This window comes from Actinoplanes sp. NPDC051537 (assembly GCF_055586105.1).
The window spans coordinates 1-55,784 of the sequence record NZ_JBVJIU010000023.1 but is presented as its reverse complement, the minus strand read 5'-3'; the positions used below and the strand labels follow the sequence as shown (position 1 = coordinate 55,784).

Here is a 55,784-nt window from a genome sequence, read left to right as displayed (position 1 = left end):
GTCCGTACGCCTCCATCGCCGCCTCCTCGTACAGGCCCATCAGACACACCGCCCGGCCGGGTTCGAGCTCGTCGTGCAGGAATGCCGACCCGAGCCCGTCCGGCCCGCGCCGGACCGCGATCTCCAGGAAGGCGGTCCGCAGCCGCCGCGGTGTCGCCGGCAGCCCGTAGAAGGACCCTCGGACGCTCTGCTGACAGGTCTCGAACGACAGCGGCGTCGCGAGCTCCGCGGGATGGCCGAAGGCGCTCGACCGCGGCGGCGTGCCGTAGAGGCCCCACCGGGCGGACCCGGGGAAATGCAGCACGTCGTACGCCCCGACTTGATGACTACTGAGCGAGCTCGTCCACATTCCGTTCAGTGCGCCCTGATCGCACCTGTTCGGCGTGGAACTGCATGCGCGGCGCGGCGTAGAACTCCTGGGCCTGCACCAACTGAAGCTCGCGTTGGCCGGAGCGGTAGGTCGTCTCGATCAGATCAAAGACGCTGGACGCCGTACGCTCGAGAGCCACCGCCGCATCCTTGGTGGCGACGTAATGCGCGGTGAACAGGGCGGCCGTGACGTCTCCGGACCCGTTGGCCTTGAACGGCAGATGCGGGGTGCTCACGAGCCAGGCGCCGGTCCCGTCCACGGCCAGCATCTCGATCGTGCCGTCCGCCCGGTCGGGCCGCTCCACGCTCGTGACCAGCACGGTCGAAGGACCCACGGCCCGGGCGAGGTCGGCCGAGGCGAGCGTCGACTCGATGCTCGCCGGCTCGGTTCCGGTCAGGTAGCCCAGCTCGAACTGGTTGGGCGTGATGATGTCGGCCACCGGCACCACCCGGTCCCGCAGCATGTCCGGGATCTCGGGCGCGACGAAGCATCCCGACTTCGCGTTGCCCATCACCGGGTCGCACGCGTAAACGGCCGACGGATTCGCTGCCTTCACCCGGCGCACGGCGTCGACGATGACATCGCCGATGCCCACCCCACCCTGGTACCCCGACAGCACGGCGTCGATCTGCGGGAAGACGCCCCGTTCCTCGACACCGAGCAGGATCTCGGCGACGTCGGCCGGTGGCAGGAGCGGCCCCCGCCAGGCGCCGTAGCCGGTGTGGTTGGAGAAGTTCACCGTGGGAACGGGCACGACCTCGACGCCGATGCGCTGCAGCGGAAACACGGCCGCCGAGTTCCCCACATGCCCGTGAGCGACGGCCGACTGGATGGACAGAATCCTCATCTCCCCAGCCTAGAGAGGCTCGGCGCCGGGGTATGGGTAGTGTCGGGCAATGCCCGAGCTGAAGCCGTTGCGCGCCGATCATGCCCCGGCGGTCCTGACCTTCGAGCTGACGAACCGCGCCTACTTCGCCGCCTCGATCTCCGACCGCGGCGACGACTTCTTCACCCAGTTCGCCGATCGGTACGACGCCGCGCTGGCCGACCAGGAGTCGGGCACGTGCGCCTTCTATGTGCTCGTCGACGAGGACGGCTCGATCCTGGGCCGATTCAACCTCTACAACATCGAGGACGGCGGTGCGGAGCTCGGCTACCGCGTCGCGCAGCACGCTGCCGGCCGCGGCGTGGCGACCGCCGCCGTCCGGGAGCTGTGCCGCCTGGCCGCCGCCGAGCACGGACTGCGCGGTCTGCGGGCGGGCACGGCCGGTGAGAACGCCGCGTCCCAGCGGGTCCTGACCAAGGCCGGGTTCGTCCCGGCCGGCCCGGCCGACCCGGCCCACCTCGGCGGCAAACCGGGCATCTGGTTCCACCGCGACCTGGCGTCATAGCCCGCGTCCGAAGGGGACGGCCGGGATCGGATCCCGGCTGTACGATCCGCGCATGTCCGCGACGCCGGTCTATGGAGCACCGTTCGGCCCGCCACCGAGGCGCACCCGCTGGGGCCTGATCATCGGGCTGGCCGCGGGCGGCCTGGTGTTCCTGTGCTGCGCCGGGGGCGCGCTGTTCTTCGGGCTGATCGCGAGCCAGACCAAGCCGGCCAACGCGGCCGCCGAGTCCTACGTCAACGCGGTGATCGCCGGCAACGACGTCCAGGCGCTGAAATACGTGTGCTCCGCCTCCGGCTCGAAGGCCAACCACGACGATTTCACCAACTACGTCCGCGGCAAGAACGTCAGCGACAGCAGCGTGGTGAACACCAAGGTCACGCTGTGGAACCTGTCGTGGAAGGCCACCGTCGACATGGAGCTGACCGTCGGCACGGGCGCCAAGGAGCCCTTGGAGCTGCCGCTGGCGAAGGAGGACGGCAAGTGGAAGGTGTGCGTCACCTGAGTCCGGCCGCCGGTGGCGTCACCGGCCGCGGGCGACGGCGAGGAACTCCTGGCGGGAGCGGGGGTCGCTGCGCAGCCGGCCGAGCATCGTCGAGGTGACCGTGGTGGAGCCGATGGCCTGGACGCCGCGCAGGGTCATGCAGGTGTGCTCGGCCTCGATGACCACGCCCACGCCCTTGGGCGAGAGCCGGGTGTTCAGCCAGTCGGCGATCTGTTTGGTGAGGCGTTCCTGGACCTGGGGGCGCAGCGCGAACTTCTCGACGACGCGGGCGAGCTTCGACAGGCCGAGGATGCGTCCCTCGGGGAGATAGCCGACCATGGCCCGGCCGTGGAACGGGAGCAGGTGGTGCTCGCAGACCGAGCGGAACGGGATGTCGCGGGCCACCACCAGTTCGTCGTAGCCGTCGTCGTTGGGGAACGTGGTCAGGTCGAACGGGCGTGGGGTGAAGAACTCCGCGTACGCCTTGGCCATGCGCCGCGGGGTGTCGATCATCGTCTCGTCGTCGGTCGGGACGTCGAGCGCGGTCAGGAAGTCGCGGGCGGCCTTTTCGGCGGCGACCAGGTCGATGGTCATGCCGGGTAAGTTAACAGGTGACTGAAAACTTTGAAACGGCCGGAAACACAATAAGGTTGCTGCAAACGGCCGAGGGAACGGAGACCGACGATGGCGCAGGCGGCCGAACCGGGCTGGCAGGACGGGTTGCCCTACGTGCTCTACCGCGCGCAGCAGGCCGTGCACCGGCAGGCGCAGGATGCCCTCGAGGGCCTGGGCGTGACGGTGACCCAGCTCGGGCTGTGCGTGCACCTCGACGAGCTCGGCCTGATGTCGGCGTCCGACCTCGCCCGCCGCTTCCATCTGACGCCGCAGAGCGTGACCACCGCCCTCGCGCAGCTCGAGAAGGCGGGCTGGGTGCGCCGGCTCCCGCATCCGGTGCACCGCCGCGTCGTGCTGCACGAGCTGACCGAGAGCGGGCTGGCCGGAGTGACGGACGGGCGCGCCCGGATGGCGGCGGTCGACCGCCTGCTCGACGACGCGCTGCCCGGCGGCGCCCACGACGAGATGATCGCCCGGCTGCGCGAGCTGACCGTCGCGCTCGAGGGTGAGGATCCGGAATACCGCGGCGCCTGGCCGGTGGCTCGGCCTTCCGGGGTTTGAGGCCCTTTAAAAGTTTTCATATGACTGATAACTTCGGCGCATGGTCAGCCTCGAAGAAGAAATCACCAACGCGGGCGGGGCTCTTCCGCTGCTCCGCCAGGGCCGCTCCGGCGCCTACCCGTTCCCGATCCGGTCCGAGTTCACCAACTGGCGCGACGAGCAGGAGGCGTGGCGACAGTCGGCCGCGCTGATGGACCTCTCGCACCACATGACCGACCTGATCGTGCGCGGCCCGGACACGTACAAGCTGCTGGAACGCCTCGGCGCGAACAGTTTCACCGGTTTCGGCACCGACAGCGCCAAGCAACTGATCACGGTACGGCCGGACGGCTACATGATCGGCGACTGCATCCTGTTCGGGATGGCCGACCACCACGTCCGCATCGTGGGCCGGCCGCCGGCGCTTAACTGGGTCGAGTTCAACGCCGTCACCGGCGGCTGGGACGTCGAGGTCGGCAAGGACCTGCGCACCGTGCAGAACCCGAAGGGCCGGGAGCTGTTCCGCCTGCAACTGCAGGGCCCGCACGCGGCGGCGATCTTCGAGAAGGTCAACGGCGGCCCGATGCCCGACATCCCGTTCTTCCACATGGGACATTTCAAGGTCGGCACGCACGAGGTCCGGGCCCTGAACCACCGCATGTCCGGCTTCCCCGGGTACGAGTTCACCGGCCCCTTCGCCGAGTTCGAGTCCGTGCGGGACACGATCGTCGAGGCCGGCGCCGAGTACGGGCTGCGCCAGATCGGCTCCCGCGCGTACGCCTCGGTCGCCACCGAGTCCGGATGGATCGCCAACACCCTGCCCGCGACGTACACCGGCGACGACATGAAGGCGTTCCGCGAGTGGATGCCGGCCCGCTCGTTCGAGGGCACGCTCGCGCTGGGCGGCAGCCTGGTCGCCGACGACATCGAGGACTACTACCTCACCCCGTGGGACCTCGGCTACGGCCACGTCATCAAGTACGACCACGACTACATCGGCCGGGAGGGGCTCGAGGCCCGCAAGGACGAGCCGCACAAGCGCAAGGCCTGGGTGCTCTGGGACCGCGACGACGTCGCGAAGGTCGTCGCCAGCTACTACGAGCCCGGCGACCGGCGCTTCAAGTACCTGGAGACGCCGGCCGCGTTCTACACCGCCTGCCAGTTCGACCGGGTCGAGAAGAACGGCGAGCTCGTCGGCGCCGCGATGCTCACCATCTACTCCTCGAACGTACGCGGCTGGATCTCCCTCGGCCCGATCGACCCGTCCGCCGCCGTCGGCGACCAGGTCGAGATCGTCTGGGGTGAGCCGAACGGCGGCTCCCCGAACCCCGCCGTCGAGCGCCACACCCAGACCCGCATCAAGGGCACCGTGATGGACCGGCCCTTCCCCCAGGGGCATTGACACCCGGGCGCATCGCACACGGAACGGCCGCCGACATCGAGGTCATCGGCCGGCGGCGGCCGCCCCGAGGATGTCGACGTAGTCGAGGTCGACGACGCCGGGGCGGTCGGCCTTGGTGAAGGTGAGCACGGAAGCGCCCGCCGGGAGGTCGACGGTGACGGTGGTCTGCCGGATCATCTCGCGGAACTGGGTCGGGTCGTACGAGATCGGTTGCCATGGTCCGTTGTTCACCCGCAGCAGTTGGCCGGCCTTCGTCTGCGCTCGCCGTTCCTGCTCGGTGCCGGCCGTCGAGTATCCGATCTTCAGGCGGTAGCGGCCGGCGGCGGGGACGGTGACGGGCAGCCGCAGCTCGCTGGCCGGCTGGGCGAAGTCGGCGACGTAGGCGTTGCCGGACACGTACGGCGCGAAGAAGTTGCTGGTGTCCATGTTGATCCGGACCAGGTCGGCGTCCGTCCACGCGCCGCTCTCGGCCTGGACGCGGGTGCGGAAGGGCGTCACGTTCAGGTAGTCGAGCCCGAGCGTACGACCGCTTAGCTTGATCTTGATCTGGTTGGCTCCACGGTGGAGCGTGGTCGTGGTCCGGGCCGTGGCGAAGCCGTTCGTGGCCGGGAACGTCACGGTCCGGCCGGCCACGATGCCGTCGCCGCCGCCGGTGTAGCGGATGCCGAGGTCGTACGGGCCGGCGGCCGGCGCGGTGACGGTGAAGCTGAACTCGTGGCCGGTCGCGTACCGGTTCTCGGAGGCCAGCGGGCTGGTCAGCGATCGCCCGCCGGTTGCCTCGTAGCGCTGATATCCCGGCACCGGGCCGGCGGCCGGGCGGATCACGGCGAGGTACGCGGTGGTGTCGTCCATGCCGGACACCGGCACCGAGATCGCCCCGTCACGCACCGGGTAGGCACCGCCGAAGACCGGGACGGGCCCGGCGGAGACGCCGTCCGTGCCGGTCCATTCGGTGGCGTAGACCCGGACGTCCGCGCGACCGCCGAAGCTGAGGCCACGGACCTTCAACTGCAGGTCTCCGGTGCCGCCGCCGAAAACGACGCGGGCCGTTCGGGTGCCCCGGTCCACGCTCGCGAACCCGTCGGGAGCCGGCAGGTGCTCGACGCCCTCGATCCCGGTGGTGACGGTTCCGTCGCGCCCGTTGCCCGACGCATCGGGCACGGCCGTCCCGGCGGCCTCGTCGAAGTGGTAGGACAGCACGTTCCCGGCCCCGGGCGCGGTCATCAGCGCCTGCAGGTCGGCGGCGGACAATGCCCGGTCGTAGATGTTGAAGTCGTCGACGGTGGCGTCCAGCAGCGGATCGGGATACTGCGAGCGGCCGATCCAGTTGTGGGGCGTGTCGCCGCCGGCCAGGTCGGACGGACCGAGGGTGAGGGCGGGGTTGGTGCCCACCGCTTCCCCGTTGACCCAGAGCGTGCCGGTGGTGCCGGATTTGGTGACGGCGACGTGGGTCCAGCCGGTCGGCAGCGGTGTGGAGCTGTTGATCTGCTGCTCGGCGCCCGGACCGGTGGTGATCGAGAAGCGGAGGCCGGCGCCGGCCGCCCGCGGTGTCAGGAACATGTTCACCGCGGTGCCGGTGCCGAAGTCGAAGATCCGGGCCCAGTCGGCGGTGGAGCGGAGATCGACCCAGGCCGAGATGGTGAAGTCGCCGACGCCGTGCAGCACGTTGGCCGGCATGGACACATACTGGTTGGGGTCGTCGCCGTTGAGCGGGATGGCGGTGCCGTCCCGGCCGGGCGCCCGGGTGGACGCCGCGGGAACCGGTGTGCCGACATCGATGGACCGTGCCGTCGGCGCGGGCGGGGTGACGGTCACCATCTTGCCGGTCATGTCGCCGTACCACTTGTAGAGCCAGTAGTTGCCGGTCGGCTCGGCGTCGTTGGCCGGGCCGGAGCCGCCGCCCTTGGGTACGAGCAGGTCGGCGAGCCGGCCGGGCTTGTGCCAGAAGGCCAGGTCGGCCGTGTCGACCCGGGCCCGCTCGAGCTTCGCCACGAACCGGGTGAGCCAACCGGGCACGCCGGCGTCACGAGGCGAGCCGTACTCGTTGATGCTGATCGGCCTCGGCGCGAGTCCGAGCTCCTTCTCCAGCGCGCGGTACTGCTGGACGTGCGTCTCGACCTGCATGCCGGTGTCCGGGCCGAGCTCGTGCCAGGAAACGATGTCCGGCACGGTCCCGGACGCGACGGCGGCGGTCAGGAACGGGCGCAGGCCCACCTCGTAGTCGCGGTCGTAGCTCGGCCCGATGATCGGGGTGGCCGGATCGATCGAGCGGATGAGCCGATAGGTTCGCGCCCACATGGTGTCGAAGTCACCCCAGGCGGGGTTCCAGGTCCACTGCGGCTCGTTCCAGATCTCGTACCCGTAGATGTTGTCCGCACCGGAGGCGAGCCGGGCCCTCACCATCCGCTCGACCTGGCCGTACCAGTAGTCGTCGCCCTGCCACACGTACGGGAAGCTCGGAAAGATGTCGGGGAGCCGGATCGTGACGGTGGCGCCGTTCCGCTTCGCGACCGGCCACACCTTCAGCGTGTCTCCGACCGGCGCCGGCTCGCCGTTGGGTTGGTGGGTCGCGCCGGGCGGCGGCTGGGTGAACATCTTGGGATTGATCCCGGCGATCCAGCGATCGTCGGGCCAGCCCTCGTCCGCGATCCCGTACAGCGAACCGGAAGCGGCCTGGTCGACCGGCTTGATCGGCTTTGACAGGTCGACCGCGAGCACCATCGGGGCCCGCTCGTCAGGTGCGGCGGCCCGGCTTACGCCAGGCTCGGTCATCGCCGCACCGGCCACCAGAACCAGCACTGCCGCCGAGCCGGCGCCCACCCGCGTTCGCTGCCGCATCGCGCACTCCGCCCATTAGGAAAACGTTTGCCCTCGGACGTTAACGTTCACATTTAAGGCTGTCAATGCTGGTCAGCGGTGTCCGCGCGGCGGCCCTTCAGGACGAGCCAGGTGACCCAGCCGGCGCCGATGACGAAGCCGAAGCTGATGATGCGGTAGAGGACGACGGCGGCAATCACGGTGGACGTGCCGACGCCGCCGGTCACCAGGCCGAGGATCAGCGCGCTGTCGATGATGCCGAGCCCGCCGGGGATGATGGTCACGGTTCCGGCGGCCATGCCGGCGCAGAACGCAGGCAGCACCTCGGTGCCGTTGATCGGGCCGTCGCTGATCGCCCGCAGACACATCCACAGGCAGACCGCGTCCAGGCCCCAGTTGAGCACCGCGAAGATCGCGGCCGCGGCTCCTCGCCCGGGCGTGAGCCGGGCCGAGCCCAGTTGCCCGATGAAGGCGCGGACCCGGTCCAGACCCCGCTCGGCCGGGCGGCGCCGGAGCCGGTTGACCCGGGCCAGCACCACCCGGACCGGCGGCTCGACCAGATCCGGCCGGCGGGTCACCCGCCGGACACCGACCATGATCAGCACGATCACCGCGACCGGGCCGGCGAGGCTGTACCACTGAGGCGTGCCGTGCGGGGCCAGTGCCCCGGCCACGGTGACCACGGCCAGCGCGGCGGTGGACAGGATGTTGCGCCTCGTCGTACCCAGCTCCCGTTTGACTGATTTCCGCGCCAACTCGGCCCGCCCGGCGCATGGCTAGACAAGTGCCGATTGCGGCCGGCCCGGACTCGTTCCGGAGACCGAAGGGGTGACGCGGCGGGAGCGATGATGGCCGATCAGGCTCAGCACGGCGCCCAGCGCCAGCCAGGCGAGCAGGACGATCACCGAGTCGCCGATGCCGTCGCCGCCGAAGTATGCGGTGGACCGGAGGAGATGCATTCCGGCGCCGGGCGGCAGGAGCTGACCGACGGCTCCGGACCATCCGGGCAGCATCTCCGGAGCGCTCGAGGCGCCGGACAACGGATTGCCGACGAGCAGCATCGTGACGCCGCCGATGCTGAACCCGACGTAGCCGAACAGGGACTCCAGCCCGAGGATGGTCAACGAGGTGGCCGCGACGGTCAGCGCGATGGCGCCCGCGTTGGCGAGGTAGTCGCCGTCGAGCGAGCCGAGCCAGAACTGCAGGATCGCGGCCATGGCCAGGCCGCCGGTGACGGCGTAGGCGAAGGCGCTGACGGTACGGCGGACCCGGCCCCGCACCAACCGGGTGAGCAGCACCGCGGCGAGCATGCCGCCGAGCACGATGGGCAAGGAACCGGCGGCGACGCCGGCGCCGCGCGGGTCGTTCGACGGAAGGGCGGCCACGTCGTGGACCGGGATCGCCGAGCCGCCGCTCTGGTGCTCGCCGAACGCGGCGGCGACGCTCTGCAGAGTCTGCGCCACCGAGGGGCTGTCGCCGGAGGCGATCAGGATCTGGACGCCACCCGGGCCGACGTCGATCGCGCCGTACACCTTGCGGTCGCGGATCAGCCGTTCGGCGTCGGCGACGCCGGAGACCCTGGTGGTCGTGAAGCCGCCCGGCAGGCGCTGATCGAGAGCGGCGGTGACCTGGTCGACCGCGGCGGCCGGACCGTCCACCGCGACCGGGATGCCGTGGACCGACGACCGCGCCGCGGGCCAGGCAAAGGCGGTGAGCAGCACGCTGATGATCACCGTGAGGAGGCCCACGGCCTTGGACACCGTGAGTCACATGCGAGTGACCGCGCAGTACCGGGAGGCCCGCCGCACCGAGATCATGGCCACGGCGGCTCGGGTGTTCGCCGCCAACGGCTTCCACTCCACCTCGATGGCCGACATCATCGGCGAGTCCGGCATGTCGGCGGGCGCCGTGTATCGGTACTTCCCCAGCAAGGAAGAGCTGATCGCGTCGGTGGCGGAGACGGCCCTGTCATCCGCCGACGAGGCGTTCGAGGCGTTGCTGGCCGACGGAGCGGCGCCGTCGCCGAAAACGGCGGTCATCCGAGCGATCACCAGCCGCGTCGCGCACGACCCGGTGCTCGGCACCGACGTGACCAAGATCAGCGTGCAGGTGTGGGCGGAGGCCCAGCGCAGCCCGCACCTCGCCGCGCGCGCCAACGACGTGTACCGCCGGCTGCGAGGCCACTTCGCCGAGGTGGCCCGCCGCCGGCTGGCCGCCGGTCACATGCCCGCCGAGGCCGACCCGGAGCAGGTCGGCGCGGCGATGCTCGCTCTGGTGCAGGGCTTCGTCCTGCAACGGCTTCTGGTGAACGACACCGACGCCGAAAGCTACCTGGCCGGCGTGACGACGTTGCTGTCCGCCGAGGACGGCTGAGAAATCGATGCGGCCCGTCAGTCTTCGGTGAAGATTTCGCCGGCTCGGTCGTCGGCGTCGTTCGCGTGCAAGATTGCCGCGGCCGCGTACGCCGCCGCCGAGGCAACCCGATGCACGGGCCACTCCGGCGGCAGTTCCCCGCGCGCGTCGAGCAGCGTCTGCGCGTCGGCGGCCGGTCCGGTGACGCTGTCGAGGACGCCCACCGGGCTGCCGTTTTCCTGGGCGAGTTGCATGGCCTTCTGAACCCAGTGGGCCGCCCGGGCGCGTGCGGCCGGTTCCAGGCGAGGGTCCTCTCCCGCCAGCCCGGGAAACTCGGCGATCAGGTCGGCCGCCGCGACGGGCGACACCTGCGCGGCCAACCGGAGCATGGTGGCGCGGATCGCGGCATCGTCGTCGTCGCGGTGCAGGACCACTGCCGAATGCATGGCCGGGTTCACCAGCAGGTGCGAGGTGATGGTGTGCGGTGTCTCGGTCAGCCGCACGGCCGTCTCGGTGACGACGAGCAGCAACCGGATGCGTTTGGCCAGGCCGGGTCCGGCGGCGAGGACCTCCTCGAGCGCGATGTGCATCTCGTCGTACGCGTCCGCGCTTTCGTCGGGGTCATCTCGTTGGGTGTCCGCCAGAGCCGCGGCGAAGGTGTCGATGTGCTGACGGATCCGGGCGGGGACTCGTTGCTGCGCCAGCGCTGCCGTCAGTGGCTCGGGGCCGGCCATCACCACGGTCGCGTAGAAGACCTGGTGGAAGGCGGAGACATCGCCGGCGACGTCCGCTCTCAGCGTCGCGGCGGCTCCGGTCTCGAGCAGGTCGGGATGGCGAATCGCCAGCCAGACAAGAAGATGCGACGCACCGGCGAGATGCACCTCGGCGGCGTCGTCTTCCGCGGCCGTCTCGTTGTCCTCCTCCTCCTGCTCGGCGTAGCGGGAGACGATTCCGTCGTCGCCGAGCCGATCCAGGACCTGCCATGGTCCACTGAGGTTGGCGAGCGGCGCGCACAAGGTGGCCGTGGCCCGGAGTCCGGCCCACAGCAGGGCCTTCAGTTGGCGGTTGCTGGGTTCGTCGGGTAACCGGTTCCACTGGAGGTCGTGCGCCTCCGCGAAGTCCTCGACGAGAACGTGCCCGCGCATCGCGTCGTCGGCGAAGTCTTCGTTGCTCGTTTCCCGGGCTCGCCGGAGAAGGTCATCGGCCAGGGCGAGGTCGCCCGAACCATGGACGACGAGTTTGGCCCGGGATCCCTGCCCGCTCTCGAACCGGGCGGCGCGGATGAGCAGAGTGCCGAGCGACCGGGACAGCAGAACCCCCCAGGGCGGCTCGACCGATCCGGCCACGATGTCGTCGGCGAGGTCACCGTACGCGTGCTCGGTGGGGTTCCAGATGGCTCGGAGGGCGAGGGCCAGCAGATACTGCCCAGCCGGCTCCTTCAGGTTCTCGTCAAGCAGGTCCGGCAGGGGCCGGCGTGACTGCGGTCCGGGCTCTTCGGCGGTGATCGGGGGCAGCCAGTTGTCCTCGTCGTAGGGCTTGTCGAGTGGGGAGATCTCGAGCCCGCTCGGAGCGTATTCGAGGAGCGCCGGGCTCCAGGTGGTGAGGTGCTGCGCCAGCGCGGCCACGACGATCGATGCCTGCATGAAGTCGTCGCAGTCCAGGACCACCAGGACGATCACGCCTCCCGGATAGCCCAGGATCCGGTGGTCGAGGATGTATCCCCCGGACGACCCGTCATCGTCGGACTCTTCGTCCTGGACGTAGACCCGCGGTGCTTCCCACCCGTTCTTGACAGCATCGGCAACGGCGTCGATCAGCGTGGTGACGCCGGCGTCGTCGGCTTCGGGGCCGGAAATGCTGACTCGGCACAGGTACGGCAAGACCACGCTCCCAGCTAGCGACAGCGATGCCGGACACACAGGCAGGCCGACGTCAATCCCGACGCTACCCGGTACGGCGGCCCGGCGGCTCCCCGCACCGGCGTCGTCGACCATCCCGTCCGGCGCCCCGCTTGCAACATCTTCAGAAAATGCGTCAACCGAGCCTCGTAACCTCTATGCAACATCTTGGCGAGATGTAACACTGGCCGCGCTGGGCCGGCCGCAAAGGGACGGACTCCGTCGGCCCGGACCGAAGAAAAGGTGGCGGCATTGGACACGTCAGCGGAACCGCGGCAAGCAAATTCCGGCCGGTGGGCGACCATCAACAATCGTCAGCTGACGAGCTACCCCGCGACCGGTCCACGGGTCGTCCAGCTCGTCCTCGTCGTGGTCATCACGGTCGCCCTGTATTACCAGCTCTATGTCGGCGGCGCGGTATCCACCCTCCTGCTGACCCACCTGGGAATGAGCTTCTCCTCTTACGTGTACATCCTGGCCTTCGGCAATCTCTTCGGCGCGTTCGCCTCGCTCGGCGCCGGCCTGGCCGACCGGATCGGCCGTACCCAGCTGGTGGTCGGTGGTCTGCTGCTGACCAGCGTGCTGACCGCGTTCGTGCTGCCGGAGATGACCTCGAAGTGGCCCTTCGCCATCGTCTCCTGGCTGGTGGCCGTCGTCGAAGGAATCGTGCTGGTGGCCACGCCCGCCCTGGTCCGGGACTTCTCTCCGCAGGTCGGAAGGGCCACGGCGATGGGATTCTGGACGATGGGGCCGGTGCTCGGCAGCCTGGTGGTCTCGCTGGTCGGGACGCTGACCATCGATCCCGGCACGGCGTGGCAGACCGAGTTCCGCATCTGCGGCTACATCGGACTGGCGGTGTTCGTCCTGGCGTTCCTGTTCCTGCGTGAGCTCGCGCCGAGCCTGCGCGATCAGCTCATGGTCACCGAACGGGACCGGACCCTGGTCGAGGCCCGGGCCCGGGGCCTCGACGTCGAGCGCATGATCAAGAAGCCGTTTCGCCAGCTGCTGAAGCCCGACATCGTGGTGTCCGCGCTCGCGGTGTCCATTCTCCTGCTGGTGTATTACACGGCCGTCGGCTTCGGCACCATTCTTTACACGACCATTTTCGGGTTCGGCCTGAAGGACGCGAACGGATTGGCCAATTGGAACTGGATCGCCGACGCCCTCGCTCTGGCGGCGGTCGGTTTTCTCTCCGACCGGCTCCGGGTCCGCAAGCCGTTCATGGTCGTCGGCGGCGCCGGCACCGCGATCATGCTGGTCATCTTCCTACGGCAGCTGGGCCACCACCCCGGCTACCACACGCTGGCCGGCATCATCTCGGTGCTCACCATCTTCCTGGCCATCGCGTACTGCCCGTGGATGGCGAGCTTCACCGAGACGGTCGAAGCCCGCAACCCGGCGCTGACCGCCACCGGCCTCGCCATCTGGGCCTGGATCCAGCGGCTGGTCGTGTTCGGCTCGTTCCTGGTGCTGCCGGTGGTCGTCAGCAGCATGACGCCATTGGTCACCCACGGCGCGCAGGTCTCCGCCCTCGCCGCGCAGTATCAGCACGAACTGGCCACCGCCGCCGCCATTCAGCCGGACACGCTCGCGGCCTTGTCCACCAACCCCGGTGACCCGGCCGCCCAGGCCGCGGCCGTGGGCCAGATCGCCGCCACCGAACACGTCTCCGCCGACGAGGCGATCGCGAAGCTCACCGCCCTGGGCAAGGTGCCGCCCGCCACGCTGGCCTATCTCGACGAGCACGGTCCGGCGGTGCGACAGGCCGCCGCGGACTCGCCCGGCCAGTGGCGCAACTGGTACTGGATCTGCTTCGCCGGCGCCCTCTTCTTCCTGGCCTGCATCCCGTTGCTCAACGGACGGTGGAGCCCGAAGGCCGCCCGGCGCGACGCCGAGGCGCACGAACGCGAGGTGCAGGCGGCGCTCAGCACACTTCAGCTCTCGCGATGATCCGGCGGCTTCAGGCCCTCGACCAGGGCCTGTTGCAGCCGGTTGGCGGTCTCCACATCGGGTTGCCGGTTGGCCAGCACATCGGCGTAGAGAAACGATTCGCCCAGGCGAACCAGGGCGTAGGCGAGGGCGTTCGGGTCGATGGTGGGCGCGAAGCCGAACTCGGCCATGTCGCGGCGCAGGAGGCCCTCGACGAAGGCCACCACGCCGGTCTGGATCCGCCCCCGTGGATCCGTCATGACGCGCAGCGTGACCGCCGGCTCCTCGTCGAAGAGCCGGCGCAGGCCGCGCGACTGCGCGACGATCGCGTTGAGATGCCGGCCGGTGCCGGGGGCGTGCCACGCTCCCGCCGGCCGTTCGGCCTCCCAGCGGCGCGCGGCGATCGCCAGCGTGCGCTCGACGTTGATCCACAGCGCCTGGCTGAGCAGCTCCTCGCGGCCACCGACGCGCCTGAACAAGGTCGCCCGTGAGATGCCCAGCTCGTCGGCGAGGCCCTGCATGTCGAGGCGCCGCCCCTCGTGCAGCCAGCGGGCCGCCGCACGGACGAACTGGTCGGCTCGGCCTGCGCCGGCAGGGGCCGGCGCGTCGACGGTCGGCATCGGACCTCACGGGGAACTGGGCGGCCTCAGGACGCTGTTCACGATAGCCTGCGCGGTCGGCCCGTACGGCGGAAGGAAGGCATCCGCGAGATCGCCGGTGCCCCGCACGACGACGCCGCGCGGATTGGAGAACTCCCGGAACCCGTCGATGCCGTGATGCCGCCCGTAGCCGCTGAGTCCCACGCCGCCGAAGCCCAGCGCCGGAAGAGTGCCTTGCAGCGCGCACGCGTTGACACAGGCGCCGCCGGAGATGGTGCGGCTCAGGACCTCGTCGGCGATCCGCGGATCCTTGCTGAACACGTAGAGACCCAGCGGCCGGTCCCCCGCGTTCAGCCGGGTCACGACGTCGGCCAGGTCGTCGTACGCGATCACCGGCAGCACCGGCCCGAAGATCTCCTCGCGCATCAGCCGCAGGCCGGGCGGCGGATCGACGGCCAGGGTCAGCGGCATCCGGCGGGTCTCCTCGTCGCCCGGTCCGCCGAGCGTGACCAGTCGCACGCCGGCCGCCTCGGCCTCGGCGAGCATCGCGGTGATCCGCTCTCGCTGGCGTGCGGTGATGATGCCGGTGCAGTCGTCCGAGGAGGCGTAGCCGGGCAACTCGCTTTCGAAGTACCGCGCGGCGTGCTCGACGAAGTCGCCGAGCCGGGCGCGCGGGACCAGGACGTGGTCGACCGAGATGCACATCTGGCCGTTCTTGACCAGCTTCGTGCCGACCACGCCGCGGACGCTGTCGTAGTCGACGCTGTCGTCCGCGAGGATCGCCGGGCATTTGCCGCCCAGTTCGAGCGTGACGGGCACCAGGTTCTCGGCGGCGGCACGGGCGACCTCCCGGCCGACGGCGGGGCTGCCGGTGTAGAGCAGGTGGTCCCAGCGCAGCGTCGGGAAGGCTCGCGCCAGCTCGAGGCCTCCGACCGAAACCGCGACGACGTCCTCGCGGAACGTTGCGGCGACCATCCGGTGCAGCAGGCCGGCACAGGCCGGTGTGTGGTCGGACGGCTTGATGATCACGCGGTTACCCGCGGCGAGCGCCTCGACCAGCGGACCGAGGGACAGATCGAAGGGAAAGTTCCAGGGCACGATGATGCCGAGGACGCCCTTGGGCTGGTAGCGCACGCTCGTCCGGGCGGTGCCGAACAAGGACGGGTCGGCGTGCCGCGGCTCGTCGGCCGTCCATTCGTCGAGCTGCTCGGCGGCGTACCCGGCCCGGCCGGCCACGCCGAGGACCTCCACCAGGTCGGTGAACAGGTCCGGGTGGGCGCCGAAGTCCGCCGTCATCGCCGCGCGGATCTCGTCGCGGTGGGCGAGAACCATGCCGGCCAATGCGACGAGCCGCTCCCGGCGTTCGGCGACGCCGGGGAACGGCTCGCTCCGGAACGCGGTTTGCTGCGCGGCGAACAGCCGGTGCAGTTCCGCTATCGCCGCCTTGTCATCCAGGTCGCCGTCCAACGGATCGCGGACAGTAACAGAGCTGGTCATGGAACCTCCCGGGATCACGGAGACCAGATGAAACATCTTGTCGAAGTGTTGCACAGGCCCGCTGCGGGTGCCATCCTTCTGCCGTACGCCATCTTCCCGCTCTTCGCAAAGGAGGCCCCGTGCCCGAGGTGGATGTCCTCATCGTCGGGGCGGGTCTGTCCGGCATCGGAGCCGCCTGCCGCCTCTCCGCCGAGAACCCGCAGCTGACCTTCGAGGTCCTGGAAGGTCGCGGCGCCAGCGGCGGCACCTGGGACCTCTTCCGCTATCCCGGCGTGCGATCCGACACCGACATGTACACGCTGGGCTACCCCTTCCGCCCCTGGACCGGCGAGAACGCGATCGCCGGCGGGGAGGCCGTCCTCGAGTACCTCCGCGACACCGCGCGGGCGTTCGGCGTCGACGAGCGCATCACCTACCACGCCCACGTGATCGGCGCCGCCTGGTCCACCGCGGACGCGCGCTGGACGGTGACGATCGAGGACCCGCGCACCGGCGAGCGCACCACCCGTACCTGCGGCTTCCTCTACCTCTGCTGCGGCTACTACCGATACGACGAGGGCTATACGCCGTCGTGGCCGGGGGTCGGCGACTACACCGGCCGGGTGGTCCATCCGCAGGACTGGCCCGAGGACCTCGACGTCGACGGCAAGCGGGTCGTCGTCATCGGCAGCGGCGCCACCGCCGTCACGCTGGTGCCCGCCCTGGCCCGCACCGCCGGGCACGTCACCATGCTGCAACGCTCACCGTCGTACGTCCTGTCGCTGCCCGCCCGCGACCGGATCGCCCACCTCCTGCGCCGACTGCTCCCCCGGTCCACCGCGCACAAGGCGATCCGGTGGAAGAACATCACGATCGCGACGTGGCTCTATCAGTTCAGCCGCAAACGTCCCGCCCGGATGCGAGCCATGCTGCGGAAGGGCGTGGTCCGGCAACTACCCGCCGGGTACGCCGTCGACACCCATTTCAAGCCCGCGTACGAGCCGTGGGACCAGCGCTTGTGCCTCGTTCCCGACGGTGACTTCTTCGCCGCCATCAGCTCCGGCGCCGCCGAGGTGGTGACCGACCACATCCAGACCTTCACGCCGGCCGGCCTGCGGCTGGCGTCGGGCGCGGAGCTCGACGCCGACGTCATCGTCACCGCCACCGGTCTGAACCTGCTGACCTTCGGCGGCATCGCGCTGAGGGTCGACGGCGAACCGGTGGACACGGCACGACGCGTCGTCTACAAGGGCATGATGCTCGACGGCGTGCCCAACCTGGTCTTCACGATCGGTTACACCAACGCCGCCTGGACCCTGAAGGCCGACCTCGTCGCCTCGTACGTCAGCCGGCTGTTGAAGCTGATGCGCCGCGACCGCTCGCCGATCGTCACGCCCCGCCTGCCCGACGAGCCGCTACCCACCTCGCCGCTGATCGACATGAGCTCCGGCTACTTCGATCGGGCCCGCGCCACGCTTCCCCGCCAGGCCGACCGCGCCCCGTGGCGGCTGCAGCAGCACTATCGCCGCGACGCACCGTTGTTCCGCGGACCGATCAAGGACGACGCCCTGCAGTTCGGCTCCGGTGATCGGCAGGACTCGACCTAGCCGGCCGCTCCGCGACGGCAACTCCCGGTCCGCGGCCCGGGTCGGCGACGAGGGCGACCGTGCCGATCTCGTATTCGAGCACGCGTACCGCCTCCGCCGGCAGCCCGTCGTCCGAAATGATCAGGTCGGCCCGCGAGAGCTTGCCGAATGTCGCGAGGCCGGGAGCGTTCCAGCGGGCGTGGTCGGCCAGCACGATCTTCGTGCCGGCCATGCTCAGCAGCACGGCGTTGACCGCGGCCTCGTCGAGGCTCGCGGCGGTCAGGCCGCGCCGCTGGTCCAGCCCGCACGGGCCGACGAACGCCTGGCTGACGGCCTGGGACCGGGCGCCCGCCTCGGCGAGCGGTCCGGCCAGGGCGCCCGAGCCTCCCCGCTCGCCGCCGGTCAGCACGACCGTCTGGTCCGGCCGGCCGTGCCGGGCGAGGATCGCCGACACCGGGATCGAGTTGGTGACGACGGTCAGGCCCGGCACGTCGCAGAGCCGGCGGGCGAGCGGGAGCGCGATCACGTCCGCCGCGATGGCGATGACGCTGCCGGGGCGCACGAGGCCGGCGGCGTACACCGCAATGATGTTGTGCTCTGCCGAGGTATGGATGCCGGCGACTCCGCTATCCCTTGGTCGAGCCCAGGGCCAGGCCGGCGATGAACTGCCGCTGCAACAGCAGGTAGACGATCAGCGTGGGAATCGCGGCGATCAGCGCCGCCGCGGCGATCATGTTCTGGTTGCTCACGAACTGACCCTGCATGTTGGCCAGTGCCGAGGTGACCGGACGCTTGTCGCCGGTGGAGATCAGCGTGATCGCCCAGAAGAAGTCGTTGTAGATCCACGTCGTCAGCAGCGTCGCCAGCGCCGCGACCGCCGGGCGGCACAGCGGCAGCGTGAGCCGCCAGAACCGGGTCCAGACGGAGGCTCCGTCGACGACCGCGGCCTCGTCGAGCTCCTTCGGCAGCGTCTTCATGTAGTTGCTGAGCACGAAGACGCAGAACCCGAGCTGAAACGCGACGTTGATGGCGATCAGCCCGATGTAGCTGTTGTAGAGCTGGCCACTCCCGCTGGCCCACGACGGCAGCGGGACGGCCAGGTAAAGCCGGAACAGCGGAGTGATGAGAACCTGCTGGGGCAGCAGATTGCCGGCCGTGAACACGATCAGCAGCGCGATGTTGAACCGGAATCTCAGTCGCGACAGCACGTAGGCACAGGACGCCGCCAGCAGCAGCGTGATCAGCACCGACGGGATCGTCACGTACGCTGAATTAAGGAAAAAGTGCCACATGTCTGACTGGTTCCACGCGTTGCTGAAGTTGTCCAGCGTCAGGTGGCGCGGCAGTGACACGTACCCGTGGGCGTTCGTCTCCGAGATCGGGCGCAACGCCACGTACAGCGAGAACAGCACCGGAGTGATCCAGAGGACGAGCATGACGGTCATGAAGATCTGAGCCCGGGCGCCGGCCCCCTTCGGTCGGGCCGGCGCCGCCGGAGGCGACGCCCGCACCGGTCTGATCCGCGTCGTGGTGGTCATGTTTCGGCCTCCTCGCGCCGGAAAGCCTGCTGGAGAAAGAGGATGATCGGGACGAGCGAGATGACCAGCAGGATCACGCCGAGCGTCGACCCGAAGCCGATCCGCTGGGTCTCCCCCACGATGTTCTGGGTCACCGCGACGGACAGCAGCTCGAGGCCGCGCAGCGGATTGCCGCCCGAGGTGATGTAGACCAGGTCGAACGCGCGCAGTGACTCGATGACCGTGACCACCGCGACGACGATGTTGATCGGCCGCATCGCCGGGAAGATGACCCGCCAGAACGTCTGCCGGCTGGTCGCCCCGTCGATCAGGGCGGCCTCGCGCAGGCCCGGGTCGACGGCCTTGAGCCCGGCCAGGTAGAGCACCATCACGTAGCCGACCTGGCGCCAGCTCGCCTCGACCAGCAGCGCCCAGAGGTTGAGCTTCGGGTCGCCGAGCCAGTCGATGAGGTCGTTGTTGCCGGTACGGCCGATGAGGGAGTTGATCAGGCCGTAGTTCGGTGAGTAGATCAGCTCCCAGACGATGCCGATCAGCGCGAGCGAGAGCATCACCGGCAGGAAGAAGATGCTCTGGTAGAGCCGCGAGCCGCGGATGCCCCGGTCGATGACGACGGCGAACAGCATCCCCAGTGGCGTCGCGACGCCGACGAACACGGCGAGCCAGATGATGTTGTGCAGGACCGCCGGCCAGAAGTCGGGATAGCCGGTGAAGGCCTGGGTGTAGTTGCGCGTGCCGTTGAGGCATCCCGGCTGCGGGATCCCCGGCGCCGACGGCAACGAGCCGCAGGGCTTCAGCTCGACGCCGCCGACCCCGGTCCATTTCGTGAACGACAACCCGACCGAGGCCACCGTCGGCAGCCAGATGAACGCCGCGTCGATGAGCAGCGGCACGCCGAGCATCGCGCCGACGACCAGGAGGTCCCGCCGGGTGAGTACGCGCAACCTCCGTCGCATCACTTGGTGAAAATCGTCTTGGCCTGGTCCTCGGCGCTCTTCTGGATCGAGGCGACCGACGCGGCGCTCGGGTCGTCGACGAACTGCTGGACCAGCTTGATCATCGCGGTGGCCATGTCGGGCACCGTGTCGCGGTCCATGAACTGCGAGACGTTCTTGCACTTGGCGATCTCGGCGACCGACTTCTTCTGGATGTCGTTGTAGCTCGACGCGATCAGCCCGTTCGCGACGCCGACGTCCCAGTGGTCGGTCTGCAGGAACGAGGCCTCGGCGTCCTTGCCGCCGACGTACTGCAGCACCGCCTTGGCCGCGGCCGGGTTCTTGCCCTTCTTGGGCAGGATGAAGCCGTCGGTCGGCGCGTCCATGTAGTCCTGCCCGTACGTCGGGTTGATCACCGGGTACGGGAAGAAGTCGAGATCGGGCAGGTTCTTCGGGTCGTAGTTGGCGGCGACCTGGTTGGACCCCTGGAACATCATCCCGGCCTGCTTGTTCTCCAGCGCCTTCGCCGCGTCCTGCCAGGGCCGGCCGTTCGCGCCGTTCTGCATGTACGGCATGACCTCGCGCCACTTGTCGAAGACCGCGGTGACGCCCGGATCGGTCCACGGCACCTCGTGCTTCATCAGCTTCATGTGGTAGTCGTAGCCGTTGACCCGCAGGTTGATGATGTCGAACGTGCCCAGGCCGGGCCAGCCGTCCTTCTCGGCGAACGCGATCGGGGTCAGCCCGTCGGCCTTCATCTTCTTGGCCAGCGCGAGGTAGGCGTCCCAGGTGGTCGGCACCTGGTAACCCTTCGAGGCGAAGACGCTCTTGTTGTAGAAGACGACCCAGGGATAGTTGTAGAGCGGCACGAAGTAGTAGTGCCCGTCGATGCCCTTGGACAGGTTCTTGGTGGCGTCGTTGAACCCGCTGCCGATCTTCTCCCAGACGTCGTCCACCGGGGTGAGCAGACCCTGCGCGGCGAAGAACTGCATCCGGTACCCGGCGAACCAGGTGGCGAGCGAGTCCGGGGTGCCCTGCAGGTAGGTGCTGATGTTGGTCTGGAACGCGTCGTGGCTGGTCGTGTTGACCGTGATCGGGACCTTCGTCGCGGCGGTCGCGGCGGTGGTCAGCGCGGCGAACGCGGCCTTGGTCGAGTCGTCCGAGTAGTTGGAGCCGAAGGTGATCGGCGCGGTGGCCGAGCCGGCATCCGTCCCGGTCTTCGCCGAGTCGTCGTCGCTGCCGCAGGCCGTCAGCAGGCTGGGCAGGGCCGCGGCGGCGGTCAGGCCGGCCAAACCCTTTAAAGCAGATCGGCGGGAGAGGTTAATGGCCATGTTTCATCTCCTGGCGGTGATCGTTGACTTCAGTTGCCGAGCGCCCATTTCTGACCGGAGCGGTGGCTGTTCGGTGCTGTTAGAGATTGAGCACTATTGTTCGAACAGCTGTCAACGACTTCGATTTGGACTCTCAACCAAACTCGATCGCCCATTTTTGGAAGCCATACATATCTTTCGATGTCTTAGCTCATCCGGCGGTGCAGCAGCCACCACGCCGTCACGAGGTCCTCGGTACGCCGCAGATCCAGCCCGGTCAGCTCGTGAAAGCGCTGCACCCGGTACCGCACGGTGTTCTGGTGCACCGCGAGCCGCTGCGCCGTCTCGCGCACTTCCTGATTGCAGTCGAGATAGACGCGTGCCGTCTCCTCGATGTCGGAGTTGGCCCGGCCCGGCCCGTCGAGCGCACGCATGTGCCGCGCGCTCAGCGCCGCCGCCACGGCCCCGGCCGGACCGGCGGCGAGAACCAGTGGCCGCGGCCCGAGGTCCGCCAGGCGCACCAGTCCGATCTGCCCGAAGCAGCCGGCGGTGTCGAGCGCCTGCACCGCCTCGGCGAACCCCTCGTGCAGCCGATCCAGCGGGACGGCGGGACCGGCGCCGACCAGGTACCCGGCGACGGTTTCCGGCGCGACCGGCGCGATCACGCCCAGGATCGCGCCGACCTCGGCGTACAGCAGCCGGTCCGCCGGCAGGCGCAGCGCCGCGGCGATCGCCTTGAGGATCGCGTCGGCCTCGCCGGCCGACGACGCCCGGGCGGCCAGGGGCACGGGACGCGCCTGCGGGTCGAGCTCGAACATCCGGGCGTCCCGGTTGATCTGCTCGGCCGGGAACGATCCGGCCAGCAGCGCACCGGCGAACGCGGCGCGCCGCTCGGCGTCGAATCGGGTCCGCTCGAGCGCCAGGTCGCTCTGCGCCCGGTTGAACACATCGGACGCCTCGTTGGAGAACTCCCAGACGCTGTCGTGGATCACCAGTTGCAGGGCCGTCGGCAGGCCGGCCGCATCGCCGGCCTCGTCGAGCAGCGCGAGCATCAGGCGCGACCCGAGCTGGTACGAGGCGGACAGCAGGTCGGCCGGGATACCGCGGGCGGCCCGCTCGGCCGCGAACTTGTGGAGCAGCTCGCGCAGCGCGGGGTCGGGCACCCGCATGGCGAGCAGCTCGGTGATCAGCGTGTCCATGAACGCCTGGGCGGGGACCCGGATCTCGTCGTCGGTGAGGATCCGGTAGCCCGGCAGCTGCTTGCGGACGAGGGCGAGCAGCCGGTCCCCGTAGGTCGCCTGTTCCTGCCGCAGGAACTCGATCGTCTTGATCACCTTGCGGCGGGTCGGCTCGTCGAACGTGGCGAACGCCGGCATCCCGCGACGCGCTTCCCCTACCGGCCGGCCTGCGCTGTTCATCGTCGCAGCCTAGGACGCGGGCCGTTGTTCGCGGCGACAAAATCGCCCGGCCGACCTTGGTGACCGCTCCCTAGCCATGGCGCTCCGGACGAGGCGACACTGTTCGTTAAGTTTCGTTCCAGGTGAAATTTGTTCGGTCGGCAACGCCCCCCCCCCGGCCGGAAAGGCATCCCCCATGCGAACAAGAAAGCGTCTGCTGACGCATGCCGCCGCGGTCCTGCTGCCGGCGGCGCTCCTCTACGGCTTCGGCGCGTCCACCGCGGCCTCGGCCGCTGCCGGCTGGGTCGTCAGCGGGCCGTCCAGCGGTTCCCCGACCGCGGCCCAGGTGACGCTGGACGGCGGCATCCTGACGTTCGGCGCGGCCAGCCACGGCCAGACCGTGCTCTCGCCGTCCACCATCGGCATCCAGACCGGCGCCGCCGACCTGACCAGGAACCTCACGTTCAGCCAGCGCACCGACCGCACGGTCACCGAGGCGTACACGATGACCACCGGCAAGCAGCGCAGCCGGTCGACCACCTACAACGAGTCGACGTTGTCGTTCACGGGCACCGGCGGCGCGCGGCTGGACGTCGTGGTGCGCGCCTCGGACACCGGCGTCGCGTATCGCTACGTCCTGCCGGGTAGCGGCTCGGTCACCGTGCAGCGCGAGGCGTCGTCGTGGAGCGTGCCCACCGGGTCGAACGCCTGGTTGTTGCCCGCCACGCGGGAGGACCAGGGATATCCGGTCCAGACGACGGCCGGCGCGGCGGCCACCGGGACGTTCCGTGTGCCGGCGCTGTTCCAGGCCGGCGGCGCCTACGCGCTGATCGCCGAGACGAACCTCGACGGCCGGTACGCCGGCGGCAGCCTGACCCACACGGCCGGCTCGGGCACGTACGGCATCGTCCTGGACAGCTCGAGCGTGACCGCGAGCCTCCCGCTGTCGACGCCGTGGCGCACCGCCGCCGTCGGCGACCTGGCCACGGTCACCCGATCGACGATCGTCGACGACCTGGCCACACCGTCGAAGATCAGCGACACCTCCTGGATCAAGCCGGACACGGTCACCTGGTCGTGGCTGACCGAGCACGCCAGCCCGGGCGACGAGAACCGGCAGAAGCAGTACATCGACTTCGCGTCCCGCAACGGGTGGGGCTACGTCCTGATCGACGAGGGCTGGCAGTCGAGCTGGATCCCGGACGTCGTCGCGTACGCGAAGGCCCGCAACGTGCAGGTGATCCTGTGGTTCAACTCCAGCACCCTGTGGACCCAGGCGCAGCGCGACCAGTGGCTGCCACAGGTCAGGAGCTGGGGCGTGGCCGGCGTGAAGGTCGACTTCATCTACGAATACACCCAGCCCACGCTGCAGTGGTACGACCAGATTCTGGCCCAGACCGCCAACCTGCAAATCATGATCAATTTCCACGGTACGGCGACACCGCGCGGCCTGCAGCGCACCTGGCCACACGTGATGTCGGCGGAGGCGGTGCACGGCGCCGAACAGTTCCTGCGCGCGTTCAAGAACACGATCCTGCCGTTCACCCGCAACGCGATCTCGAGCATGGACTACACGCCGGTCGTCCTCAGCTCGTACAACCGGGACGACACCCTGGCGCAGGAGCTCGCCACCTCGATCCTGTTCGAGTCGGGCTGGCAGCACCTCGCCGACAACCCCGAGAGCTACACGGCCCACCCCGAGGCGCTGCAGATCCTCAACCAGCTCCCGACCGCCTGGGACGAGACACGACTGCTCGGCGGCACGCCGGGGCAGGAGGCGTACATCGCGCGCCGCAACGGCGCGAAGTGGTACATCGCCGGGGCCACGAACATCGCCGCGAAGACGTACACGACGCCTCTGAGCTTCCTCGGCGGCGGGCAGTACTTGCTGGAAACGGTGCGCGACGGCGCCAACGCGACGATGGTGCGCTCGACCCAGGTCGTCACCAGCGCCGCGACGCTGTCGGTGGCCGAGCTGGAGCGCGGCGGCTTCGCCTCCGTCGCATGCCCCTACACCAGCGGCATGACCACCTGCGGCGACGGCTCGATCGGCGTGCTCCGGGGCCAGGGCTCCGGCCGCTGCGCCGACGTGCCGAACAACACCCAGGTCAACCGCACCCGGATCGCCCTCTGGGACTGCAACGGCGGCGCCAACCAGACCTGGACGGCAACGACGTCGAAGCAATTGACGGTGTACGGCGCGAAGTGTCTCGACGTCGACACCGGCGCCACGACCGACGGCACCCCCGTGACCATCTTCGACTGCACCGGCGGCGCCAACCAGCAGTGGACGGTGAACGCCGACGGCACCGTCGTGAGCGCCGCCTCGGGCAAGTGCCTCGACGCCGCCAAGGCCGGAACCGCCAACGGAACGCTCCTGCAGATCTGGACCTGCAACGGCCAGAGCAACCAGAAGTGGTCCCGCACCTGACCGTCCCGGCCCGGGGAAGTGTCAGAGAGTCAGCACGACCGTGGAGATGCTGCGGGCCGGGACGTTGACGGTGACCTGCCCGCCGTTCACCGCGGTCGGCTGGGCGGCCGCGCTCGCGGTCTGCGAGGTGACGTAGTGCTCGGCCTTGGCGATGGTCTGGGGCGCCTGGAGAACGGCGCCGTTGACCGCGCTCGCCGACCGGTTGAGGATCACCAGGGTGATCTTTCCGCCGCCCTGGTACGCGGTCACCTCGAGCGGCGACGTCTTGGCGTCCTTGGTCAGGCCGACCCGCTGGTAGCCGGGACGGACGTACTTGGCGTACTGGGCGAACGCGTAACCGCGCTTGAGCGGGGCGCCGGTGGCCGTACCGGCGCTGCCGTCGCCGATGAAGGAGTAGAAGCGCTTGCCGTACCACCAGATGTAGGCGCTCCAGTTCGATTCCATCGATTTGCCGACCGTACGCATGACGTCGTCGAGGGTCTCGTCCCACACCGCCCGGTTACCGGCGTCGGCCCATGCGGTGGAGGTGTCGCCGGCCGCCTCGTGGAAGTTCCACTCGGTCATCCACACCGGCTTCTGGTACTGATCGGCCAGGGGGTACGGCTTCAGCCGGCCCGCGTCCTCGGTGCCGTACAGGTGTCCGCCGATGTAGCCGATGTTGCCGCGGGCGCCCGCATCGTTGAGGGCCGGGTCGGTGAGGCCGTAGTTCAGGTTCACCGCCTCGGCGACCATCAGCTTCGTGTTCTGCACCTTGGCGCCCTGGTCGCGCACGAAATCGCGGAGCTGGGCGCCGGTCCAGGTCATCGAGTCGTACGCGGGGGCCCAGTCGGGCTCGTTCTGGACCGACGTGACATCGATCGCCACGCCCTGGCCGCGCATGTACTGGACGTAGCTGTTCAGGTGGTTCGCATAGTCGTCGTAGTAGTCGGTCTTCAGCGAGCCGCCGTTGGTGCGGCTGTTGTTGGTCTTCCACGCCGCCGGCGCGGTCCAGGGCGAGGCGAGGATCTTCACCCCCGACCCGTACGACTTCGCGGTCTTCAAGGCGCTCGCCTGGGTCGCCCACTCCCCGGAGACCGGCGAGATCCCGGTCCGCACGATCGACAGGCCGAGCTGGTTGGCGCCGAGCCCCACCAGGGTCTGCGTCTCGGCCGTCGACCAGGCGCTGCCCCAGATGGACACGGCCGCCCCGAAACCGTCGATCGTCTGGTACTTGGTGGCGGTGTTGACGACGATGTCGGGCGACGTGGCGGGCGGGGCGGAGGTCGGGGCGGAGGTCGGGGCGGAGGTCGGGCCCGTCGTCGGCGACGTGCTTCCCGTGCAGGCCACGCCGTTCAGCGAGAAGCTCGCGGGAGAGGGGTTGCTGCCCGTCCACGAGCCGTTGAAGCCGAACGAGACGGTGCCGTTGGTGGGGACCGCGCCGTTGTAGCCGACGTTCGTGGCGGTGACCGCGCTGCCGCTCTGGGCCAGCGTGGCGTTCCAGGCCTGCGTGACGGTCTGACCGGCGCCGTACGACCAGGTCAGCGTCCAGCCGGTCAGGGAGTCACCGAGGTTGGTGATCGACACATCGGCGCCGAAACCGCCCTGCCACTGCGACGACACCGCGTAGCTCACCGCGCAGCCGGCGGTCGCGGCGCCGGCCGGCAGGGCGACGGCAACCGCCGCCGACGCCACCGCCAGAACACCGGCCGACGCCAGGGCGGCTTTGGTTGCTCTCGATCGAGCCATGGTCCGTTCCTCCACCCGGGAAATAGCGACTGACGCATTCATGTGCGTCATTGCAAGCGGGTCGCGCCAGGAATGCTACGGGAGCGCTCCCACGACCTCAATGAAGGAACGGGACCGACGATCCATAACACTATTTCAGTGCACTGTTCCCGCGCGATGCGCGCCTCGTTTCAGCGCCGCTTCAGCCCGGTGTCAGCACGCCGAGGAAGCTGACGCCAGCGGCACATGATGCCCAAAAAAGGGCAACGGACGCGAAGGAAGGGCACAGATGACCAGACCGGTGCGCGAATCGTCCGGACGAATCCGGGGCCGGTGGCGCGGAAGGCTGTGGGGCGCGGCGGCGGCGGTGGCGGGATTGACGGTCGCCCTGGCCGCGACCCCGGCCCAGGCCGACGAGCCCCCGGATCCGCCTCCGCCGCCCACGTTCGCGGTGGCGTTCCAGGGATCGAACGGCGATCTGTGGACGCTCGACACCGCCGGGACGCCGCACGACCAGGGCCTCGGCATGGCGGCACGCACGAGCCCGTCCGCCGTCATGTTCTGCGGAGGGTGCCGCACCACCATCGCGTTCCAGGCCAACACCGGAATCCTGTGGCTGCTCGACCTCGTGACCGGCGTGCCCACCAACACCGGAATCCGGATGGCGGCGGGGACCAGTCCCAGCGCGTCGTCCACGTTGGCGGGTGCGGTGAAGGTCGCCTACCGCGGGACCAACGGCCACCTCTGGACGTACGTGGTCGGGAGCAGTCCCGTCGACAGCACCCTGCCGATGCGCAACAGCCCCAGCATCAGCCGGCCGCTGAACTTCTCCCGGGAGGCGGTCATCGCGTACCAGACGCCGAGCGGGAACCTGATGTGCCTGCTGACCGGCGACGGACAGAACTCCTGTCCCGGTGTGGCGATGGATCCGGCCACCAGCCCCAGCATCGCCGTCATCGGTTCGACCTCGCTGCTGGACGGTGTCGCGGTCGCCTACCAGTCGGCCGACCATGTGCTCTACACGTACAACTCGGTCAAGCGCACCAACCCCCGCATCGCCCTGAACCTGACGCCCGGAGCCGGGCCCGGTGCGGGCGCCGACGGGCTGATCGGGCCGGACGGGTCGGGCGAGATCCAGGTCTCCTTCCGGGCGGTCACCAGCGCGCTGTGGCGAGTCACCCCGGACATCTCGTTCCAGGAGAGCTGGACGGTCGGCGTGGCGGCCGGCACGACGCCGTCGGTCGCGCCCTGGATCCTCGCCTTCCAGGGCAGTGACGGGCGCCTGTGGACCGAGGCGAGCTTCGGCGCTCCGGTGCAGAGCAGCGCGCTCATGGCGGCCGGCACCAGTCCGGACCTCTACTGAGCGACCGCGCGAAGGATGGTCCGGGCCATCCTTCGCGCGGCCCTCGCTGACGGCGCGGCCCTCGCTGACGGCGCGGCCCTCGTTGACAGCACACATCACCATGATCTGGTGGGACTGCGGCGGGCCGGCTGGACGAAGATCGCGGGGATCGGCGCGGCGCTCGTTGCCGTCACGGCGGGATGCGGCGGTGACCGCACCGACTCGCCCGATCCGAAGCCGAGCGCGCCGGGCCGGCCCGTGACGGTCTTCGCCCAGAGCGCGCGGGGTTCGGCGGTCCGGTTCGCGTTGCCCGCGGGCTGGGCGCCCGGCCCGGTGTCGAGGTCGACGGCCGTCTACCGGTCGGCCGATCAACGGCAATCGGTGACGGTGGTGCTGGCCACGGCGCCGTCGACCCTGGCCGGCTCGGCCGAGGCGGTGCTCGGTGTCGTCGCGGGCGAGGTCGGCAAGACGTACGGGAACGCCTGTGTTGTCGCAGTGGATCGCGCGGCCGGCCGGGTCACCTTCGAGGCGGAGGAGCCGTGCTCCACAACGGGCCGGAAGTCGCTGGTCGACCCGGCCAGGGACGCGCCGGTGACGTCCGCACCGGCCGATGCGCGTCACCGCCTCGAGACCACCTGGATCGCGGCCCCGCCCGGAAACGGGTGGGCGATCGTCTATGACGCACCGGCCACCGCCTTCGATCCGGCCATTCACACCAGGAACGTTCAACTGCAACAGAGCAATGCGATCCCGTCGTACGCCGCCCGCGTGCCCGGCGCGGCGCCGGCGGCCGCCTTCGACTCGTCGTCGCCCTCCCCCGCCGTCCTGGCGAGCGCCCGACCGGCGGCGTCAGCGCCGGGCGTGACCGTGTCCGACGCGTGTCAGCTGGTCGCGCCGGACGACCTGGTGAGCGTGCCCGACGTGCCACCGGCCGTCTCCCGGAACAACCGGACGTCGTCGCTGGGTGCGAAGTCCGTCTGCGAGGTCCATTACGGCGACCGCAGTACCGCGACGCTCGCCGTGTCCCTGTTCGACCGAGCGCTGCCGGCGGTTCTGGACACGGTCGCGAAGAACGACGGCTTGAACCGCCACATCGAGCCGGGCGAGTCCGGCGGCGTCGACGTCATCACCGTTCTCGGGAACAGTCCGGCCGATCCCGATTTCCGGGCGGAGGCTTACCTTTCGATCGGTCCCGCTCGTACCGTCCGGCTGACCTTCGCCGGCCCCGGCGACGAGATGTCGCTGTGGGATCTGCACGTGGCGTCGGCCGAGGCGAGGACGATCGCCGGCCGGTTGTCGTCGGGCACGCTGGCTCCCTCGCCGGCGGTACCCGCCGGGCCCCGTCCCGGCGTACAACTGGACGGCCTGCGATCCGGGCGTTCCCCGGTGACGCAGGCGAATGTCTGCGACCTCCTCGACCCGTCCGCCGCGAAGCTGGTCGACGGAACCCCGCTCACCCTCGGCAAGAACTACCCCCACTCGTGCAAGTCCGAAGGCGCGAAGTACACGTTCGACGTGGCGCTGTGGGACGGTTCCCTGGCCGACGCCGCGACCAGCAACTCCGGCGTGCCCCACGGAAAGGGCGTGTCGACGAGGCTGGTCAACGGCATCACCGCGATCACGGACGACGGCGGCGGCCGAGGCGTGACGGTCTACGTCACCAACGCTGCCGTCGCGGTCAGCACCGGCACCTGGGCCGAGGTGCTGGTCACGTACCCGAAAGGCAAGACATCCGAGGCGCTCCGCATCAGGGATCGACTCATCCAGCAGGTGACGGCACACGCCCGGTGACATCCGGCCGGCCCGCACGCCTCAGTACGGGTACCAGGTCAGGTGCTGGTTGGAGCTGCTGTTCACGCACGACCACAGCTGCGGCTGCTGACCGTCGGCCTGCGAGCTGTGCGGCATGTCGATGCAGTACTGCCCGCTGTAGCCGGTCATGTTGTACCAGTCCGGCGGGCCGCCGTGCATCTTGTAACCCTTCCACACCACGCTCCCGCCACAGCTCCACAGGTAGACGGGCTCGCCGTCGCCGCCGGAGGCGCTGAGGCAGTAATCGGTGTTCCATTTCCGGATCCGCGCGGCGTCGCCGCTGGTCCACTCGAAGACCCACTGCTGGTGGTTGCGGTTCGAGGAGCTCGGCGAGGCACAGGTCCACTGCTGGACCTTGGCGCCGTCGTAGGGCCGGTTCTGGTAGAGATCGAGACACTTGCCGGAGTGCTCGAACTTGATCTGGTACGGGCCCGAGTAGGCCAGGGCGGGCGTGGCCGGCGCCAGCAGAACGCCGAGCACCAGGGTCACCACCGCCGCGAACACGCTGGTCGTCCGAGATCGGGACATAGCCGGTTCCTCCGTTCGTCTAGTTCGGGTAGTCGGTGCCGCAGCTCTTGCTCGTGCGGTTGGCGAGGGGGACGAACGCCATCGCGTCCAAGGCGACGCTGTCCTCACCCGAGTCCTGCACGACCTGGTTGTTGTCGATCTGGACCTGCGCGCCGCGGCCCAGGTTGTACGTGCCGAGATAGACCCACTTGGGCGAACCGAGCTTCAGGGGGATGTCCGACTGGGTCTCGTCGTGGAAGTTGATGGGGCACTCCGGCGGCCTTTCGGTGTTGACGGCGCCCCGGGTGATCACGTAGGACCCGTAGCCGTCGGCGCCGTGGCTGGGCAGGTGCGCCACGATGGCGTAGTTCGCCCGGGTGCCGGGCGCGAGATCCAGGTCCGGTGTCCACGAGCCGACGACCCGGCGGGTCGGCTTGTTGCTCGGATAGAGGTACGTGAACCAGGAGTGCCCCTTGTAGCCCGCGCCGATCTGATGCAGGTCGACCGCCGCGTAGGGCGCCACCGACGGATAGCCGGCCGGGTCGCCGAGCCGCAGGGTGAACTTGCCGTTCTGGGGTTCGACCCCCTCGCAGCCCAGGTTGTGCTGCGCGGTGTTGTTCAGGCTGTAGACGACCGACACCTTCTTGGTGGCGTCGCGTTGCGGATCGGCCCACCCGTTGAAGTCCGAGCAGTCCCGGTCGTAGATGCGTTTGACGCCGGGTTCGGCCGAGCCGAGCGAGAACCCGAGGTGCTCGGTCGAGCATTCCCCGCCCGCACAGTCGGCGAAGGTCACCGGCCCGCGCCACCAGCACGACTCGTCGACCGCCGGGCAGCCGCCGCTCGCCTCGGAACAGTTGTTGACCGTCCCGCAGAAGTCCCACACGCCCGGCAGCGACAGCACGCGCTGCCCGAGATACAACGGGGTGTTGTCGCCGTAGTCGGGCTCGGAATACGCCGGCGTCGAAATCGGGTAGCCCTTGTACTGCGGGGTCTCGACCCAGCCCAGGACCCGCTCCGGATAGGGCCACCGGTTCGGGTGCTCGGCGTCGGCCATGGTGGTCCGCAGGAACGGATTGCGGTCGGCGGCGTAGTTGGCCGGGTTGTTCAGCCAGCCGATCCCGAAGTGTCCCTTCTGCTTCGGGTTGGTGTCCCGCGTCGCGTACGGATAGAAACCGCTGTTGTACGCCCAGAGCGCGGCGAACCAGTTCTCGACGTACCGCGGCTGGTTGTTGTTGATCGTGATCCGGTATTCGGCCGGCTCGGCCTGGATCTGGTTCCACTTGTCGATCAGGATGTTGAGGCTCGCGGCGATGTTGGCGGCGTAGTCGACGGCGATGGCCCGCTTCTGCGTGTGGTCCCAGAGATTGTCGTTCACCCGCATGCCGTCGGTGACCTGCCCGATGCCGTACCCGCAATCGGCCTTGTCGTAGTTGATGACGTCGAGGTTGCCGCCGTTGCCGTAGTAGTTGCCGATCAGGGGATTGCCGGTGTCGCCGGGCACCACGTGCCAGGACGCCTGCGACATGTTGGTCTCCTGGGCGACGACGCCGAGCATCACGTTCGCCGGAACCGTGCCACCACCGGTCAGGCTCCTGAGCGGAAAGAGCTGCTGCGGCTGGTACGGGCCGAGCGCCGCCTTCAAATAGTTGGTCGGCCGGGTGACGGTCAGCCGGCCGTGCACCGCCTGGTCGATGGCCCACTCCACCTGGTCCGCGCTCGGCTGCAACGGCTGGACCGTGGGATCGTTGCGCGGCACGGCGCAGGACGGGTCGAGAACCGGCGACGCCACGGTGGCCCGGGCGCCGAGGTCGACGTCCAGCTTCGGCGCCGCGGTCCGCGCCACCGGGCCGCCGCCGCGCCGCCCGCTCGCGGTCGCCCGGACCTTCACCGTGACGACTCCGGCGTACTCGTCCGAGGCCTGGTCCAGCGGCGCGGTCACCGACCGGGCCGACTGCCCGCTGTAGACCTCCTCGGCGATCAGGCGCCCCTCGGCCGAGACCGCCTCGACGTGCCGGTCGGTGGCCACCACGCGCAGCTCCGGCACGGCGGTGACCCGTTCGACCTGGCCGACCAGCGCGTTCGTGCCTCCCCGCCGGCCGAAGAGCTGCAGCTTGCCGACCGGGCCGGTGGCGGTCCGGACCAGTGTGCCGCCGGCCAGCCGGCTCGCGACCGCCCGGCCCCCGTCGACCGACACGACATCGACGGCCGACCCGGCGGTGGCCCGGACCGCGAACGGCTGTCCCGCGATCGTGGCGACCCGGGTCAGCTCGCCGGCCGCGCCGACCTTCACCAGGTTGCGGCCGGCGATGGCGTAGTCGCCGTCCGGCCCCGGCGCCGGCGTGGTGATCTGCCCGCTGATCCGGCGGGTGCCGGTCACCGTGCCGGCCGCCGCGTCCACGGTCAGCAGCTCGGTGTCGCGGCCGAACTCGTCGCCGGTCCCGCGGGTCAGCAGGACCCGATCGTCCGGACCGCACGCCGGGTTGAAGTAGGACAGCTCCACCCCGCCGGCCACGTATCTCGCGCGGCCGGTGCTCGTGTCGACGACGGCCGCGAGGCCGCCGGCCATCATGAGCTCCGGCCGGTTGCTGGCCTTCTTCGGCGCGAAGACGGCGACCGCGTACCGGCCCGAGCCGGTCACGCAGACCTCGCCCATCCACGGGCCGACGTCCAGGGCGCTGGAGGTCAGGGTGGCCAGCGTCGACCAGGCGAAGCCGTCCTTCTCGCGGGCGACGTAGAGGTGGAAACCCTCGGTGTCGCCCGCCCCGGTCACCAGTACGTCGGTGCCGGATGCGGGCGAGGCCATCGCCTCGCCGGGGAGGGCGGGCACGGTCAGGGACAGGGCGGCGGCGATCGCGATCAGCCGCGATCTCGTCGATGTCGGACGCATTCTTTCCCCCGTGAGTGAGATCATCGCCATGCCGTGCACGTGCTCTCGCCGCCGAAGCAGGCCTGCACCGACTGCTGGAAGTCGACCAGGGTGCTGGTGGCGCCGTGGTTCTTGTAGATGGTCGCGGTGAAGGCGGTCTGGTTGACGCCGCCGTACTCGGGCTGCGTCTGCAGGTATCCCTCGGTGACGAAGCCGCCTTCGTCGGTGATGGTGAAGATGGCCCACATCGCATGGCAGGTCGGGCTGTACCACAGGTCGATACGGCCTACCCCCGTGGAGGCCGTGACGCCGTTGATCGCGTACGCCTGATCGCTGCAGTCGGTGTCGGCGAGGTTCCGGCCGTCGCAGCCGGACCTCTCGCAGTGCACGACGGCGCTTGCCCGGCTCGCCGGCGCCGCCAGCCCGGCGACGAGCAGGAGTCCGGCGACGATCGCCGCTGTTCGACGGTTCCGCATGGTTGTTCCCCCGCGTCCTGGGTGTGTGATCCTCACCGTCCGGCATGGATGTCTCGACGTTCCCCTTGTCGGGTATCGGAGCGAGGACCCCGGACCGGCCGGCCGATACATAGAATTCGATCCATGTCGGGGGACACGGACTTTCTTCTGCTCGGGCCGGTGGAGGTGCTCGCCGATCGAGAGATCGTCCATCTGGGCGGGAGCCGTCAGCGGCACGTCCTGGCCGCGCTGCTGCTGAGCAGCAATCGCATGGTGCCCAGCCACCAGCTCATGTCCGCGGTGTGGGGCGACGCGCCACCGGCCACCGCGCAGCGGCAGGTGCACATGGCCGTCTCGACGCTGCGCCGCGCGCTCGGCCGGATCCCGTCCTGGGGCTCGCTGCGGACCGAGCCCGGCGGTTACCGGCTGTGCGTGCCCGACGAGCGCATCGACGCCTGGCGGTTCCGGGGTGCGGTCGAGGAGGGCCGGCGTCTGGCCGCGGCCGGCAGTCCGGCCGAGGCGGCGCGGGCGTTCCGGGCGGGCCTCGCGCTGTGGCGTGGCCCGGCCCTCGCCGGACTCGAGGGGCCGATGCGGGAGCAGGCCGACTGGTGGGACGAGATGCGGCTGACGACGCTGGAGGAATGCCTGGAGTGCGAGGTCGCGGTCGGGGCGTCCGCGGCCGTCCTGGAGGAGCTGTCCGCCGTGACGGACCGTCATCCGTTGCGCGAGCGCCTGGTCGCGTCGCTGATGCTGGCGCTGAGCCGGCACGGCCGGCAGAGCGACGCGATCGCGATCTATCGCCGGACGGCCGCCCTGCTCGCCGACGAGCTCGGCCTCGATCCCGGGCCGGCCCTGCAGGACCGGTTCCTCGAGATCCTCCGCTCGACGCCGGCGCCGGCTCCGGCCGCCGCTCCGGCGCCGGCCGGCTGGGCCCCGATCGTGCCGCGGCAGCTGCCGGCGCCGGTGCCGGTCGTCGGCCGCGAGCGCGAGACCGGCGCGCTCGACATGCTGCTGTCCGATGACGACGGCCCCCGGATCGCCGTCGTGCAGGGCACCGCCGGGGTGGGCAAGACGACGCTGGCGGTCCACTGGGCCCATCGGGCCGTTGCCCACTTCCCCGACGGGCAGCTCTACTGCGACCTGCGGGGCTTCGACGCCTCGCCGGTTCCCGCCGTGCCCGAGGAGGTGCTCCAGGAGCTCATCGAGGCTCTCGGCGGAGCGCCGGAGCGGATGCCGGGCGGTTTGGACGCGCGTGCCGCCCTGTTCCGCAGCCTGCTGGCCGATCGGCGGGTGCTGCTGGTGCTCGACAATGCCCGCAGCGCCGAACAGGTGCGGCCGCTGCTGCCGGGCGCGCCGGGCTGCCGGACGGTGATCACCAGCCGGCCGGAGATGACCACGCTGGCGGTCACCGACGGCGCCCGGCTGGTGCCGCTCGGCCTGCTCACCGAGGAAGCGGCCATCGCGCTGCTGGTGAGCCGGCTCGGCGCCGACCGCGTGACCCGGGCCGCCGGAGCGGCCCGGGAGATCGTCCGCCGGTGCGCCCGGCTGCCGCTGGCGCTGGCGGTGACCGCGGCCCGCGGCGCGGCGCGGGCCTCGTTCCCGCTCGAGGCGCTGGCGGACGACCTGGCAGCCGCGGAGGCGCCGCTGGACCTGCTGGCCGGCGGGGAACCGGCCGGTGACGCCCGGGCGGTGATCTCGTGGTCCTGCCGTGCGCTCGACGATCGCGCCGCCCGGCTGTTCCGCCTGCTCAGCGTGCACGGCGGGCCCGATCTCGAGGTGTACGCGGCCGCGAGCCTGCTCGGTCGGCCGGTCGCCGACGCGCGGGCGGCCATGACCGAGCTGGCCGGCGCGAACCTGGTGTCCGAGCACGTGCCGGGCCGATTCCACATGCATGACCTGCTGGGGGCCTACGCGCGGGAGCTGGCGGCGGGCCACGCGCCGGACGGCGACGCGGCCCGGCTGCGCCTGATCGATCACTATCTGCAGACCGCGTACGTCGCGGTCCGGCTGCTCGCACCCCGGCTGGCCCGGGTCCGCCTGCCCGGACCGCTGCCGGGAACGGTGGTGGACCGTCCGGCGGACAGCCGGGCGGCGTACCAATGGCTCGAGCGGGAGTACGCGAACCTGTGCGCCGCCCTGGACACCGCCCGGTCGCTCGGTCTGGAACGGCAGCGATGGCAGCTGACCTGCGCGATCGGCACCTTTCTCCATCGCCGGGGCCGGTGGCATGACGGGATCCGGTTGCAGGAGAGAGAGCTGCCACCGGCCCGGGCGGCCGGGGATCGGGAGGCCCAGCGGCATCTGCATCATGCCCTCGGCCTGCTGCTCGAGTGCTTTCATCAGTATCCGGGCGCCGCCCGGCACCTGGACGAGGCGCTGCGGCTGTGCCAGGAGACCGGTGACCAGGACGGCATCGCCGACGTGTCGATCGACATCGCGACCCTGCGGACGAACGGCGGCGAGCCGGGCGGTGACGAAGCGGCGATCGTGCTGGCCACCGAGGCGCTGGCCCACTACCGGCGGAGCAACCAGCCGATCTTCCAGGTCAGCGCGCTGAACAATCTGGGGTGGAGCGCGATCCGGCTCGGCGATCCCGCGCGCGGCCTGGCCCACTGCCAGGAAGCACTGGAGATTTTCGCGACGCTCCCGCCCGGCGGCCCGGTCCAGAACCCGGACGTGGAGGGCGCCACGCTGGACAGCCGGGCCCTGGCCTACCAGCTGCTCGGTGCGCATGCGGAGTCGATCGCCGATCGCCGGGAGGCGATGCGGGTGCTGCGGGCCGGCGCGGGCAAACGGGTGATGCAGGCCGAGGTCCAGTTGTCCCTGGCCGAGGCGTATCTGGCGGCCGGGCTCTTCGCCGAGGCCCGCGGCAACGTCGAGCTCGCCGAGCGCATGTTCCGCGAGATCGACATGGACCAGCTGCCGGAGCTGCGCGAGCGGCTGGCCGCCTTCGACGTGCCCCACCATTGACACGGCCCGAATCATCCGTGCCGGGCGACGCGACACTGCCTCCGAACGGCGAGGCTCGGAGCATGACGAGTGCCAAGGTCAACGTTGACAACTTCGCGCGGGCCGAGACCCACCGCATGTTCGCGGACCTGCAACGCGAGGCCGGCGGCGTGAACCGGCTCTTTCACAACCGGGCCCCGGCGCCGATCGACAAGCAGACAGTGATCCGGATGAACCGCGACACCCTGTACAGCTTCGCGATCGTCGACATCTCGGCCGGCGCCGTCCTGTCCCTCCCGCACCCGGGCCGGCGATACCTGTCCGCGATGATCGTCAACGAGGACCACTACATCAACCGGGTGTTCCACGAGGCCGGCAGGCATGAGCTGACCGTCGCCGAGTTCGGCAGCCAGCACGTGGCCGTCGCCGTGCGCACGCTCGCCGACCCCCGCGACGCCCACGACCTCGCCGTGGTCGCCGAGCTTCAGGACCGGATCATCATCGAGGCCGGCCAGGAGCGGGAGTTCTCGATGCCGGACTACGAACCCGGCAGCTTCGACCGGACCCGGCGCGCCCTGCTCAGCCTGGCATCGGACATGACCTCGTTCGCCGCCGGCTTCGGACACCGCGACGACGTCGACCCCGTACGCCATCTGGTTTGCACGGCGGCCGGGTGGGGCGGGCTGCCCGACACGGAGGCCACGTACGTGGGTGTCGCGCCGCAGCTGCCCGCCGACGGCACCTACGAGCTCACCGTCCCGCCGGACGTGCCCGTCGACGGCTTCTGGTCGATCTCGGTCTACAACGCCGACGGCTACTTCGAGCCCAACCCCGGCGACGCCTACAGCGTCAACGACATCACCGCGGTCCATGATGACGACGGTGGCGTCACCGTACGGTTCGGCGGCACCGGCGACCCCGCGCGCAACTCCCTCCCGATCACCGACGGCTGGAACTACCTCGTACGTCTCTACCGTCCGCGCAAGCAGGTCCTCGACGGAACCTGGACCTTCCCGGCGCTTACCCCCAGGACTTGAAGCGGCGGACCTCCTGGGGCCAGCCGCACGCCTCCGCGATCTTGCCGGCCCACATCGTGGCCGTCTCGTCGTCGGGGACGTTCACGATGGTCAGCCCGCCCAGGAACTCCTTGCTCTCGACGTACGGCCCGTCGGTGACCAACGTCGTGCCGCTCGTGGCGTCGGCGCTGAAGACCGGGCCGTCCTCTTCCTCGAGCCCTCCGGCGAAGACGAAAGCCCCGGCGGCCTTGATCTCGTCGACGACCGCCCGGGCCAGCGGCCCGCGCCCGCGGAACCACTCCTCGGTGTGGTCGCCCACCCATTGCTGGTTGAAGTAGATGAGGTACTCAGGCATGGTCGCTCCCTCTGCTCGGCCGGACCCGGCGTCCGCCCTCGCCTACGCTACGAACGGCATCCGGCCGATCCGACACTCCCCTGCAGAAATCTTTGGGGTTCGTGTCGTTCACCGGTGGCTCTGGTCCTCTCCGTCCCACAACGCGTGATGACGGCGGGCCCAGGATCGGGACACGAAGCCGGTCCGCAGCCCGCGGCGCGCGTCGGGATCCCCGTACGCCATCCAGATGTGACCGAGGACCAGCGCGCCCAGCAGGAGGGCTCCCCAGTCGTGGACGAAGGTCGCCCCGGTGCGCGCGACCAGGGGTGTGAGGTGCGTGAACCACATGATGAGCCCGGTGCCGGTCATCACGAGCGTGCCCGCGGAGGCGAGAGCGGCGTACATCTTCTGGCCCGGGTTGAATTTGCCGGACGGGTGCGGACGGCGGCGCAGCGTCGCCCGCAACCAGCCGCGATCGTGCGGTCCGAAACGGTTCAGCCGGGTCAGATCCGCGCGGAAGGCCCGCGACAGCAGCCCGGCGAGGACCGGGACCAGCGCCGCGATTCCCGACCACTTGTGCACGGTGACCAGCACGTCGCGCCGCCCCACCACCTCACCCAGCAGGGGCAGATACAGAAACGCAGCGGTGATCATGGTCGTGCCCAGCAACGCGGCGGTGCAGCGGTGGATCCAGCGCTCGGCGACGGTGAAGCGCCGCAGCGGCGGCCCGGCGTCAGGAGGTGGGATGGTCATCACGTCCGTTCGACCTGCCGACCCAGCCGTCCACGTCATACCCGCGCTCTTCCCAGTAGCCGGGCGTGACCTCGTCGGTGACCGTGATGCCCGACAGCCACTTCGCCGACTTGTAGAAGTACATCGGCGCGGCATACAGGCGCACCGGGCCGCCATGCGCGGCGGTGACCGGCTCGTCCTGCATCTCGTACGCCACGAGCATGTCCGGGCGCCGGGCCTGCTCCAGCGTGAGGCTCTCGCTGTAGACGTCGTCGAAACAACTGATGCGCAGCGCCTTGGCGCCCGGTTTGACGCCGGCGGCCGCCAGCAGATCGGTCAGCGGCACCCCGGTGAACGCGGTCTGCGGCACCCGCCAGCCGGTGACGCACTGGACGTCGCGGACCAGCCGGGTCCGCGGCATCGCCTTCAACTGCGCGAGCGTGTACGTCGCCGGGTGGTCGACCAGGCCGTCCACGGTGAGCCGGTAATCGGTGGCCGACCGATGCGGGATGCCGGCGGCGACCGAGTAGAAGCGGAAGCCCCCGCCGCCGGGCAGCAGCCCGGTCAACCCGGTCGGATCCTTGCTGCTGACGGCGGCCAGCGCCCCGTCCGTCGCCTTCTGCACCCGAGCGCCGACGGCCACCCCGGCGGCGCCGAGCGCGAGCACGCCCAGGAAGATCCGCCGCCCGACCGGCTTGCCCGCGCGGTCGTCCTCGCTCAACGGGGCGCCCTGGAGCGCAGCTTTCTGATGCCGCCGACGAGCAGCACCAGGCCCACGACGGCGACCACCACGCCGATCACCAGCCATTGGGACTCGCCGTTCATGCCGCCGCTGGCACCCGTCGCGCCGGAACCCTGCAGGATCCAGGTCCCCCCGATCAGGAGCAGCAGCACGCCGCCGATCACGCGTGTCCAGACCCTCATCTCGTCCTCCTGCCCCTCATCTCGTCCTCCTGCCCCGGGGGGCGACGGCACCCTGCCGTCCGGCCCGGCTTGCGGTCGTGCCCGGCCCCGCGATCAGCCAGGGATCTTGGCGAGGCCGGTAGCCATCTCCCGGCTCCGAGCCGATGGCAAAAGTAGCTTCAGGGTGGTGCGGACGAGCGCGACGGCGCGCTGCTCGATGAGTGCGACCTGGGCGGTGCCCAGCACGTCGCCGGCTTCGGGCTCCTCGGCCCAGCGCAGGATCTCGGTGCGGACCGCACTGGAGCAGAGGGCGAGCAGGATGTCGGCCCGGGCCAGGACGTCGAGATCGGAACCGGCCTCGTCCGGCGGTGCGGTCCGGGTCAGGAGCCGGCCGACGTACTCGGTCAGCCGGACCTTGCGGGCGTTGAGCTGGGCGAACTGGCCACCGACTATCTCCGGGTGCCGGCGCATGATCTCGAGGCGGCGGCGGTGCAGCCCCGCGTTCACGCTCTCCGTGAAGCCCATCGTCGCCGTTGCCAGGTGAACGACGGCCGCGACCAGGTCGAGGCCGTCGACGCCGGCGAACTGTTCCGCTAACAGGTCCTCGTCGGCCTGATGCGGTCGCATGCCGAGGACGGCCGCGTCCTTGCTCTCGAAGTAGTTGAAGAACGTGCGGGGCGAGACGTCCGCCCGCTCGCTGATGGCGTCGACCGTGGCCGCCTCCAGCCCGGCGCTGAGCACCAGCTCGACCGCCGCGGCCTCGATCCGAGCCCGCGTCTCGGCCCGCTTGCGGTCCCGCAGCCCCGGTTTCGCGCCCGGCTCCTCCATCCTCGCTACAGTACTGCAATTTTGCAGTCGTGCAATTCTGAGGCGTCGGCGCAGGTCCCGACCTTGCGGGACCTTGGTCCCGACCTCGGCCCAAACGCTCGCCGACGAGCTCGGGTGTCCGTAAGAAGGGTGTCGAAGATCAGGGCCGGCGGCCGCGACCGCCACGGACAACGGAGTGACAGCAATGAAGGGGATTCTCGGGCGCTGCGGTGCCCTCGTGGCCGGTGTGGGCGTAGTGCTCGCGCTGCCGACGCCGGCGTCGGCCCACGAGAAGTGGTTCGTGCCGGACGCCGGCGCCTACCCCACCGACTGGTCGTTCGCCTGGCGTCCGCTCACGCTGACGCTCGTGCTCGCCGTCGTGGCCGTGACGCTTCTCTGGCGGTACGTCGCGGTGCGCTACCTGCCGCTACCCGAGTTGCGGTTCCTGGGCTTCCTGGGACGGCTCGTGCCGTACGTGCCGAGGCTGCTCGCCATCCACCTGGGCGTGTCGCTGCTGGCCGCCGCCGTCTCCGGCCATTTCCTCACCCACGACCTGGACGTCGACGACCTCGCGGGCGGCTCCGCCCTGCTGCTGCTGGAGGGGGCCCTCGGCGTCTGGTTCGTCACCGGCATCCGGCTGCGCCCCGCCGCCGTGCTGCTCGCCCTGGCCGGCCCGCTGGCCCTGCTGGTGTCCGGCCCGGTCGGGCTCCTGTCGGCCATGGATCTGCTGGGAGTCGCGGTCTTCCTGGCGTTCGTGCCGCCCTCGGACGCCGCCTTCGGACGAGTGGAGCTCGACGCCGTGGCGCTACGGCGTGGGCTGCTCGCCCTCCGGCTGGGCGCCGGCGGGGCGCTGATCACCCTGGCGTTCGCCGAGAAGCTAGCCAACCCGGCGCTGGCCCGGGAAACCTTGCGGATGTTCCCCCACCTCGACGTGTTCGCGCTGGTCGGCATCCACCTGCCGGCCGACACCTTCATCACGGTCGCCGGCGCCACCGAGCTGCTGTTCGGCCTCCTGGTCATCTCGGGCGCCCTCCCCCAGGTCGCGGTCCTGGTCGCCGGCATCCCGTTCAACGCCACGTTGCTGCTCTTCGGCGGCACCGAGATGCTGGGCCACCTGCCCGTCTACGGCGTTTTCCTGACCCTGCTGGTGTACGGCTCGGACGCCCGAACGGCCGAGCTGGTGCGCTGGCTGCCGCCCCTTCCCCGGCGCACGGTACGCCGCCCCGCGCTGGCCGCCGAGCCGACGGCCTGACCGCCGGCGCCCGGCTCACCGCGGTGTTGGGTGGCTCAGATCCGGCACGCGCCCGCCGTTCACCGCGGCACGGAGATGCTCGAGAGGGGTCTGCCCAGCTCAAATTCCCGCGCGGCAGTCCCGTGGGGATCGAGGAGCGAACCGGCACGGCTCGGATCGTCGTGAAGCTGCGGAAGTCAACGGCAGTTTCCGGCTGCCATTCCGCACCGCCTTTGACGTCCGCCGACCCAACGGGTGATCGTCTTGGCCACACGCGACGAAAGGATGCGGAGATGACCTTCACGTGGCAGGAGTGGACCGAGCAGCTGTCCGGCGGCACGGACGAAGACCTGGCGCCGGTACTTACCAACGTGCGCCCCGGCCGGCGACCGAAGACCCGCGCCCTCTGGGCGAACTACGCCGAGACGAGGGACCTCTGCAATCTTGGGCTGCACCTGCTTTACACCGAACAGATCGAGGGCAAACGGCGCGGTGACGACGACGGGAAGCTGTTCAGCTCGCTGAGCGGCCAGAGACTCCAGGCGCACGCGTGGGATGTGATCGAAGACCCGGCGCGGGCGGAGCGGCTGAGCGCCGACCGGTTCGGCGCGACCTGGATGAACGCGCACTCGTATACCGAGGACCTGTTGGCCTACTTGTACCGGCCGGCGCCGTACATGCGCAGAATTCTTCAGATGCGCAAGACGATGACGGCGATGACAGCCACGATGCCGCTGGGATCGGTGGTTCGGGCGGCCGCCGCGGCAGAGTTGGAGGACACGACGGATCATCCGATCACTGCGCTGCAAACCTTGGTAGAAACTGCTCTCCCGTCCGACCTTCGCGTCCGCAAGCTCCACAGACAAGAGGAAGAGGACGCCCTGCAACTGTGGGCCGAGCTGTATTCGGAGCTCTTCCCGGCCTACGACCTGCAACCCCGGCCAGATACCACCTGGATGGATGTGGCCCGGCTCTTCTCCACCGTGGTCGAAGGCGCCCTCGTCGGCCGCCGCGTCCGCGGCACACACGCCCGGCTGAGCAACGGCGACGACCTGGTCGCCGGCGCGATCCTGGCGATGATCCCGTCGCTGTTCGCGGTCGAGCCGGGCGGCCTGGAAGATCGCACCGTGCAAGCCCGGTGATCGTGCCAGGTTCCGCAGTACGCGGTTGCACCCTCGGTGGGCATCACGTATCCGTACCGGTTGTGCCGCGGGCAGCGTGAATGGCCCGGGCCAGCTCGGCGAGGTCCACCGCTGGGGTCACCGCGCCCAGCAGCAACACGACCTCGGTGTGCCGGTTGTCCTCGCGCAGCAGCGCCTCGCGGTGCCGGTCGCGCTGCCGTCGATCCTGCAGCGCCTGGCCCAGCACTTCGGTCACCACGTGCCGAAGCGCTGCCGCCATCGGGCCGGCCAGCAGGCCCAAGACGCTCAGGCCGACGACCACCAGGTTGCCGCCGCGCGACGCCAGTGCCGCCGTCAGCGGTGCCGTCGCCGCCACGGGCATGACCCATCGCCGAACGGCGCCGGCGACCACCATCCTGTTCATCGGAACCCCTTCGCCGCCATCTCACCAAATCGATGAAGACAGCGTGGAGCACTACCGGGGGTCGATTCGATGACGACTGGTCAGTGGCAGTCTCTGCGGCAGTGAGAACCCACCCTTGACATCAGTACCCGCCAGCGTCGGGCACACGTTGGTCGGCCCGGTCTCGTCCGTGCTTGAGCAGCCGGCCAGGGCGGAAAGCTGGGCGATCAGCAGGCTCCGGTGGTGTGGTTGCATCCGGCCGCCGAGTCGCTGCACAGACCCGTCCTGTCCCGCCCGCGAATTGGGCAGGACAGGACGACGGGGCATCGTTGACGCGGGTCGACCGGACACGTGCGAGTTCGAGGCTTCGGTGCGGATCCGCCTGGACCTCGGTCAGTCGATGCCTTCGACGATGCGGAAGTCGCGCTCGACGCCGTCGCCGAGGGCGGCCAGCGCCTCCTGGTAGGCCGCACTCTCGTGCGCCGCCACGGCCTGCTCGAAGCTGTCGAACTCGACCAGGACGGTGCGCTCGGCGATGCCGGCGTCATGCGCCACGACCCGACCGCCGCGGACGACGGTCCGGCCGCCCGCGGCCTTGACGGCCGCACCGGCCAGCTTGTTGTACGCAGCCAGCTTCTGCGGGTCGGAGATGGTGCGGTAGGCGCTGACCCAGTAGCCCTTGGGCATGGAACCTCCAGTGATCTGTTTTACGGGTGGGAATCGGGCGAGCGCCGGCGGGCGAGAGCGAGGCTCGTCAGCGCCGTGATCGCCATGGCGCCGATGCCGACCAGCGCCGCGGCGGTGTAGGCGCTGTCGTCGGGGAAGAGGTGGCCGGGGGCGGTGCCCGCGGCGAGGATCAGGCCGCCGATGGCGCTGCCCAGGGAGTACCCGACGCTGCGGACGACGTAGTTGAAGCTCATGGCGCTCGACGTCTCGCTCTTGGGGGTGACGGCCAGGATGACGCCGGGCATCGCGGCCGAGAAGCCGCCGACGCCGAAGCCGAGCACGCCCATCGCCGCGAACAGCTCGGCCAGGTCCGACCGGGCCGCCGCGAACAGGGCGAACCCGCCGCCGACCACGACGGCGCTGCCGGCCAGGAGCAGGGGGCCGGCGATCCGTCTCCGGATCCGCGGCGTGAGCTTGCCGGCGACGAACCCGAGCACCGAGAACGGGATGAGGACCAGCCCGGCGACGAAGGTCGTCAGCCCGAAGCCGTAGCCGGCGCCGTGCGGCGTCTGCGCGTACCGCGTGATGAGCGTGAGCAGAAGGTACATGCCGATCCCGCCGACGAACATGGCAAGGTTCGCCCCGGCGACCGCCGGGTGCCGCACCGCCCGCACATCGACCAGGGGTGTCGTGCTGCGCAGTTCGATGACGGTCCAGACGGAGAGCAGCACCGCCGCGACGACGGCGAGGCCCGCCGCCACGGCGAGGTGCCGGCTCCACAGATTCCGTTCGCCGGCGAGGAGCAGCACCAGGAGCAGCGCGCCGGCCAGGACGACCGCGCCGGCCACGTCCACGTGGGCGGAGCGGCCTTCGGGGGCTTCGGGCATGGAGCGCCACGCGGTCAGGAGGGCGGCGGCGGTGACGACCAGGCCGAGGCCGTACGCCGCCCGCACCCCGCCGAGCTCGGCGAGCAATGCGGCCAGCGGGTAGCCGACGCCGGCCCCGATGATCGAGACCACCGAGATCAGGGCGATCACGGCCGCGCCGCGCTCCTCGGGGAGGTGGTCCCGGGCCACGCCCATCATCAGCGCCGTCAGCCCGAGCCCGACGCCCTGGGCCGCCCGGCCGGCCAGCAGCCACGCGAACGACAGCGGCAGCACGGTGAGCGCGCTGCCGGCCACGACGACCACCAGCGTGGCGAGGATGGTGGCCCGCCGGTACGGGCCGGCGCCGAGCCGGCCCAGGACCGGCGTGGCGACCGCGCCGCTCAGCAGTGCAACGGTCAGCGTCCACTGCGCACTGCTGAGCGAGACGTGGAACGAGGTCGCCACGCTGGTGATGAGCGGCGTCCCGAGGCTGGCGACCGCCGCCACGACCAGAGCGATGAACGTCAGGGCGGGGACCAGTAGCCGCGCCTCGGAACGCCCCACCGGGAACACCTCCGCCGCGACCCCGCCGACCGGCCGCCCGGTCACTGCTTTCGCCCTTCGCGGTCCTGGCTTTCGAGCTCGGCCAGATGCTTCAACGCAGGCAGGGCCGCCACCAGCGCCTCGACCTCGTCGCCGGTCAGCTCGCCGATCAACCGCTCGAACGCGTCGACGCCCGCTTGGCGCCGCGTCCGCACATAGGAGGCGCCGGCCTCGGTCAGGCACACCAGCGTGACCCGCTTGTCGGACGCGTCGCCCCGCCGCTCGACCAGGCCGGACTCCTCCATCACCCGGACCAGGGTGGTCATCGCCGGCTGGGTGACGCCTTCGACCGCGGCCAGATCGGTGATGCGCCGCGGGCCGGTCCGGTCCAGGGTGGCCAGGGTGGCGGCGGACGTCAGGCTCATGTCCCGGGGCAGGCGCCTCGCGGCCCTGGTGGCCAGGCCGTAGAGGGCTGCCCCGATGTCCGGGTGACTCACACTCGAAGCATAGCAACTTTATATTCAAAGTCTATGCAAACAACCAACCGCTCTCCGACGTACGGGTCGGTGATGTCGCGCAGTTCGGTGAGGATCTCGCGGAGCAGGAGGGTCCGGCCCGGACCGAGCGATCGCCGCCGCCCGGGCCGCGACCGATCGGGTCTGGAACATGGGCCGGCCGTTCCGCCGAGACCGCCGAGGACGAATTCAGAGCCGGTCGAACGGTCCGGCGTACCGAAAACGGCCGGCCAGGCCTTCGTACCGGCTGAGGATTCGGACCTGGAAGTTGTCACCCCACGCGGAGTCCGGCGCGGCTATCCCCACCGCCTGCGCCGGAACGAAGCCGAACCGGCGGTAGTAGGCAGGATTGCCGAGCAGCCCGACCAGGGGCTCGCCGAGCGCGTCGGCCGCGCCGAGAACAGCGTGCATCAGGGCGGTACCCACGCCGGCCCGCTGGCGGCGCGGAAGAACACTCAGCGGGCCGAGGCCCAGGGCCGGCCGGGCGTCGACATAAGCCCGCGTCGCGAGAACGTGGCCGACGACCTCGTCATCCTCGATCGCGACCAACGACAGTTCCGGTATCCAACCGGCATCGTCGCGCAGCCACGAAACGAGCGTCGCCTCGCCCGGATCGCCCCCTGGCTCAACTGGCGGTGCGCTGTACGCGACGCCGCGGAACGCGGCCGCCGTAACAGCGTGGATCGCGTCGACATCGTCGGAGTGCTCACGTCGAACTATCACCACCGAACGATCGAGCCTTCTCCCCCCGCCGTCAACGAATTTGGCAGCCGGGGCCGGCGATGATCGCACCGTGTCGACCACCGCCTCAATTGGCCACAGCCCACCGGAACGGCCCGCGGATCACCTCGACTGGTCAGCTCCCATCACGGGTTCGACGCACGACCCTTGCCCGTCTCGCCGCCGCTTACCGGACCCACTCCGGGTCGCCGGTCAGCTCCACATTGAGCCAGAGGTCGTACGGGAGAACCGCGGAAAGCCGATCGAGCAGATCCCGGCGGACACGGTCGGCGTCGGCCACTCGCCAGCGCTCGCCGGCAACGACGAAGTCCACCTCCACGTACAGCTTGGGTCCGACCTTGGTCAGGCGTAGCACCGGCTCGGTAAGCCCGTACGCCTCGCGGACCTCAGCCAGCGCCCGGCGGACCAGGTCGTGGATATCGGCCGCCGGGGAGCCTTCGAGCAGTTCGGTCAGCGTCCGCCGGATCATCCGTATCGGAGCCGGGGCGAGCGCCGCCGACGCGATGAGCACCAGCACGGGGTCAGCAAACCGGCCCCAGTGCGCGTTCCCAGCCCGATTCATCAGCAGTACCAGACCGAACGCGACAATCATGCCGACACTCAGACCCGCGCCGACGAGCCAGGCCTGAGCCTCGGCAGCGAGCAGCTCCGAGCGCTGGCCTCGCGGTCGCAGCCACGCCCATCCGGCAACGGCGGCAAGCAGGGACAGCATCCCGTACCACAGGGCGGACGAGGGGATGACGTCGCTGCCCCCGCCGACGATAGTCAGGGCGGCATCGATGGAACCGTAGCCGCAGGTGGCCAGCATGGCGACGCCCTGCAGGGCGATGACCAGCGGGCTGAGTGCTTCCCGACCGTACGGGTACCGCTCGGTCGGACCCCCGGCGATGAGCCGGGAGGCGTGCAGTGCCAGCCCGGTAAGGCCGATGCCGACCGCCGCATACACGCCGTCGAACAGCACGATCTGGGATCCCGAGACGACGCCCCAGACGACACCGACTCCGGACAGCAGCGTGGTCGCCGCCATCGAGACACGCAACGCGCGCCGCTCCTCGTCCGGTTCGATCGGCGAGCGCGGTCCAACGCCACCTCGCGGGCCTGGAGACCCGGCCGGCACCCCGGTCACCACCGGGCGCGCAGCCCTGGATCCAGGCATCCGGCCGGGCGAACACCGAACAAGGAGCAGAAACCCATCGGCCCTCCATAACCATCCGAGTCCGAAGCTAAGCGCGCCGGCGCGTTGCAACGTCATCCTCCGGGGGTGAGGCCACACGTCCGGACACAGCGGCACGGCCGGAACACACCATGAGCGAAAGCGCCAGCAGAGAGCAGAACAAGGAGGCTAAAGCCGGCAAACGCAAGGACTGACGCACGATACAGATGTGACCGATCTCGGTTGCGACTTATCGGTCGACTCGTAGGCGGACCACCGAGACAGCCATCGACACCGACCGTGATTCGGTAAAAGATGCAACCCCGTTGCCGCGCCCTAGCCTGCAACGACCGCAACGTGCTCTCGGCCACGGGCCAGGAACGACGAACGACATGGGGATCGCCCAGGAGGAGATCTTCGGCCCCGTGCTCACCGTCTCGCCCGTCGATGACGCCGAGACCGCGGTGGCGACGGCCAGTCCGGCATCGGTGTCGACAAGTCGCTGCACGCGATGGACAAGTACACCCGCATCAAGAGCCTGTGGGTCGACCTGACGTCGTAGTCGAACCAGGATTCTCCGCAGCGAGCCGCGCAGCCTGCTGGGTGACAGCGGCCAGGAAGGTCGTCAGCGCCGGAGCCGGCGGCGTCTCGCGAGTCGCTACGACCAGGCGCCGCCGCAGGTCGGTCTCGGCGACGTCGCGGACCGCCAGCGCCGGATCGTGAACGGGCAGGGTCAACGGTGGCATCAGGGCGACCGCTGCCCCCGCCCGGACAAGTTCGAGCTGCACGTCGGAATCGTTGGAGCGGTGGCGCAGATCAGGCTCGTACCCGCCGAGCAACCGGCACACCCCCACCACCATCGCGTGATGGCCGGTGCCCTCGGCCGACGCCGCCCAGATATCCGAGCGCAATCCCGCCACCGCCACTGGACCACCGGTCCGTGCCAGCGGATGGTCAGCGGGAAGGATCAGCCTCATCGGCTCCTCGTAGAGATCAGCGAACCGCAGACCGGCCGGCCGGGGACGGGGGTGACCGTCGTACTCGTCCCCGATCACGAGATCGACCGCACCCAGCCGCAGACCAGGCAGCGCCTGCTCCAGCTCCAGCTCGAAGACCTCCGTGCGCACCTGCGCATGCTCAGCCATGAGACGAGCCACCGCCGGCACCAACAAGCGACGAGCCACCGATTGCAACCCACCCGCCCGGACAGTTCCCCGCACGCCACCCGCCAGCGACGCCAAATCTGCTTCCGCCGCCTCGGCCGCCGACAGCAGAACCCGCGCATGACCGGCCAGCAGACGACCGGCATCAGTGAGCCGCACCCCTCGGCCGGCCTTTTCGAACAGCCGTGTTCCGGCGTCTTTCTCCAGCAGATTGAGCTGCTGCGACACCGTCGACGGGCTGAAGCCCAGCGCCACCGCGACAGCCGCCAGCGTTCCGCGTTCCTCGAACTCCCGCAGGAACCGGAGCCGTCGGAGATCCAGCGTGACCATGCGGAAATCCTAACGAATGAGCTCCACGAATCATCGCTGGACCGAACCAATAGCATGACCCATCCTGAAATCCATGGGTCCCGCACTATGTCTCGCCTCGGCTGCCTTCTTCGGCGCCATGGGCATCTTCGGCAAGCTCGCCTACGAAGCGGGAGTCACGCCGACCGCGCTGCTCCTCATCCGGTTCAGCCTGGCAGCGATCCTGCTCGTGCTCATCCTGGTGGTGCGGCCCAACCTGCGCCGAGGCCGAGCGCTTGTTCCCGCAGGCCGCCGGCTCCGCGTCTACAGCATCGCGTTCGGCCTCGGCGCCATCGGGTACGCGCTTCAGGCCAGCCTGTACTTCGCCGCCCTGGAACAGATGGACGCATCACTGCTGTCCCTGATCCTCTACACCTACCCGGTCCTGGTCACCTTGGCGGCAGTGGCCCTCGGCCGGGACAGATTGACCCCCGCACGTACCGTCGCGCTGCTCGCGGCGTCCTGCGGAACGCTGCTGGTCCTGCTCGGCGCAGGTGCCATGACCTTCCACCCGATCGCCGCAGTGCTCGCCTTCGGCTCAGCCACCACCTACACCATCTACATCCTGGTGTCAGACACGGTCGTCCACCAGCTGCCACCGGTCGTGCTTTCCGCCTTCGTGATGACCGGCGCCGCCATGGCTCTGGGCGTTCGAGTTCTGTTCACCGGCGGTGTCGACCTCGGCTTCGCGCCGGCGGGTTGGTTGTGGCTGGCCTGCATGGCCGTCATCTCCACCGTTATCGCGATGCTGGCCTTCTTCGCCGGATTGCGGCGGACCGGCGCGTCCACAGCTTCGATCCTGTCAACGTTCGAGCCCGTCGCCACCGCCGCCCTGGCCGCGATCGCCCTCGGCGAGATGCTGAGTCCGATGCAGATCGCTGGCGGCGCCCTTGTGCTGTCGTCGGCCGCGGTCCTGCAGATTCGCGTGGTCCGCAGACGACCGGACGACGGCCAGCCCGCCAGTACAGCCGACGAGACCGGAACCGGGCGGACCGGCGTCACCGTCGGCGCCAACTAATCGCAGAGACGTGGACCGAAGCCGAGACAGCATTCCAGCACTTAGATATCTGACGTCGCCAGCAGACGTCTCCGCAGTACGCGCCAGCCTGCCAGCGGGCACCGTCGTCGACGGCGAGCTGGTCGTCTTCGACACCGAGGCGGGCAGTACGGTGTTCCCGGCGCTGCCGGGCCGGATCACCGCCGGGCGTCGCCTGGCCCGCGAGGCCGCAGCCCGGCCGGCGAACCTCGTGTTGTTCGAGGTGCTCGCTGACGGCGGCGACGATCTCACCGGCCTACCGCTGCGCCAGCGGCGCGCCCGACTCGAGCATGTGCCTCGAAGTCACCGCGCTCGGCTGACACGTCAACCAGCCGGTGAGCGGCCCAAGACTCACCAGCATCGGGGTAGGCGCGGAGTGCGTCAATGTCGCCGCGCTCGACCAACAATTTGACCAGCGGTTCGCGAGCCTGCCAATTGCCCGCATCGGCGCAGGCGCGCAGCGCGTCGGTATCGCCGCGCTCAACCAACAGCTTGACTGACAGCTCGTTCAGCCGGAAGGTGGCTGGCGGCTGCACGGCCCCGAAAGTCGCGTTAAAGAAGCTTTAAGGAACGCTTGCTCTGCGTCATGAACTGCTGCCACATCATTGCTCGTATATCTCGGCACAAGCAGTACCGAGACGAAGAGGAGCCGTGCGTGTATCGACGCGGAGTCAACAGCCGGACGCGCAAGCTGGTGATTGGCGGTGCCGCCGCAGCGCTGCTCGGCTCGGCGCTCGCGGTCGGCACGGGGATGAGCCAGGCCGCCGAACAGCGCAACGCCGGCGCCAGCTCCGGTAACATCAACGCTTTGGTGCCGGCGCTGGGTTTCAGCCCGGGCAATCCGAACGCGACGGCCGACCGCGTGGGCCCTACCGGGGTAAAGGTTCCCGGTCGCTGCCCACCCACTCAAGCCCAGGTGAACGCGCAGGTAGCGCTCAAGAATGCGAACTTGCCGAGTGGAACGGACCTTGAAAGCCGCATCCAACGTTTTGAGAAAACCTTGTCGGCGATTCAAGACTTGAAATGCCCCGCATCTTCCACGACGTTGCTGGGCCGCTTGAATTCTTTGACCGCGCTGCGCGGAAACGCGAACCGCGATAACATCGTGCGTGGTTTGGGTTTGAACGAAACGCCGGCGGATAGAGCCGCCGCCACAGGATCCGGTGACGCGGCCGCGAGTGGAGCGACGGGGAACGCCGGCGCCAGCTCCGGTAACATCAACGCTTTGGTGCCGGCGCTGGGTTTCAGCCCGGGCAATCCGAACGCGACGGCCGACCGCGTGGGCCCTACCGGGGTAAAGGTTCCCGGTCGCTGCCCACCCACTCAAGCCCAGGTGAACGCGCAGGTAGCGCTCAAGAATGCGAACTTGCCGAGTGGAACGGACCTTGAAAGCCGCATCCAACGTTTTGAGAAAACCTTGTCGGCGATTCAAGACTTGAAATGCCCCGCATCTTCCACGACGTTGCTGGGCCGCTTGAATTCTTTGACCGCGCTGCGCGGAAACGCGAACCGCGATAACATCCTGCGTGGTTTGGGTTTGAACGAAACGCCAGCCGGATAAAGCCGCGGGGAATGCGGCGCCGCAAAACGCGCCAGCGAAATAAGCGGCTCGCAGAGCGGCGCCGCGGACAACGGCAACCTGATCCTTCGCGAATCCTGATCCACCGCACGGAACCGCCTCGCCGGAGGCCCTCGCACCACGGAGGTCTCCGGCGCGTCCGTGTGCGGGCCATGCGCGCGGTGATCATCATCGAGGGCAACCGCTGAGCAGATGTAGACAGGTAGGGTCATCCGCCACTCGTGGTGATGCGTGCTGTCTGCTCGGCTGCTCACGGATCTGCCGAGAACAGTGCGCGCGATCAAGGCGCGAAGGACCCGCCTGCGTGGACGTGCCGAGGGGCGCTACGACCCGCCGGCCGCACGGTCCAGCGCCGCGCGGATGTCCCTGCGCAGGCCAGAGCGCAGGTACCAGCGCACTGCCACCACGATCACCTCGGCCGGGAAGCGGAACCCGGCGAACGCGGATCGAGGAGGAGACCAGGAACGGGACGGAGCAACGGACTTCACCGGTCAACACTGCCTGACCATCCGATCGGCCGATGCGACAGGGCCGTTCCGCCAAGCCGGCGCTGGGCGCACACGGCCGATGAGCCTGGCCAGGATGGGCTGACTCCGGCTGGCGGCCGGGCCGCGACCATAACCATTACAGTCGCATTCGTGAGCGCAGATCAGGGTCTTGTCCGAGTGTCCGATTCGTTCGGCGTACGCCGTACCCGAGCCGGATCGATCCTCGCGGATGACGGGACAAACTATCAGGTCAAGTGGGATGACACCGATGAGGAAGAGCTTGTTCCACGGGGCGCCGGCGTTCACGTCGCGACGAGGGGTTCGCTGCGTTTCCTGGCTCTGTCCGACTCCCGGCTGTTCCACGCCGTCTTTGCCCAAGAGCCCCTCGCGGTGGTTCTCCACCTGTTGGCCGAGTCGTCGGTCCCGCTGAAGGTGCGAGAGATCCGGGAGCGTCTGGCCGAGCTCGGGCTCCGGAACGAGACCTGGGCCCGGCACGGGCCCCGCGCGCTGGCGGTTCTGCCCAAGTGGCCAAATGTCGTCCGACGGCAGAAGGGCGACACTCTGGCCTACGCCTGGGTGGGAGACGACCTTCCCGAACTCCCGTCAGAGGCCGAGCCTGACCCGGAGCCGGCACCTACGCCCGCGCCTGTGTCGAAGGCCGCTCCTTCTCCCGCCAAGCCGATCGCGGCTGCGACACCGGCCGAACCGGCGGTGCCGTCCGCCGAGCGCCTTCGGCGCCAGATGAGCGCCGCGCGGAGCCTCGGCGAGGTCGCTCGCCTGCTCACGCTCCCGAGAGAGTTCGTGGCTGAGTTGTCACCGGAGGTGGTCGCCTCCGCGCTCCGCCGGGTCGCCGCTGAGGATCGGCTGGTCGCGGGCTGGCTCGACGCCCTGACCGCCTCCGGGCCGATCGGTGCGCTGACCGAGGAACTGGCGACGGCCCGGGCGGCGAACGCCGCACTCCAGAGCCGGGTCGATGAGCTGGAGGAGTGGTGGACGGCCCTTGAGCAGAGCACCGATCCGGGCACCGCAATCCGTCAGCCGGGTAGCTGAGGATCTTCTGGTGCGCCGGCTCGGAAGTGCGCAGGTAGGGCGATCCGCGCCGCCTTCTATCTTCCTTCGCTAGAACACGCCGATTCTGTACCCCGGGTACGAGTAGCGCGTCCTCATTTGCCGCGAATCGGGCGTGGATCTGGGTGGGTCGTTCGCTATGACGTGCCACCGGCTCCGTTTTCGGTTGAGCGCTCGGTCGTGCCGACGTGAGCGAGGTCGGTCGCGCCGTGGCGTTCCGGGTCGGGGCCGGAGGCACGTGCGTCGGTCAGCACCTCGGCGGGCACATGCGTCTCGAGGAACCGTCGCGCCAGCCGGGTCGACGGGTGGATCCCGATGGTGGCCGCCACGACGATGCCGGCGATCACCAGCCAGCCGGCCGCACCCCAGTTCATCGCGAGGAAGGTGTAGACCGCAGGCGCCCACACCTTGCCGAGAGTGCCGCTCAGATTGGCTGTTCCCTGGTAGGCGCCGCGCCGGCGCGGGTCCATCAGTTCGGCCTCGAACGTCCAGTTGGCCGCCGAGAGGTAGAGCTCGGCCCCGGTCACGGTGACGTGTCCCAGCCAGACCAGGGCGATCGTGACCCAGCCGACGGTGTCGTGCGTCGCCAGCGTGATCAGGCAAGAGATCACGAAGAAGGCGGATGACACCCGGATCGCCCTCAGCGCGGTGGATATGCCGTCGACTCCGCGGGCCGCCACCATCGGCAGGAAGATGCACATCACCGTGTTGGTGCCGAACAGGAAGGCCAGCAGCACCCGCGGGGCGTCGGTTTCCTCGACCAGCCACAGCGGGATCACGACATTGAGGAGGACCTGGTTGGTCCAGAACACCCCGACAAAGAAGGTCGTCAGGAGCCAGCCGACGTTGCGCAGCGGTCCCGGGCCGGGGACCTTCGCCTTGCGCTCGGCCGAGGTGAGGTTGTCGTGCGTTGCCCGGGGCAGCCGGCTGATGGAGGCGGCGTTGACCAGGAAGATCACGGCGGTGAACCAGGGCAGCGCCTGGAGGAGGTCGTTGGAGTGGATTGCCAGCGCGACACCCCCGATGAGAGCGCCGAGGGTGAAGCCGAGGTTGAGCGCGGAGTACATGTAGGCCCGCGACCTGACCCGCTCCTCTGGGGGCAGGGCGTCGATCGTGTACGCGCCGTGCGCGGCGCCGCCGAGGGCCGCGACGACCTCCATGCCGACGGCCATGGCGACGAAGCCGTGGAAGCTGGTGATGAAGGGCCACAACGCGAACATCGCCGCCTGCCCGGCCGCGCTGACGGCCCACATCTTCCGCGGCCCGAAGCGGTCGACCAGCTTGCCCATCGGCAACGCCGCCAGGAACTCGGCGATGCCCGCGCAGGTCAGGCCGAGACCGACTTGAGCGGCGGACAGCCCGACGATCTGGGTGAAGAAGACCGCCGAGCCGGTCAGGAAGGCACCCTGACCGAGCGCGAAGAGCAGCGACTGGACCGAGAGCCGCCCGGCCAGACGTGACGGTGGACGCACTTGACGGAGGACGGCGTCGAGAATCACCTGAAAAGTCTCCGGGTTTCAGACGGCAGATGTCGCGCCATTTTCCGGCGCTTCGGAAGTCAAGCCGTCCGCGGCGTGGTAGAGACCTTCCTCCCTCGCATCGATCGTTCTGCAGGTCAAGCGTGACCGCGACCGTTTCCTTGGTCGACGCCCGTCATGCGGCGCTCGGCGAGGCGACTGGTCGTCGGCCGCCTATGCGTTGCCGCGACCCGCGGCGCAAAACGGCCGCGTGTTCGCCGTCGTCGCTGCCACCAATCAATTCGCCATCGGAATGGACACCGCAGCGGCCTCCCCACTGGTCACCCTGCTCGGTGCGCACATCGCCATGGTCACCGCCGGATGCCTCACCATGTTCGCCGCCGTGGGCGGGCTCACGACTGTCGACGGCGGCGCTCGCGCGTGCGAAACGGGTTCCTGGTCGCAGCCGGTTGCGAGCGGACGGTCTTTCAGAGCCGCCGTCGCCGACTCGCAGAACCGGAGCGCCGCACTGGCGCTCGTCGTCAACTTGGCGGTCGTCAAAACCGCTTACATCAGGGGTGCGCCACAGCTCGTCGGCAACCTTGAGGTAGGCGATGGCTGGACCTGCAACGACGGTTCCGGCTGACAGCAGAGCAGCGGGCAGTTCAGCCGATTTGGACTATCTGAGCGCCCTCCGCCGGCAGGGAGTTCTGCGGCCGTCCGCGACGGCAAAAGCGGGGGTTAAGTGGGGGCGCGATCTTGAGAAGCAAAACGGTGACCTGCGTTACCGCAGGTCACCGGCTCGTTTTGGTCGGGCTGACAGTGTGTTGGTTCAGGACATAGGAAACCCATGTCTCAAGACATCGGAAACGGTGTGTCGGGACATCGGAAACTCTGGATGCTGGTGATCGTCGC

General features: G+C 69.8%; 51 protein-coding genes. 20 read left to right on the top strand and 31 right to left on the bottom strand.

Translation table 11 applies throughout. From position 1 onward, the window contains the following. Positions 1 to 326: 326 nt before the first annotated feature. Positions 327 to 1,217, bottom strand: a complete 891-nt coding sequence (gene pdxY, locus ACZ6TB_RS41460) for a pyridoxal kinase PdxY (RefSeq protein WP_465564917.1) — start codon at positions 1,215 to 1,217, stop codon at positions 327 to 329. Positions 1,218 to 1,266: 49 nt separating this feature from the next. Between pdxY and ACZ6TB_RS41455 the strand changes: the two genes are divergently transcribed. Both ACZ6TB_RS41455 and ACZ6TB_RS41450 read left to right on the top strand, forming a co-directional pair. Beyond that, positions 1,267 to 1,761, top strand: a complete 495-nt coding sequence (locus ACZ6TB_RS41455; RefSeq protein WP_465564915.1) for a GNAT family N-acetyltransferase — start codon at positions 1,267 to 1,269, stop codon at positions 1,759 to 1,761. A gap of 52 nt (positions 1,762 to 1,813) precedes the next feature. Then, positions 1,814 to 2,263: an Rv0361 family membrane protein gene (locus ACZ6TB_RS41450; protein WP_465564913.1), complete on the top strand. Its 450-nt coding sequence runs from the start codon at positions 1,814 to 1,816 to the stop codon at positions 2,261 to 2,263. A gap of 18 nt (positions 2,264 to 2,281) precedes the next feature. Here ACZ6TB_RS41450 and folE read toward each other — a convergent pair whose 3' ends face one another. After that, complete coding sequence (gene folE / locus ACZ6TB_RS41445) at positions 2,282 to 2,836, bottom strand: GTP cyclohydrolase I FolE (RefSeq protein ID WP_465564910.1); 555 nt, start codon at positions 2,834 to 2,836, stop codon at positions 2,282 to 2,284. Between the two features lie 90 nt (positions 2,837 to 2,926). Here folE and ACZ6TB_RS41440 point away from each other — a divergent pair, with 90 nt between their 5' ends. Continuing rightward, on the top strand, positions 2,927 to 3,418 hold the full coding sequence (locus ACZ6TB_RS41440; RefSeq protein WP_465564908.1) for a MarR family winged helix-turn-helix transcriptional regulator: 492 nt from the start codon (positions 2,927 to 2,929) through the stop codon (positions 3,416 to 3,418). Between the two features lie 40 nt (positions 3,419 to 3,458). Then, entirely contained in the window at positions 3,459 to 4,799 is a 1,341-nt protein-coding gene (locus ACZ6TB_RS41435; protein ID WP_465564906.1) for an aminomethyl transferase family protein, read from the top strand. 42 nt (positions 4,800 to 4,841) lie between these two features. Here the strand turns inward: ACZ6TB_RS41435 and ACZ6TB_RS41430 are convergent, their stop codons facing one another. The 3 genes from ACZ6TB_RS41430 to ACZ6TB_RS41420 form a co-directional block, all read right to left on the bottom strand. Beyond that, positions 4,842 to 7,637, bottom strand: coding sequence for a LamG-like jellyroll fold domain-containing protein (locus ACZ6TB_RS41430; RefSeq protein ID WP_465564903.1), 2,796 nt, complete (start codon positions 7,635 to 7,637; stop codon positions 4,842 to 4,844). Positions 7,638 to 7,699: 62 nt separating this feature from the next. Continuing rightward, positions 7,700 to 8,371: a lysylphosphatidylglycerol synthase transmembrane domain-containing protein gene (locus ACZ6TB_RS41425; RefSeq protein WP_465564901.1), complete on the bottom strand. Its 672-nt coding sequence runs from the start codon at positions 8,369 to 8,371 to the stop codon at positions 7,700 to 7,702. 21 nt (positions 8,372 to 8,392) lie between these two features. Beyond that, positions 8,393 to 9,376 (bottom strand): ABC transporter permease, encoded by a 984-nt coding sequence (locus ACZ6TB_RS41420; protein WP_465564898.1) that lies wholly within the window; start codon positions 9,374 to 9,376, stop codon positions 8,393 to 8,395. A gap of 10 nt (positions 9,377 to 9,386) precedes the next feature. Between ACZ6TB_RS41420 and ACZ6TB_RS41415 the strand changes: the two genes are divergently transcribed. Next, positions 9,387 to 9,989 carry a TetR/AcrR family transcriptional regulator gene (locus ACZ6TB_RS41415; protein ID WP_465564895.1) on the top strand — a complete coding sequence of 201 codons (603 nt, stop codon included), beginning with the start codon at positions 9,387 to 9,389 and terminating at the stop codon, positions 9,987 to 9,989. Positions 9,990 to 10,006: 17 nt separating this feature from the next. Here ACZ6TB_RS41415 and ACZ6TB_RS41410 read toward each other — a convergent pair whose 3' ends face one another. Next, complete coding sequence (locus ACZ6TB_RS41410) at positions 10,007 to 11,962, bottom strand: hypothetical protein (RefSeq protein ID WP_465564892.1); 1,956 nt, start codon at positions 11,960 to 11,962, stop codon at positions 10,007 to 10,009. Positions 11,963 to 12,118: 156 nt separating this feature from the next. On the opposite strand from ACZ6TB_RS41410, the gene ACZ6TB_RS41405 reads away from it, so the two are divergent. Beyond that, entirely contained in the window at positions 12,119 to 13,816 is a 1,698-nt protein-coding gene (locus ACZ6TB_RS41405; RefSeq protein WP_465564889.1) for an MFS transporter, read from the top strand. On the opposite strand, the gene ACZ6TB_RS41400 is transcribed toward ACZ6TB_RS41405, so the two are convergent. Together ACZ6TB_RS41400 and ACZ6TB_RS41395 are read right to left on the bottom strand one after the other, a co-directional pair. Then, a complete protein-coding gene (locus ACZ6TB_RS41400) occupies positions 13,801 to 14,415 on the bottom strand; it encodes a QsdR family transcriptional regulator (RefSeq protein ID WP_465564886.1) in 615 nt (204 codons plus the stop codon). The two genes, ACZ6TB_RS41405 and ACZ6TB_RS41400, sit on opposite strands and share 16 nt — an antisense overlap. 6 nt (positions 14,416 to 14,421) lie before the next feature. Then, positions 14,422 to 15,891 carry an aldehyde dehydrogenase family protein gene (locus ACZ6TB_RS41395; protein WP_465564883.1) on the bottom strand — a complete coding sequence of 490 codons (1,470 nt, stop codon included), beginning with the start codon at positions 15,889 to 15,891 and terminating at the stop codon, positions 14,422 to 14,424. A 119-nt stretch (positions 15,892 to 16,010) separates the two neighbouring features. Between ACZ6TB_RS41395 and ACZ6TB_RS41390 the strand changes: the two genes are divergently transcribed. After that, a complete protein-coding gene (locus ACZ6TB_RS41390; RefSeq protein WP_465564880.1) occupies positions 16,011 to 17,477 on the top strand; it encodes a flavin-containing monooxygenase in 1,467 nt (488 codons plus the stop codon). Here ACZ6TB_RS41390 and ACZ6TB_RS41385 read toward each other — a convergent pair. The 5 genes from ACZ6TB_RS41385 to ACZ6TB_RS41365 all read right to left on the bottom strand — a co-directional run bounded on the left by ACZ6TB_RS41385 (position 17,425) and on the right by ACZ6TB_RS41365 (position 22,654). Next, complete coding sequence (locus ACZ6TB_RS41385) at positions 17,425 to 18,045, bottom strand: DeoR/GlpR family DNA-binding transcription regulator (RefSeq protein ID WP_465565149.1); 621 nt, start codon at positions 18,043 to 18,045, stop codon at positions 17,425 to 17,427. The two genes, ACZ6TB_RS41390 and ACZ6TB_RS41385, sit on opposite strands and share 53 nt — an antisense overlap. A gap of 37 nt (positions 18,046 to 18,082) precedes the next feature. Beyond that, positions 18,083 to 18,994 (bottom strand): carbohydrate ABC transporter permease, encoded by a 912-nt coding sequence (locus ACZ6TB_RS41380; RefSeq protein ID WP_465564878.1) that lies wholly within the window; start codon positions 18,992 to 18,994, stop codon positions 18,083 to 18,085. After that, positions 18,991 to 19,947 (bottom strand): carbohydrate ABC transporter permease, encoded by a 957-nt coding sequence (locus ACZ6TB_RS41375; RefSeq protein ID WP_465565147.1) that lies wholly within the window; start codon positions 19,945 to 19,947, stop codon positions 18,991 to 18,993. Before ACZ6TB_RS41375 ends, ACZ6TB_RS41380 begins: the two co-directional genes overlap by 4 nt. Further along, positions 19,947 to 21,218, bottom strand: a complete 1,272-nt coding sequence (locus tag ACZ6TB_RS41370; RefSeq protein ID WP_465564875.1) for an ABC transporter substrate-binding protein — start codon at positions 21,216 to 21,218, stop codon at positions 19,947 to 19,949. Before ACZ6TB_RS41370 ends, ACZ6TB_RS41375 begins: the two co-directional genes overlap by 1 nt. A gap of 224 nt (positions 21,219 to 21,442) precedes the next feature. Continuing rightward, the gene (locus ACZ6TB_RS41365; protein ID WP_465564873.1) at positions 21,443 to 22,654 is read right to left on the bottom strand and encodes a PucR family transcriptional regulator; all 1,212 of its coding nucleotides are present in this window, start codon (positions 22,652 to 22,654) and stop codon (positions 21,443 to 21,445) included. A gap of 175 nt (positions 22,655 to 22,829) precedes the next feature. Here ACZ6TB_RS41365 and ACZ6TB_RS41360 point away from each other — a divergent pair, with 175 nt between their 5' ends. After that, complete coding sequence (locus tag ACZ6TB_RS41360; RefSeq protein WP_465564870.1) at positions 22,830 to 25,064, top strand: glycoside hydrolase family 97 N-terminal domain-containing protein; 2,235 nt, start codon at positions 22,830 to 22,832, stop codon at positions 25,062 to 25,064. Positions 25,065 to 25,085: 21 nt separating this feature from the next. Here ACZ6TB_RS41360 and ACZ6TB_RS41355 read toward each other — a convergent pair whose 3' ends face one another. Further along, positions 25,086 to 26,789, bottom strand: coding sequence for a cellulose binding domain-containing protein (locus ACZ6TB_RS41355; RefSeq protein ID WP_465564867.1), 1,704 nt, complete (start codon positions 26,787 to 26,789; stop codon positions 25,086 to 25,088). Positions 26,790 to 27,057: 268 nt separating this feature from the next. Here ACZ6TB_RS41355 and ACZ6TB_RS41350 point away from each other — a divergent pair, with 268 nt between their 5' ends. Both ACZ6TB_RS41350 and ACZ6TB_RS41345 read left to right on the top strand, forming a co-directional pair. Continuing rightward, on the top strand, positions 27,058 to 28,131 hold the full coding sequence (locus ACZ6TB_RS41350; protein ID WP_465564865.1) for a hypothetical protein: 1,074 nt from the start codon (positions 27,058 to 27,060) through the stop codon (positions 28,129 to 28,131). Between the two features lie 108 nt (positions 28,132 to 28,239). Then, a complete protein-coding gene (locus tag ACZ6TB_RS41345) occupies positions 28,240 to 29,901 on the top strand; it encodes a hypothetical protein (protein ID WP_465564862.1) in 1,662 nt (553 codons plus the stop codon). A gap of 21 nt (positions 29,902 to 29,922) precedes the next feature. On the opposite strand, the gene ACZ6TB_RS41340 is transcribed toward ACZ6TB_RS41345, so the two are convergent. From ACZ6TB_RS41340 to ACZ6TB_RS41330, 3 genes are read right to left on the bottom strand one after another with little or no spacing between them, the layout of a single operon-like run. Beyond that, positions 29,923 to 30,450: an RICIN domain-containing protein gene (locus tag ACZ6TB_RS41340; RefSeq protein ID WP_465564860.1), complete on the bottom strand. Its 528-nt coding sequence runs from the start codon at positions 30,448 to 30,450 to the stop codon at positions 29,923 to 29,925. Positions 30,451 to 30,469: 19 nt separating this feature from the next. Beyond that, a complete protein-coding gene (locus ACZ6TB_RS41335) occupies positions 30,470 to 33,316 on the bottom strand; it encodes a hypothetical protein (RefSeq protein ID WP_465564857.1) in 2,847 nt (948 codons plus the stop codon). Between the two features lie 20 nt (positions 33,317 to 33,336). After that, on the bottom strand, positions 33,337 to 33,771 hold the full coding sequence (locus ACZ6TB_RS41330) for a DUF2690 domain-containing protein (protein ID WP_465564855.1): 435 nt from the start codon (positions 33,769 to 33,771) through the stop codon (positions 33,337 to 33,339). A gap of 123 nt (positions 33,772 to 33,894) precedes the next feature. On the opposite strand from ACZ6TB_RS41330, the gene ACZ6TB_RS41325 reads away from it, so the two are divergent. Continuing rightward, positions 33,895 to 36,720, top strand: a complete 2,826-nt coding sequence (locus ACZ6TB_RS41325) for an AfsR/SARP family transcriptional regulator (RefSeq protein WP_465564852.1) — start codon at positions 33,895 to 33,897, stop codon at positions 36,718 to 36,720. Between the two features lie 62 nt (positions 36,721 to 36,782). After that, a complete protein-coding gene (locus tag ACZ6TB_RS41320; RefSeq protein ID WP_465564851.1) occupies positions 36,783 to 37,736 on the top strand; it encodes a DUF1214 domain-containing protein in 954 nt (317 codons plus the stop codon). On the opposite strand, the gene ACZ6TB_RS41315 is transcribed toward ACZ6TB_RS41320, so the two are convergent. From ACZ6TB_RS41315 to ACZ6TB_RS41295, 5 genes are all read right to left on the bottom strand, one after another. Further along, on the bottom strand, positions 37,720 to 38,070 hold the full coding sequence (locus ACZ6TB_RS41315; protein WP_465564848.1) for a YciI family protein: 351 nt from the start codon (positions 38,068 to 38,070) through the stop codon (positions 37,720 to 37,722). The genes ACZ6TB_RS41320 and ACZ6TB_RS41315 overlap by 17 nt on opposite strands. A gap of 108 nt (positions 38,071 to 38,178) precedes the next feature. Beyond that, entirely contained in the window at positions 38,179 to 38,802 is a 624-nt protein-coding gene (locus ACZ6TB_RS41310) for a cytochrome b/b6 domain-containing protein (RefSeq protein ID WP_465564846.1), read from the bottom strand. Then, on the bottom strand, positions 38,783 to 39,502 hold the full coding sequence (locus ACZ6TB_RS41305; protein ID WP_465564844.1) for a molybdopterin-dependent oxidoreductase: 720 nt from the start codon (positions 39,500 to 39,502) through the stop codon (positions 38,783 to 38,785). Before ACZ6TB_RS41305 ends, ACZ6TB_RS41310 begins: the two co-directional genes overlap by 20 nt. Further along, positions 39,499 to 39,705: a hypothetical protein gene (locus ACZ6TB_RS41300; RefSeq protein WP_465564842.1), complete on the bottom strand. Its 207-nt coding sequence runs from the start codon at positions 39,703 to 39,705 to the stop codon at positions 39,499 to 39,501. The genes ACZ6TB_RS41305 and ACZ6TB_RS41300 overlap by 4 nt, the downstream gene beginning before the upstream one ends. A 93-nt stretch (positions 39,706 to 39,798) precedes the next feature. Then, on the bottom strand, positions 39,799 to 40,512 hold the full coding sequence (locus tag ACZ6TB_RS41295) for a TetR/AcrR family transcriptional regulator (protein WP_465564840.1): 714 nt from the start codon (positions 40,510 to 40,512) through the stop codon (positions 39,799 to 39,801). Between the two features lie 184 nt (positions 40,513 to 40,696). On the opposite strand from ACZ6TB_RS41295, the gene ACZ6TB_RS41290 reads away from it, so the two are divergent. Beyond that, positions 40,697 to 41,743, top strand: a complete 1,047-nt coding sequence (locus ACZ6TB_RS41290) for a hypothetical protein (protein WP_465564838.1) — start codon at positions 40,697 to 40,699, stop codon at positions 41,741 to 41,743. Positions 41,744 to 42,015: 272 nt separating this feature from the next. Beyond that, the gene (locus ACZ6TB_RS41285; RefSeq protein ID WP_465564835.1) at positions 42,016 to 42,864 is read left to right on the top strand and encodes a hypothetical protein; all 849 of its coding nucleotides are present in this window, start codon (positions 42,016 to 42,018) and stop codon (positions 42,862 to 42,864) included. A gap of 43 nt (positions 42,865 to 42,907) precedes the next feature. Here the strand turns inward: ACZ6TB_RS41285 and ACZ6TB_RS41280 are convergent, their stop codons facing one another. The 6 genes from ACZ6TB_RS41280 to ACZ6TB_RS41255 all read right to left on the bottom strand — a co-directional run bounded on the left by ACZ6TB_RS41280 (position 42,908) and on the right by ACZ6TB_RS41255 (position 47,604). Continuing rightward, positions 42,908 to 43,267 (bottom strand): hypothetical protein, encoded by a 360-nt coding sequence (locus ACZ6TB_RS41280; protein ID WP_465564832.1) that lies wholly within the window; start codon positions 43,265 to 43,267, stop codon positions 42,908 to 42,910. Between the two features lie 372 nt (positions 43,268 to 43,639). Further along, the gene (locus ACZ6TB_RS41275; protein WP_465564830.1) at positions 43,640 to 43,933 is read right to left on the bottom strand and encodes a DUF1330 domain-containing protein; all 294 of its coding nucleotides are present in this window, start codon (positions 43,931 to 43,933) and stop codon (positions 43,640 to 43,642) included. A gap of 20 nt (positions 43,934 to 43,953) precedes the next feature. Further along, complete coding sequence (locus ACZ6TB_RS41270) at positions 43,954 to 45,342, bottom strand: MFS transporter (protein WP_465564828.1); 1,389 nt, start codon at positions 45,340 to 45,342, stop codon at positions 43,954 to 43,956. Positions 45,343 to 45,383: 41 nt separating this feature from the next. After that, positions 45,384 to 45,818: a MarR family winged helix-turn-helix transcriptional regulator gene (locus ACZ6TB_RS41265; protein ID WP_465564825.1), complete on the bottom strand. Its 435-nt coding sequence runs from the start codon at positions 45,816 to 45,818 to the stop codon at positions 45,384 to 45,386. Positions 45,819 to 46,025: 207 nt separating this feature from the next. Then, the gene (locus ACZ6TB_RS41260; protein WP_465564823.1) at positions 46,026 to 46,640 is read right to left on the bottom strand and encodes a GNAT family N-acetyltransferase; all 615 of its coding nucleotides are present in this window, start codon (positions 46,638 to 46,640) and stop codon (positions 46,026 to 46,028) included. Positions 46,641 to 46,743: 103 nt separating this feature from the next. Beyond that, complete coding sequence (locus tag ACZ6TB_RS41255; protein WP_465564820.1) at positions 46,744 to 47,604, bottom strand: cation efflux transmembrane domain-containing protein; 861 nt, start codon at positions 47,602 to 47,604, stop codon at positions 46,744 to 46,746. A gap of 518 nt (positions 47,605 to 48,122) precedes the next feature. Here ACZ6TB_RS41255 and ACZ6TB_RS41250 point away from each other — a divergent pair. Continuing rightward, complete coding sequence (locus ACZ6TB_RS41250; protein WP_465564818.1) at positions 48,123 to 48,284, top strand: aldehyde dehydrogenase family protein; 162 nt, start codon at positions 48,123 to 48,125, stop codon at positions 48,282 to 48,284. Here the strand turns inward: ACZ6TB_RS41250 and ACZ6TB_RS41245 are convergent. Beyond that, positions 48,261 to 49,223 (bottom strand): LysR family transcriptional regulator, encoded by a 963-nt coding sequence (locus ACZ6TB_RS41245; RefSeq protein ID WP_465564815.1) that lies wholly within the window; start codon positions 49,221 to 49,223, stop codon positions 48,261 to 48,263. The two genes, ACZ6TB_RS41250 and ACZ6TB_RS41245, sit on opposite strands and share 24 nt — an antisense overlap. A 73-nt stretch (positions 49,224 to 49,296) precedes the next feature. Between ACZ6TB_RS41245 and ACZ6TB_RS41240 the strand changes: the two genes are divergently transcribed. The 3 genes from ACZ6TB_RS41240 (at position 49,297) to ACZ6TB_RS41230 (ending at position 51,838) form a co-directional block, all read left to right on the top strand. Beyond that, on the top strand, positions 49,297 to 50,259 hold the full coding sequence (locus ACZ6TB_RS41240) for a DMT family transporter (RefSeq protein WP_465564813.1): 963 nt from the start codon (positions 49,297 to 49,299) through the stop codon (positions 50,257 to 50,259). Between the two features lie 10 nt (positions 50,260 to 50,269). Continuing rightward, the gene (locus ACZ6TB_RS41235) at positions 50,270 to 50,689 is read left to right on the top strand and encodes an ATP-dependent DNA ligase (RefSeq protein WP_465564810.1); all 420 of its coding nucleotides are present in this window, start codon (positions 50,270 to 50,272) and stop codon (positions 50,687 to 50,689) included. 243 nt (positions 50,690 to 50,932) lie between these two features. Further along, complete coding sequence (locus tag ACZ6TB_RS41230) at positions 50,933 to 51,838, top strand: hypothetical protein (protein ID WP_465564807.1); 906 nt, start codon at positions 50,933 to 50,935, stop codon at positions 51,836 to 51,838. Between the two features lie 341 nt (positions 51,839 to 52,179). Here ACZ6TB_RS41230 and ACZ6TB_RS41225 read toward each other — a convergent pair whose 3' ends face one another. Further along, positions 52,180 to 52,344, bottom strand: coding sequence for a hypothetical protein (locus ACZ6TB_RS41225; protein ID WP_465564804.1), 165 nt, complete (start codon positions 52,342 to 52,344; stop codon positions 52,180 to 52,182). A 150-nt stretch (positions 52,345 to 52,494) separates the two neighbouring features. Between ACZ6TB_RS41225 and ACZ6TB_RS41220 the strand changes: the two genes are divergently transcribed. Next, positions 52,495 to 53,394, top strand: coding sequence for a hypothetical protein (locus tag ACZ6TB_RS41220; protein WP_465564801.1), 900 nt, complete (start codon positions 52,495 to 52,497; stop codon positions 53,392 to 53,394). 155 nt (positions 53,395 to 53,549) lie between these two features. Here the strand turns inward: ACZ6TB_RS41220 and ACZ6TB_RS41215 are convergent, their stop codons facing one another. After that, positions 53,550 to 54,911, bottom strand: a complete 1,362-nt coding sequence (locus tag ACZ6TB_RS41215) for an MFS transporter (RefSeq protein ID WP_465564799.1) — start codon at positions 54,909 to 54,911, stop codon at positions 53,550 to 53,552. Between the two features lie 229 nt (positions 54,912 to 55,140). On the opposite strand from ACZ6TB_RS41215, the gene ACZ6TB_RS41210 reads away from it, so the two are divergent. Beyond that, positions 55,141 to 55,515: a hypothetical protein gene (locus tag ACZ6TB_RS41210; RefSeq protein WP_465564798.1), complete on the top strand. Its 375-nt coding sequence runs from the start codon at positions 55,141 to 55,143 to the stop codon at positions 55,513 to 55,515. Positions 55,516 to 55,784 lie beyond the last annotated feature (269 nt).

What these genes read in the sequence shown, in the direction of transcription:
- ACZ6TB_RS41430 (WP_465564903.1), bottom strand. Translation starts at nt 7,637, where the DNA reads ATGCGGCAGCGAACGCGGGTGGGCGCCGGCTCGGCGGCAGTGCTGGTT.
- ACZ6TB_RS41375 (WP_465565147.1), bottom strand. Translation starts at nt 19,947, where the DNA reads ATGCGACGGAGGTTGCGCGTACTCACCCGGCGGGACCTCCTGGTCGTC.
- ACZ6TB_RS41295 (WP_465564840.1), bottom strand. Translation starts at nt 40,512, where the DNA reads ATGGAGGAGCCGGGCGCGAAACCGGGGCTGCGGGACCGCAAGCGGGCC.
- ACZ6TB_RS41440 (WP_465564908.1), top strand. Translation starts at nt 2,927, where the DNA reads ATGGCGCAGGCGGCCGAACCGGGCTGGCAGGACGGGTTGCCCTACGTG.
- folE (WP_465564910.1), bottom strand. Translation starts at nt 2,836, where the DNA reads ATGACCATCGACCTGGTCGCCGCCGAAAAGGCCGCCCGCGACTTCCTG.
- ACZ6TB_RS41365 (WP_465564873.1), bottom strand. Translation starts at nt 22,654, where the DNA reads ATGAACAGCGCAGGCCGGCCGGTAGGGGAAGCGCGTCGCGGGATGCCG.
- ACZ6TB_RS41355 (WP_465564867.1), bottom strand. Translation starts at nt 26,789, where the DNA reads ATGGCTCGATCGAGAGCAACCAAAGCCGCCCTGGCGTCGGCCGGTGTT.
- ACZ6TB_RS41455 (WP_465564915.1), top strand. Translation starts at nt 1,267, where the DNA reads ATGCCCGAGCTGAAGCCGTTGCGCGCCGATCATGCCCCGGCGGTCCTG.
- ACZ6TB_RS41400 (WP_465564886.1), bottom strand. Translation starts at nt 14,415, where the DNA reads ATGCCGACCGTCGACGCGCCGGCCCCTGCCGGCGCAGGCCGAGCCGAC.
- ACZ6TB_RS41290 (WP_465564838.1), top strand. Translation starts at nt 40,697, where the DNA reads ATGAAGGGGATTCTCGGGCGCTGCGGTGCCCTCGTGGCCGGTGTGGGC.
- ACZ6TB_RS41310 (WP_465564846.1), bottom strand. Translation starts at nt 38,802, where the DNA reads ATGACCATCCCACCTCCTGACGCCGGGCCGCCGCTGCGGCGCTTCACC.
- ACZ6TB_RS41285 (WP_465564835.1), top strand. Translation starts at nt 42,016, where the DNA reads ATGACCTTCACGTGGCAGGAGTGGACCGAGCAGCTGTCCGGCGGCACG.
- pdxY (WP_465564917.1), bottom strand. Translation starts at nt 1,217, where the DNA reads ATGAGGATTCTGTCCATCCAGTCGGCCGTCGCTCACGGGCATGTGGGG.
- ACZ6TB_RS41315 (WP_465564848.1), bottom strand. Translation starts at nt 38,070, where the DNA reads ATGCCTGAGTACCTCATCTACTTCAACCAGCAATGGGTGGGCGACCAC.
- ACZ6TB_RS41450 (WP_465564913.1), top strand. Translation starts at nt 1,814, where the DNA reads ATGTCCGCGACGCCGGTCTATGGAGCACCGTTCGGCCCGCCACCGAGG.
- ACZ6TB_RS41350 (WP_465564865.1), top strand. Translation starts at nt 27,058, where the DNA reads ATGACCAGACCGGTGCGCGAATCGTCCGGACGAATCCGGGGCCGGTGG.
- ACZ6TB_RS41255 (WP_465564820.1), bottom strand. Translation starts at nt 47,604, where the DNA reads ATGGCGGCGACCACGCTGCTGTCCGGAGTCGGTGTCGTCTGGGGCGTC.
- ACZ6TB_RS41320 (WP_465564851.1), top strand. Translation starts at nt 36,783, where the DNA reads ATGACGAGTGCCAAGGTCAACGTTGACAACTTCGCGCGGGCCGAGACC.
- ACZ6TB_RS41380 (WP_465564878.1), bottom strand. Translation starts at nt 18,994, where the DNA reads ATGACCACCACGACGCGGATCAGACCGGTGCGGGCGTCGCCTCCGGCG.
- ACZ6TB_RS41395 (WP_465564883.1), bottom strand. Translation starts at nt 15,891, where the DNA reads ATGACCAGCTCTGTTACTGTCCGCGATCCGTTGGACGGCGACCTGGAT.
- ACZ6TB_RS41250 (WP_465564818.1), top strand. Translation starts at nt 48,123, where the DNA reads ATGGGGATCGCCCAGGAGGAGATCTTCGGCCCCGTGCTCACCGTCTCG.
- ACZ6TB_RS41335 (WP_465564857.1), bottom strand. Translation starts at nt 33,316, where the DNA reads ATGCGTCCGACATCGACGAGATCGCGGCTGATCGCGATCGCCGCCGCC.
- ACZ6TB_RS41245 (WP_465564815.1), bottom strand. Translation starts at nt 49,223, where the DNA reads ATGGTCACGCTGGATCTCCGACGGCTCCGGTTCCTGCGGGAGTTCGAG.
- ACZ6TB_RS41340 (WP_465564860.1), bottom strand. Translation starts at nt 30,450, where the DNA reads ATGTCCCGATCTCGGACGACCAGCGTGTTCGCGGCGGTGGTGACCCTG.
- ACZ6TB_RS41410 (WP_465564892.1), bottom strand. Translation starts at nt 11,962, where the DNA reads ATGGTCGACGACGCCGGTGCGGGGAGCCGCCGGGCCGCCGTACCGGGT.
- ACZ6TB_RS41415 (WP_465564895.1), top strand. Translation starts at nt 9,387, where the DNA reads ATGCGAGTGACCGCGCAGTACCGGGAGGCCCGCCGCACCGAGATCATG.
- ACZ6TB_RS41280 (WP_465564832.1), bottom strand. Translation starts at nt 43,267, where the DNA reads ATGAACAGGATGGTGGTCGCCGGCGCCGTTCGGCGATGGGTCATGCCC.
- ACZ6TB_RS41330 (WP_465564855.1), bottom strand. Translation starts at nt 33,771, where the DNA reads ATGCGGAACCGTCGAACAGCGGCGATCGTCGCCGGACTCCTGCTCGTC.
- ACZ6TB_RS41275 (WP_465564830.1), bottom strand. Translation starts at nt 43,933, where the DNA reads ATGCCCAAGGGCTACTGGGTCAGCGCCTACCGCACCATCTCCGACCCG.
- ACZ6TB_RS41240 (WP_465564813.1), top strand. Translation starts at nt 49,297, where the DNA reads ATGGGTCCCGCACTATGTCTCGCCTCGGCTGCCTTCTTCGGCGCCATG.
- ACZ6TB_RS41325 (WP_465564852.1), top strand. Translation starts at nt 33,895, where the DNA reads ATGTCGGGGGACACGGACTTTCTTCTGCTCGGGCCGGTGGAGGTGCTC.
- ACZ6TB_RS41300 (WP_465564842.1), bottom strand. Translation starts at nt 39,705, where the DNA reads ATGAGGGTCTGGACACGCGTGATCGGCGGCGTGCTGCTGCTCCTGATC.
- ACZ6TB_RS41435 (WP_465564906.1), top strand. Translation starts at nt 3,459, where the DNA reads ATGGTCAGCCTCGAAGAAGAAATCACCAACGCGGGCGGGGCTCTTCCG.
- ACZ6TB_RS41360 (WP_465564870.1), top strand. Translation starts at nt 22,830, where the DNA reads ATGCGAACAAGAAAGCGTCTGCTGACGCATGCCGCCGCGGTCCTGCTG.